Annotated in this window: 39 protein-coding genes (2 of these 39 only partly in view); 26 read left to right on the plus strand and 13 right to left on the minus strand. The window is 71.2% G+C overall.

The annotated features are described in order from the left end of the window. The 9 genes from ACFPCV_RS18250 to ACFPCV_RS18290 form a co-directional block, all read left to right on the plus strand. Positions 1 to 326 carry the 3' portion of a heavy metal translocating P-type ATPase gene (locus ACFPCV_RS18250; protein ID WP_378057403.1) on the plus strand. 2215 nt of this gene lie to the left of the window's left edge, so the window shows 326 of its 2541 coding nt (coding positions 2216-2541); its start codon lies off the left edge, out of view; it ends in the stop codon at positions 324 to 326. Positions 327 to 418: 92 nt separating this feature from the next. Then, complete coding sequence (locus ACFPCV_RS18255; RefSeq protein WP_378057404.1) at positions 419 to 1219, plus strand: alpha/beta fold hydrolase; 801 nt, start codon at positions 419 to 421, stop codon at positions 1217 to 1219. Between the two features lie 759 nt (positions 1220 to 1978). Further along, positions 1979 to 2851 (plus strand): (3R)-3-[(carboxymethyl)amino]fatty acid oxygenase/decarboxylase, encoded by an 873-nt coding sequence (gene scoE, locus ACFPCV_RS18260; RefSeq protein WP_378057405.1) that lies wholly within the window; start codon positions 1979 to 1981, stop codon positions 2849 to 2851. A 157-nt stretch (positions 2852 to 3008) separates the two neighbouring features. Next, a complete protein-coding gene (locus tag ACFPCV_RS18265) occupies positions 3009 to 3260 on the plus strand; it encodes a phosphopantetheine-binding protein (RefSeq protein WP_378057406.1) in 252 nt (83 codons plus the stop codon). Between the two features lie 10 nt (positions 3261 to 3270). Beyond that, entirely contained in the window at positions 3271 to 7095 is a 3825-nt protein-coding gene (locus tag ACFPCV_RS18270) for an amino acid adenylation domain-containing protein (protein WP_378057407.1), read from the plus strand. Then, complete coding sequence (locus tag ACFPCV_RS18275) at positions 7092 to 8567, plus strand: MFS transporter (protein ID WP_378057408.1); 1476 nt, start codon at positions 7092 to 7094, stop codon at positions 8565 to 8567. The genes ACFPCV_RS18270 and ACFPCV_RS18275 overlap by 4 nt, the downstream gene beginning before the upstream one ends. Beyond that, positions 8567 to 9598 (plus strand): ABC transporter substrate-binding protein, encoded by a 1032-nt coding sequence (locus tag ACFPCV_RS18280; protein WP_378057409.1) that lies wholly within the window; start codon positions 8567 to 8569, stop codon positions 9596 to 9598. Before ACFPCV_RS18275 ends, ACFPCV_RS18280 begins: the two co-directional genes overlap by 1 nt. Further along, a complete protein-coding gene (locus ACFPCV_RS18285; protein ID WP_378057410.1) occupies positions 9598 to 10698 on the plus strand; it encodes a FecCD family ABC transporter permease in 1101 nt (366 codons plus the stop codon). Before ACFPCV_RS18280 ends, ACFPCV_RS18285 begins: the two co-directional genes overlap by 1 nt. Before the next feature lie 17 nt (positions 10699 to 10715). Further along, positions 10716 to 11474, plus strand: a complete 759-nt coding sequence (locus ACFPCV_RS18290) for an ABC transporter ATP-binding protein (RefSeq protein WP_378057411.1) — start codon at positions 10716 to 10718, stop codon at positions 11472 to 11474. 87 nt (positions 11475 to 11561) lie between these two features. Here the strand turns inward: ACFPCV_RS18290 and ACFPCV_RS18295 are convergent, their stop codons facing one another. Then, positions 11562 to 12281 (minus strand): hypothetical protein, encoded by a 720-nt coding sequence (locus ACFPCV_RS18295; RefSeq protein WP_378057412.1) that lies wholly within the window; start codon positions 12279 to 12281, stop codon positions 11562 to 11564. A 75-nt stretch (positions 12282 to 12356) separates the two neighbouring features. Between ACFPCV_RS18295 and ACFPCV_RS18300 the strand changes: the two genes are divergently transcribed. Both ACFPCV_RS18300 and ACFPCV_RS18305 read left to right on the plus strand, forming a co-directional pair. Further along, positions 12357 to 12932, plus strand: coding sequence for a sigma-70 family RNA polymerase sigma factor (locus tag ACFPCV_RS18300; RefSeq protein WP_378057413.1), 576 nt, complete (start codon positions 12357 to 12359; stop codon positions 12930 to 12932). Between the two features lie 606 nt (positions 12933 to 13538). Beyond that, on the plus strand, positions 13539 to 14678 hold the full coding sequence (locus tag ACFPCV_RS18305) for a sensor histidine kinase (protein WP_378057414.1): 1140 nt from the start codon (positions 13539 to 13541) through the stop codon (positions 14676 to 14678). Positions 14679 to 14941: 263 nt separating this feature from the next. Here ACFPCV_RS18305 and ACFPCV_RS18310 read toward each other — a convergent pair whose 3' ends face one another. The 3 genes from ACFPCV_RS18310 to ACFPCV_RS18320 all read right to left on the minus strand — a co-directional run bounded on the left by ACFPCV_RS18310 (position 14942) and on the right by ACFPCV_RS18320 (position 19513). After that, positions 14942 to 15547, minus strand: coding sequence for a response regulator transcription factor (locus ACFPCV_RS18310; RefSeq protein WP_378057415.1), 606 nt, complete (start codon positions 15545 to 15547; stop codon positions 14942 to 14944). Between the two features lie 157 nt (positions 15548 to 15704). Continuing rightward, positions 15705 to 17141 carry a SagB family peptide dehydrogenase gene (locus ACFPCV_RS18315; protein ID WP_378057416.1) on the minus strand — a complete coding sequence of 479 codons (1437 nt, stop codon included), beginning with the start codon at positions 17139 to 17141 and terminating at the stop codon, positions 15705 to 15707. Positions 17142 to 17191: 50 nt separating this feature from the next. Further along, the gene (locus ACFPCV_RS18320; protein WP_378057417.1) at positions 17192 to 19513 is read right to left on the minus strand and encodes a TOMM precursor leader peptide-binding protein; all 2322 of its coding nucleotides are present in this window, start codon (positions 19511 to 19513) and stop codon (positions 17192 to 17194) included. A 238-nt stretch (positions 19514 to 19751) separates the two neighbouring features. On the opposite strand from ACFPCV_RS18320, the gene ACFPCV_RS18325 reads away from it, so the two are divergent. From ACFPCV_RS18325 to ACFPCV_RS18340, 4 genes are all read left to right on the plus strand, one after another. Continuing rightward, positions 19752 to 20789 (plus strand): AfsR/SARP family transcriptional regulator, encoded by a 1038-nt coding sequence (locus ACFPCV_RS18325; protein WP_378057418.1) that lies wholly within the window; start codon positions 19752 to 19754, stop codon positions 20787 to 20789. 54 nt (positions 20790 to 20843) lie between these two features. Next, positions 20844 to 21401, plus strand: coding sequence for an FcoT family thioesterase (locus tag ACFPCV_RS18330; protein ID WP_378057419.1), 558 nt, complete (start codon positions 20844 to 20846; stop codon positions 21399 to 21401). A 53-nt stretch (positions 21402 to 21454) separates the two neighbouring features. After that, positions 21455 to 23023, plus strand: a complete 1569-nt coding sequence (locus tag ACFPCV_RS18335) for a fatty acid--CoA ligase (RefSeq protein WP_378057420.1) — start codon at positions 21455 to 21457, stop codon at positions 23021 to 23023. A gap of 74 nt (positions 23024 to 23097) precedes the next feature. Next, complete coding sequence (locus ACFPCV_RS18340; protein ID WP_378057421.1) at positions 23098 to 23616, plus strand: hypothetical protein; 519 nt, start codon at positions 23098 to 23100, stop codon at positions 23614 to 23616. Positions 23617 to 23848: 232 nt separating this feature from the next. Here the strand turns inward: ACFPCV_RS18340 and ACFPCV_RS18345 are convergent, their stop codons facing one another. Next, complete coding sequence (locus ACFPCV_RS18345; RefSeq protein WP_378057422.1) at positions 23849 to 24472, minus strand: dihydrofolate reductase family protein; 624 nt, start codon at positions 24470 to 24472, stop codon at positions 23849 to 23851. Positions 24473 to 24546: 74 nt separating this feature from the next. Between ACFPCV_RS18345 and ACFPCV_RS18350 the strand changes: the two genes are divergently transcribed. Continuing rightward, a complete protein-coding gene (locus ACFPCV_RS18350) occupies positions 24547 to 25413 on the plus strand; it encodes a LysR family transcriptional regulator (protein WP_378057423.1) in 867 nt (288 codons plus the stop codon). On the opposite strand, the gene ACFPCV_RS18355 is transcribed toward ACFPCV_RS18350, so the two are convergent. The 4 genes from ACFPCV_RS18355 to ACFPCV_RS18370 all read right to left on the minus strand — a co-directional run bounded on the left by ACFPCV_RS18355 (position 25406) and on the right by ACFPCV_RS18370 (position 27977). Then, on the minus strand, positions 25406 to 25558 hold the full coding sequence (locus tag ACFPCV_RS18355; RefSeq protein WP_378057424.1) for a DUF397 domain-containing protein: 153 nt from the start codon (positions 25556 to 25558) through the stop codon (positions 25406 to 25408). The genes ACFPCV_RS18350 and ACFPCV_RS18355 overlap by 8 nt on opposite strands. Next, on the minus strand, positions 25558 to 25716 hold the full coding sequence (locus ACFPCV_RS18360; protein WP_378057425.1) for a DUF397 domain-containing protein: 159 nt from the start codon (positions 25714 to 25716) through the stop codon (positions 25558 to 25560). Before ACFPCV_RS18360 ends, ACFPCV_RS18355 begins: the two co-directional genes overlap by 1 nt. Next, complete coding sequence (locus tag ACFPCV_RS18365; RefSeq protein ID WP_378057426.1) at positions 25713 to 26546, minus strand: helix-turn-helix domain-containing protein; 834 nt, start codon at positions 26544 to 26546, stop codon at positions 25713 to 25715. The genes ACFPCV_RS18360 and ACFPCV_RS18365 overlap by 4 nt, the downstream gene beginning before the upstream one ends. A gap of 591 nt (positions 26547 to 27137) precedes the next feature. After that, entirely contained in the window at positions 27138 to 27977 is an 840-nt protein-coding gene (locus tag ACFPCV_RS18370; RefSeq protein ID WP_378057427.1) for an alpha/beta hydrolase family protein, read from the minus strand. Positions 27978 to 28062: 85 nt separating this feature from the next. Between ACFPCV_RS18370 and ACFPCV_RS18375 the strand changes: the two genes are divergently transcribed. Continuing rightward, positions 28063 to 28617: a TetR/AcrR family transcriptional regulator gene (locus ACFPCV_RS18375; protein ID WP_378057428.1), complete on the plus strand. Its 555-nt coding sequence runs from the start codon at positions 28063 to 28065 to the stop codon at positions 28615 to 28617. A gap of 100 nt (positions 28618 to 28717) precedes the next feature. Here the strand turns inward: ACFPCV_RS18375 and ACFPCV_RS18380 are convergent, their stop codons facing one another. The 3 genes from ACFPCV_RS18380 to ACFPCV_RS18390 form a co-directional block, all read right to left on the minus strand. Continuing rightward, positions 28718 to 28882, minus strand: a complete 165-nt coding sequence (locus ACFPCV_RS18380) for a hypothetical protein (RefSeq protein WP_378057429.1) — start codon at positions 28880 to 28882, stop codon at positions 28718 to 28720. Between the two features lie 62 nt (positions 28883 to 28944). Then, a complete protein-coding gene (locus ACFPCV_RS18385) occupies positions 28945 to 41721 on the minus strand; it encodes an SDR family NAD(P)-dependent oxidoreductase (RefSeq protein WP_378057430.1) in 12777 nt (4258 codons plus the stop codon). A gap of 55 nt (positions 41722 to 41776) precedes the next feature. After that, positions 41777 to 42541 carry an AfsR/SARP family transcriptional regulator gene (locus tag ACFPCV_RS18390; RefSeq protein ID WP_378057431.1) on the minus strand — a complete coding sequence of 255 codons (765 nt, stop codon included), beginning with the start codon at positions 42539 to 42541 and terminating at the stop codon, positions 41777 to 41779. 330 nt (positions 42542 to 42871) lie between these two features. On the opposite strand from ACFPCV_RS18390, the gene ACFPCV_RS18395 reads away from it, so the two are divergent. Continuing rightward, complete coding sequence (locus tag ACFPCV_RS18395) at positions 42872 to 43051, plus strand: hypothetical protein (protein ID WP_378057432.1); 180 nt, start codon at positions 42872 to 42874, stop codon at positions 43049 to 43051. 106 nt (positions 43052 to 43157) lie between these two features. Beyond that, the gene (locus ACFPCV_RS18400) at positions 43158 to 43916 is read left to right on the plus strand and encodes a thioesterase II family protein (protein WP_378057433.1); all 759 of its coding nucleotides are present in this window, start codon (positions 43158 to 43160) and stop codon (positions 43914 to 43916) included. Positions 43917 to 43922: 6 nt separating this feature from the next. Here the strand turns inward: ACFPCV_RS18400 and ACFPCV_RS18405 are convergent, their stop codons facing one another. Next, positions 43923 to 44570, minus strand: coding sequence for a MerR family transcriptional regulator (locus tag ACFPCV_RS18405; protein ID WP_378057434.1), 648 nt, complete (start codon positions 44568 to 44570; stop codon positions 43923 to 43925). An 86-nt stretch (positions 44571 to 44656) separates the two neighbouring features. Here ACFPCV_RS18405 and ACFPCV_RS18410 point away from each other — a divergent pair, with 86 nt between their 5' ends. The 7 genes from ACFPCV_RS18410 to ACFPCV_RS18440 form a co-directional block, all read left to right on the plus strand. Beyond that, positions 44657 to 45631 carry a hypothetical protein gene (locus ACFPCV_RS18410; protein WP_378057435.1) on the plus strand — a complete coding sequence of 325 codons (975 nt, stop codon included), beginning with the start codon at positions 44657 to 44659 and terminating at the stop codon, positions 45629 to 45631. Continuing rightward, positions 45631 to 46089 carry an ABA4-like family protein gene (locus ACFPCV_RS18415; RefSeq protein ID WP_378057436.1) on the plus strand — a complete coding sequence of 153 codons (459 nt, stop codon included), beginning with the start codon at positions 45631 to 45633 and terminating at the stop codon, positions 46087 to 46089. The genes ACFPCV_RS18410 and ACFPCV_RS18415 overlap by 1 nt, the downstream gene beginning before the upstream one ends. A 108-nt stretch (positions 46090 to 46197) precedes the next feature. Next, on the plus strand, positions 46198 to 47412 hold the full coding sequence (locus ACFPCV_RS18420) for a cytochrome P450 (RefSeq protein WP_378057437.1): 1215 nt from the start codon (positions 46198 to 46200) through the stop codon (positions 47410 to 47412). 841 nt (positions 47413 to 48253) lie between these two features. Next, complete coding sequence (locus ACFPCV_RS18425) at positions 48254 to 49690, plus strand: MFS transporter (RefSeq protein ID WP_378057438.1); 1437 nt, start codon at positions 48254 to 48256, stop codon at positions 49688 to 49690. Positions 49691 to 49711: 21 nt separating this feature from the next. Continuing rightward, positions 49712 to 50917 (plus strand): cytochrome P450, encoded by a 1206-nt coding sequence (locus ACFPCV_RS18430; protein WP_378057439.1) that lies wholly within the window; start codon positions 49712 to 49714, stop codon positions 50915 to 50917. 9 nt (positions 50918 to 50926) lie between these two features. Continuing rightward, positions 50927 to 52543 (plus strand): class I adenylate-forming enzyme family protein, encoded by a 1617-nt coding sequence (locus ACFPCV_RS18435; protein WP_378057440.1) that lies wholly within the window; start codon positions 50927 to 50929, stop codon positions 52541 to 52543. Positions 52544 to 52576: 33 nt separating this feature from the next. After that, a protein-coding gene (locus ACFPCV_RS18440) for an SDR family NAD(P)-dependent oxidoreductase (protein WP_465251565.1) crosses the window boundary here: on the plus strand, positions 52577 to 57671 show its beginning. The gene runs 9908 nt beyond the window's last position; only the first 5095 of its 15003 coding nucleotides appear in the window; the start codon lies at positions 52577 to 52579; its stop codon lies off the right edge, out of view.

Raw genomic sequence — 57671 nt, forward strand, 5'->3', positions numbered from 1 at the left:
TCGCCATCGAGGCGGCGGACCTGACGCTCGTGCGTGGCGACCTGCGGGTGGTCGCGGACGCGATCCGGCTGTCCCGCCGCACGCTGGGCACGATCAGATCGAACCTGTTCTGGGCGTTCGCCTACAACGTCGCGGCGATCCCGCTCGCGGCAGGCGGCCTGCTCAACCCCATGCTCGCCGGGTTGATCATGGCGGGCAGCTCGGTGTTCGTGGTGTCCAACAGCCTGCGCCTGCGGACCTTCACCCCGCGCTCCGGCGCCGACTTACCGGAGAAACCGGTTCGTCCATCCACTGTGGAGAAGAGGCCCATGGTCACGGCGTCCTGATCGTCAGCCGACGTGGGTGGTGTGGCCGCGACGACGGCCACACCACCCACGCATGTGTCCACATCGATCAGGGATCTCGAGGGGGTACTGCCATGGCCGCACCAGTGCGGAAAACGGACGGCAACCCGACGTTGCTGTTGCTGCACGCGGCCGGTCTGGACCGGACCAGCTGGGACGACGTCGTCGACCGGATCCCGGGTTTCGCGCGCACGGTCGCGATCGACCTGCCGGACCCGGTCACCCATGACCGCAACGCCGTCCCGGCGCTCGCCGACCACGTCGCCAGGCGCCTGACCGGGCTTGGCGTGCACCGGCCACACGTGGTCGGTCACTCACTCGGCGCCGCGGTCGCGCTGGAGCTGGCGTGCCGGGTGCCGGTGGCCGCCGTGACCGGCTTCTGCACCATCGGCTTCCACGCCACGACCCGCACCGCCATGTGTGGCACCAAGGTGCGGACCCTGATGCGGCTGGTGCGGGCCGCGGGCCCCACCGTGCGCAGACGGCTGCTCGACAGCCCGGTGTTCCACCGTGTCGTCATGTCGGTGCTGTCGGCCCGGCCGTCGGCCATCGAAGCCGGCGTCGCGGCCGCCGACGTGAACTCGATCGTCGGCAGCGACCTCGAGGTGCTCGCGGACTTCGCGTGCCGGTACGTGCTCGCCGACCCCGGACGGCTCGCGGGCACCCCCGTGAACCTGGTGTGGGCCGACCAGGACCGCGTCGTGCCACGGTGCGACGCCCGGCACGCCGCACGGCTGCTCCCGCATGCCAGGCAGATGGCCATCATGGACTGTGGCCACCTCGTCATGCGCGACGACCCCGACGGCACCGCTGCCGTCGTCCACGCCTGCCACTCGCATCTGATGCGCGAGCTTCAACGTCAGGCCGCTCGCTGATCCCGGGTTTCGCTGATTTGAGTTGCCTGTTGGTGGGTTGTCCTCGCCGGACGGGCAGGTCTCGGGGGTGGCGAGGGGCTGTTGGGCTGCGGTTTGGGCGGGTCTGCCTGCCATCCCGTCGACCTCCCTACGGGCTATCACACCGCGCCAAGGGGGGCCGATTCGTGCTTGATGTGATTCGGGCTTCTGGCCCGTTGACACGGCGTGATCGGGCTCTGCCAGGTCGACAGGATGGCAGGGAGCCCCTTTGAGTGGGCTTGCGCCACCGTCGGGGTTGCTTTGGCCTGTTCCTGCTTCGCAGGGCCTGCTTCGCGGGCCTTGGCGCTGCGCGCCTTGGTTTTGGTGCTGTGAAAGGCGCGTTGACGGCATCCGGGAGGCCGTCAATGGGCCTTTCACGGCACTGGGTGTGCCGTGAACGCGCCTTTCGCGGCGGCCCGCCCTTGCGGGTACCCGCCGGTACGCTGCGCGCGCCGCCCGGGGCGTGCGCGCTCCGCTGGGCGCGCGGCTCCCAGCGGAAAGAACCGAATTTCCGGAGGTCCGGCATTCCGTGGTAATTGTGCGGTAATTGCCTGGTCGCATGGGGGTTGTGATGTGGTTGCCTTCGCTTAATTCGCTCGATCGGGGGAACTACACGATCTCCCGGGACGACTACTCAGACGAGACCACTATGAAGAATTCACGGACAACGGCGTTCTCTTCTCATGTGGTCCATGTGCTGGACGTCACCGCTCTACACTGAAAAATCCCAGAGGACTTCTCATGAAAATTTCCCCACAGGCCGGTAAGAAGTTCGGCGTCGTCGTCGAGGGCTTCAACGCGGAGACGGCGTCGGCCGAGGAGATCGCGGAACTGAAGAAGACCGTCTACGCCAACAAGATCGCGGTGCTGAAGAACCAGGACCTGGACCCGGCGCAGTTCCTGGCGCTGGGCAAGCGGATGGGCGAGGTGGCCGAGTACTACGAGCCCGTCTACCACCACCCGGAGGTCAAGGAGGTCTTCGTCTCCTCCAACGTGAAGGAGGAGGACGGCCGTCAGGTCGGCGTGCCGAAGACCGGCAAGTTCTGGCACTCCGACTACCAGTTCATGCCGCGCCCGTTCGACCTCACGCTGATCTACCCGCAGGTGGTGCCGTCGAAGAACCGCGGCACGTTCTTCATCAACATGGCCGACGCCTACGAGAAGCTGCCCGCGGACCTGAAGGAGGCGGTCAAGGACACCACGGCGACGCACAGTGTGCTGCGGTACTTCAAGATCCGCCCGACCGACGTCTACCGGCCGATCTCGGAGATCATCGAGGAGGTCAACGCCAAGACGCCGCCGGTGACCGACGCGACCGCGGTCAGGCACCCCTTCACGGACGAGACCATCCTGTACGTCAGTGAGGGCTTCACCCTGTCCGTCCAGGACGCGCAGGGCAACGACCGCGCGGACCTGCTCAAGGAGCTGCTGTCCGCCTCCGGGCAGCTCGACCGCACCTACGAGCACGAGAACATCCACCTGCAGACGTTCGAGAAGGGCGACATGCTGGTGTGGGACAACCGCACTCTCGTGCACCGCGCGCTGCACACCGCGACACCGGAGCCCGCCGTGTCCTACCGGGTCACCGTGTACGACAACGGTACGGCGGCATAGCGGCTCAAGTCAGGCACCGACGGGATTCCAGTTCACTGCCGACGGAAATCCAGTCCACTATGGAAATCTCGGGTACGAGATCGGGTTTCGGCGGGCGCGACATCTGCTGCGCCCGCCGAACCCGTGAATTCTCTCCGCACCGAGGGGTGAGGCAGTCATGGCAGAGCGGTTGACTCCAGAGGTCATTCGTGCCGAAGTCGCAGCGTTGCTACACCAGAGTCCGGACGAAGTGGACGAAAAGGAAAACCTCTTCGAGAGCGGGCTGGACTCGATCCGTCTGCTGACGCTCCTGGAGCGATGGCGGGAGGTGGGAGTGGCGGTCAGTTTCGTGGAACTGGCCGAGCAACCGACACTGGAGCACTGGTTGAAATTATTGGCTTCGCGGCAGCCGGCGGCCCTGGATGTCTGATCGTCACGGTGTGCGGCGACTCGCGCTGACCGCCGCACAGGAGGGCATCTGGACCGGACAGGAGTTCGATCCGGACAGCCCCGCCTTCAACACCGCCGAGTACGTGGCGATCCACGGCCCGGTGGACGTCGAGCTGTTCGAACGGGCCGTGCGCACGGCCGTCGGCGAGGCCGACGCGCTGTCGGTGCGCTTCGGCGCCGACACCGACGCCGTCGCGGACGCCGCGGCCTGGCAGGAGACCGGCGCCGGTGCGGAGTGGACGATGGCCCTCGTCGACGTCGCCGGAGAACCGGACCCCGTCGCCGCGGCACGCGCGTGGATGCGCGCGGACCTCGAGGTCCCCGTGGACCTGCGGCGCGGACCCGTGTTCGCGCAGGCCCTGTTCCGTGCGGGCCCCGAGCTGTTCCTGTGGTACCAGCGGGTCCACCACATCGCGCTCGACGGCTACGGCCTTTCGCTCGTCGCGCGACGGGTCGCGGAGGTCTACACCGCACTCGTCGCCGGCGCCGAGCCGGGCCCGAGCGGGTTCGGCGCGCTCGCCGACGTGGTGGCCGAGGACCAGACCTACCGGGACTCGCCGCGGTTCACCGCCGACCGCGACTTCTGGGTCGGCAAGGCGGAGGGCAAACCGGTGCCGGTGGTGCTCGCACACCGGTCCGGCCCGCTGGCGCACGACGTCGTGCGGGACAGCACCGACCTCGACACGGCGGACCTCACGGCGCTCAAGCAGGCCGGGGCGGCCGTCGGCGCGACGTGGAGCGAGGTGCTCACCGCCACGTTCGCCGCGTACGTGCACCGGATGACCGGTGCCGCCGACCTGGTGTTCGCGCTGCCGGTGATGGCCCGCATCGGATCCGTTTCGCTGCGGGTGCCGTGCATGGTGACCAACGTGGTGCCGCTGTGGCTGACCGTCGAGCCAGGCATGAGCCTCACCGACCTCACCGGTCAGGTCACCGGGGAGCTGCGGGCGGCCCGGCCGCACCTGCGCTACCGGTACGAGCAGCTGCGCCGCGACCTCAAACTCGTCGCCAGCGAACGGAAACTGTTCGGCCCCTCGGTCAACATCATGCCGTTCGACTACGGCCTGAGCTTCGCCGGGCACCGCGGCGTGGTGCACAACGTCAGCGCGGGACTCGTCGAGGACCTGGTGCTGCACGTGTACGACCGCGCGGACGGCAACGGGCTGCGGGTCGTCGTGGACGCCAACCCGAACTGCTACACCGCCGACGAGGTCGCCACACACCTGCGCCGGTTCCTGGTGTTCCTGCGGCGCGTCGCCACCGCCCCGGCCGAACCGGTCGGCGACGTCGACCTGCTGCTGGACGGCGAACGGGACCTGCTGCTCACCGCGTGGAACGACACCGCACGCGACGTGCCACCGGTGACCGTCCCCGACCTGTTCGAGCAGCGGACCGCCGCGACCCCCGGCCGCACCGCGCTCGTCGCCGAGGACGCCACGTTCACCTTCACCGAACTGAACCGGCGCGCCAACCGTCTCGCCAGGCTGCTCGTGGAGGCCGGCGCCGCACCGGAATGCCACGTCGGCCTGCTGCTGCCGCGCACCGCCGACGCGATCGTCGCGGTGTTCGCGGTACTCAAGTCCGGCGCGGCCTACGTGCCGATCGACCCGGACCACCCGCAGCGGCGCATCGCGCTCACCGTCGCCGACAGCGCGCCGGTCGCCCTGCTCACCACCGAGGCGCTGCGTGCCACCGCCGAGGCCGTCGCCCCCGGCCGCGTAATCGTGCTCGACGACCCGGCCACCTCGGCGCGGCTCGGCGCGCTGTCCGACCGGGACCTCACCGACGGCGAGCGGCACGCACCGCTCATCCCCGGCAACCCGGCCTGCCTGATCCACACGTCCGGCTCGACCGGCACGCCCAAGGGCGTCGTGATCGAGCACAGTGGACTGGTCAACCTGTACCACCACCACCGCGACACCCTGATCCGGCCGAACAGCGCGGACAGGACCATCCGCGCCGCGCTGTCCGCCTCGCTGTCGTTCGACACGTCGTGGGAAGGGCTGCTGTGGCTGCTGGCCGGCCACGAACTGCACTTCGTCGGCGAGGACGTGCGCCGCGAACCCGCCGCGATGCTCGACTACATCCACGAGCAGCGCGTCGACTTCCTCGACATCACCCCGACCTACGCCGAGGAACTGGTCGCGGCCGGCCTGCTGGCCGACGGCAGGCACCGCCCGGCCGTGATCGCCCTCGGCGGTGAGGCGACCGGGCCCGCCCTGTGGACGGCACTGCGCGCGGTACCGGACATCGCCACCTACAACCTGTACGGCCCCACCGAGTGCACAGTGGACACACTGCACTGCGCGCTCGCCGACAGCCCAGACCCCGTCGTCGGCAGGCCGATCGCCAACACCAGGGCGTACGTGCTGGACGGCGCGCGCCGCCTCGTGCCACCCGGTGTGGTCGGCGAGCTGTACTTCGGCGGCACCCCGGTCGCCCGCGGCTACCACGAGCGGCCCGCACTGACCGCCGAACGGTTCACCGACGACCTGTACGGCCCACCGGGAGCGCGGATGTACCGCACCGGCGACCTCGGGCGGTGGCGGCCCGAGGGCACCCTGGAGTTCCTCGGCCGCGCCGACGACCAGGTGAAGGTGCGCGGGTTCCGCATCGAACCAGGCGAGGTCGAGAGCGTCCTGAGCGCGCATCCGCAGGTCGCGCAGGCCGCGGTCGTCGTCCGGGGCGGCAGGCTCGTCGCCTACGTCGTCGCGGGTGAGGGCACCCCGGAACCGGCCGCGCTCCGGCAGTACGCGGCCGAGCGGATGCCCGACTACCTGGTGCCGCCCGCGTACGTCGTGGTGGACCGGCTGCCCCGCACCACCAACGGCAAACTCGACCGCGCCGCGCTGCCCGCACCCGACCCCGCGGCGCTGGCCACCGGCCGGCCACCCCGCGACCGGCGGGAGAAGGTGCTGTGCGGGATGTTCGCCGAGCTGCTCGGCCTCGACAAGGTCGGCATCGACGACGACTTCTTCTCCCTCGGCGGGCACTCGCTGCTCGTCGGCAGGCTCATCGGGCGGATCCGCGCCGAGTTCGGGGTGCGGCTGGGCATCCGCGCGGTGTTCGAGGCGCCGACGGTCGCCACGCTCGCGCCCCGGCTGACCACACAGGCCGACGACGGCGCCTACGACACGCTGCTTCCCCTGCGCACCCGGGGAAGCGGGCCGCCGCTGTTCTGCGTGGCACCGGCCACCGGGCTCGCGTGGGCCTACGCCGGGCTGCTGTCCCGGCTGCCCGACCAGCCGCTGTACGGGTTGCAGCTCATCGGCGCCCACGAGCACGCCGACGTCGCGGAGGTCGCGCAGGACCTGGTGCGGCACATCAGGAAGGTGTCGCCCTCCGGGCCATACCACCTGCTCGGCGCGTCGTTCGGCGGGCTCGTCGCGCACGAGGTCGCCGCCCGGCTGGAGGAACAGGGCCACGAGGTCGCGCTGCTCACGCTGCTCGACTCGTACCCGTTCCCGCCCGCCATGCGCGACCGGCCACCGCCGACCGAGGAGGAGTTCGCCGCCTACCTGCCCGACGCGGCCGGGTTCGGCGCCTTCGACCGGCTGTACCGCACCTACACGCACAGCGCCAGGATCGGCGCCGTCTGGACGCCCCGCCGGGTCGCGGCCGACGTGCTCCTGTTCGCGGCGACCGAGGACAAGGCACCGGAATGGCCCGGCCCGGACAGCTGGGAGCCACATGTGGCCGGGCGGCTGGACGTGCTGCCCGTCGCCGCGACACACCACGGGATGACCGAGACGGCCGCACTCGCCGTCGTCGGCGCCGTGCTCGCCGACCGCACCGGGCTGAGGAGGGCCTCATGATCACCCGCCGCGAATGGCTCGGCCTACTGACGGTGCTCGCCGCCACCTTCATGACCCAGGTCGACGGGTTCATCGTCAACGTGGCGAGCCCGTCGATCCAGGACGACCTGGACGCCGGGTTCGACCAGATCCAGTTCGTCGGCGCCGCCTACGTGATCGCGTTCGGCGCACTGCTCATCACCGGGGCGCGGTTCGGCGACCGGGCCGGGCACCGCACCGTGTTCCTGTACGGCGTCGCCGGGTTCACCCTGACCTCGCTGCTGTGCGGGCTCGCCCCCAACGCCGAGCTGCTGATCGTGGCCCGGTTCCTCCAGGGCGCCACCGCCGCGTTCATGGCGCCCCAGGTCCTGTCGATCATCCGGGCGACCGTGTCCGACACCGAGCAGCGCGCGAAGGCCGTCAGCGTGTACGCCGTCGTGATCGGGCTCGGCGTGATCAGCGGGATCGCGGGCGGCGGCATCCTCGTCGACCTGGACATCGCCGGGCTCGGCTGGCGGCCCGTGCTGCTCGTGAACGTGCCGATCGGCCTCGTGATCCTCGCGCTGGGCAGGCTGCTGCCCCCCGGCGTCGCCGACCGCGAGAGCCGCCTCGACCTCGCGGGCGCCGCGCTCACCACGGTCGCGCTGCCCGCGCTGCTGGTACCGCTGATCTTCGGACCGGGTGGCGCGTGGTGGCTGTGGCTCGGGCTGCCGCTCGCGGTCGTGGTGTTCGGTGTGCTCGCCACACAGCAGCGGGCGCTCCTCGCACGCGGCGGCGCCCCGCTGTTCCCGCCGAGGGTGTTCCGCGCCCGCGGCATGCGGCTGAGCCTGTTCACCGTCGCCGCGCTGTTCGCCACGAACTCCGGCCTGTTCCTGGTGTTCACCTACTACCTGCAGACCGGGCTGGGGCTGGAGCCGTTCGTCGCCGGGCTGATGTTCGTGCCGCTCGGCGTCGGGTTCTCGCTCGCGTCGGCGGCCAACCGCTGGCTCACCCGCCGGGTGCGCGCACCCATCCCGATCCTCGGCTGCGCCACCGTCGCCGTCGTGCTGCTCGCGGGCGCGGCGATCACCTTCGCGCCCCAGGACACCCAGCCCGCGCTGCTCGCGGTGATGATCGGGCTCGCGGGCCTTGGCCAGGGCATGGTCGTCACCCCGCTGGTCGCCGGGATCCTCAGCCGGGTCGAGCCGGCCGACGCCGGCGCCGCGTCCGGCATGGCCACGACCGTCACCCAGCTCGGCCTCGCGCTCGGCGTCGCCGTCGGCGGCGGCTGGTACCGGACCGTGCTCGGCGCCACCCCCGGCGACGACGGCGTCCCGTTCGAGGACAGCGCGACGGCGTTCGCGGCCGCCGCCGTGCTGCTCGCGGTGCTCGCGACCGCCACCAGCCTGCTCAACGCCCGACTGCACCGGCTGCCCGCGGTGCCTGCCAACACAACTGAAAACCCATCCAGGGCGGCACCCGTTGCCGCCGCGACCACCCAGAGGAGCCCATGATGAAGGTCAGGACTGTCCTGGTGGCCCTAGGCGCGCTGTGTCTGGCCACGACGGCTGCGTGTGCCACCCCCACCACCGCCGCCGAGTCCGGGGAACAGACCGAGACCGCCGCCGCCTACCCGGTGACCATCGAGAACTGCGGCAAGGAGTACACCTACGACAAGGCGCCCAGCCGGGTCGTGATCATGAACGGCGGTTCGGTCGCCGAGGTGTCCGCGCTGCTGGAGCTGGGGCTCGAGGACAAGATCGTCGCCAACGCGCAGTCCTACGGCGACTCCGAGGTGCCCGGCCGCGTCGAGGCCATCGAGGCGCTGCCCACCGGCGGCATCGAGCTGAACGAGATGATGGACATCCCGCGCGAGGCGATGATCGGCCTGCAGCCCGACTTCGTGATCTCCACCTACGACGGCGGGTTCCGCGCCGAGGCCGGCTTCGCCACCCGCGACGACCTGGCCAAGATCGGCGCCAACACCTACGCCCCGCAGAGCGCGTGCGGCGACGTCGGCACCGTCAGCCACAAGCCGTCCATCGAGGACAGCTACGACATGCTGCGTGACCTCGGCAAGATCTTCGGCGTCTCCGACAAGGCCGAGAAGATCATCGCCGACTCGAAGGAGCGCATCGCGGCCGTCGAGAAGAAGGTCAAGGGCCAGCCTGAGGTGAAGGCCATGATGATCATCCCCGGCATGGCGATGGGCGACCCGTTCAGCTCCGTAGGCGACAACGGCATCTGGAACGACATCATGGCGAAGGCGGGCGTCACCAACGCGTTCGCGGGCGCCTCGGACAACATGTTCGCCAACCCGAGCAAGGAGCAGGTCGCGAAGACCGACATCGACGCGCTCATCGTGGTGAACTTCCAGGCACCGGACTCCGACGCCGACGCGAAGGCGCTGTTCGACCAGTTCCCGCAGTGGGACGCGGCCAAGGACAAGCGCTACGTCGTCCTGTCCGACTCGATCTACCTCGGCCCGAGCAACGCCGTCGCCGTCGAGGAGATCGCCAAGGCGTTCCACCCGGACGCGTTCTGATGACCGCCACCCCCATCACGAGGCGCCCCGCGCCCCGGCCCCTCGCCAAGGCGAGCGGGCCGGGGGCGCGGCCCGCGCCGCTGTCCTCGGTGCCGCTGCCGGTGGCGCTGGTCGCGCTCAGCGCGCTGCTGGTGGTGGTGATCCTCGTGGCCGCCGCGATCGGCTCGGTCACGTTCTCGCTCGGCGACAGCTGGCAGATCGTGCGGGCCCACATCTTCGGCGGCGAGGTCAACCCGGCCCACGACCAGATCATCTGGGAGTTCCGCATCCCGCGTGTCCTGCTCGCCGCACTGGCGGGCGCCGGGCTCGCGGTGACCGGCGTGGTGCTGCAGGCGCTGGTGAACAACCCGCTCGCCGACCCGTTCATCCTCGGGGTCTCGGCGGGCGGCTCCGTCGGCGCGGTCACCGTCATGGCGCTGGGCGCGGGCGCGCTCGGCGGCCTCGGCGTCTCCGGCGCCGCGTTCCTCGGCGCGATGGTCGCCGTCGGCCTGGTGTTCCTGCTCGGCCAGCAGGGCGGCAAGCTCAACCCGATACGGCTGGTGCTGGCCGGGGTCGTGATCAGCTACGTGTTCACCTCGGTCACCAACTACCTGCAGCTGCAGACCGAGCCGAACAACATGCGGGCGATCATGTTCTGGCTGCTCGGCAGCGTCTCCGGCGCGCACTGGGAACAACTGCACGTCGCCGGGGTCGTGGTCATCGCGTCCACGCTGCTGCTCTCGCTGTACGGCCGCCAGCTCAACGCGCTGGTCACCGGCGACGAGTCGGCGACCGCGCTGGGCATCGACGTCAAGCGGCTGCGGCTGCTGCTGATCGTGCTCAGCTCCCTGATCGCGGGCGTGCTGATCGCCGTGGCGGGCGGCATCGGGTTCGTCGGCCTGATGGTGCCCCACCTGGTCCGGCTCACCTTCGGCGTCGACCACCGCAAGCTGCTGCCACTCGCCGCCCTGGTCGGCGCGATCTACCTGGTGATCGTCGACCTGCTGTCGCGGACCGTCGACCCGCCGAACGAACTACCGCTGAACATCCTGACCGCACTCTTCGGCGCGCCGTTCTTCATCTGGCTCATGCGCCGGGATCGGAGTCTGGCCCACTCATGAAACTCCAGGTGCAGCAGGTGAGCGTGCGTATCGCGAGCACGCCGATCCTGCACGACGTGGACCTCGACGTGCTCCCTGGGGAGTTCGTCGGGTTGATCGGACCGAACGGCAGTGGCAAGTCGACGCTGCTGCGGACGATCTACCGGTCGGTGCGTCCCTCCGGTGGGGTGGTCCTGCTCGGCGAGGAGGACGTGTGGGGGATGTCGGCGCGGACCGCGGCCAGGAGCACGGCGGCGGTGCTGCAGAACAGCCCGACCCCGCCGGGGCTGACGGTGCGGGAGGTGGCCGAGCTCGGCCGCACCCCGCACCACGGCATGTTCGACCGGACCGGACAGTCCGACCGGGAGATCGTGGACGCGGCGCTGGCGCGGACCGGGATGGCCGACCACGCGGACCGGATCTACGGGTCGCTGTCCGGTGGTGAGCGGCAGCGGGTGCTGCTCGCCCGCGCGCTCGCGCAGGAGCCGAAGCTGCTGGTGCTCGACGAGCCGACCAACCACCTCGACATCCGCGCCCGGTTCGAGCTGCTCGAGCTGGTGCACACGGTCGGTGTGACGACGCTGGCGGTGTTGCACGACCTCGACCTCGCCGCCCGTAGCTGTGACCGGCTCGTCGTGATCGACCACGGACGGGTGGTCGCGTCCGGTCCGGTGCTCGACGCGCTCTCACCCGAGGTGCTGTCCGAGGTGTTCGGGGTGACCGCCGCGACGGAGCGTCACGAAGACGGAATCGTGCGGGTCACCTACGGGGCACGGCCGCTCGCGAAGGCGAGCTAGTCGTGGACATTTTGCCGTAAATGACGGAAATTATGATCATCATCCGACGAACACCGGCCGGGGCGGTGTCCCGGCCGGATTTCCGGATCACGCCGCCTTTGTCGGGGTGATCCGCCGAAATAGCGGGGGTATGCCGTCGACTTTGCCGTCCCCGGTACCCGTGTCCCGCGCCGGGCGGACCGTTCCCGTGTCGCCTTCGGGTGGCACGGGGCCCCGCCGCGCTCTCGGCAGCCGGCCCAGGAGCACCACGAGCACGAGCCCGGCCGAGGACAGCAGGTAGGACAGCGCCCCGGCCGCGTCCACCGCGAGACCGGACACGTAACCCCACGACAGCACGCCGACGAACGTGCCGAGCAGCGGCACCAGCGCGGCGGGCCGCACGCGCTGCGCGGCGACCGCGCAGAACGCGACCGCCAGCGCGAGCCGCCACGCCGCGGTCTGGAGTTCGCCGTCGTGAGCGAGGGAGAGCACGGCCGACGCGCCATGAGCGACGCCGACGGCGCCGAGTGCCACCCGCAGTCGCGCGGAGGTCGCCGTCGGCCCGGCGGGCACCCGAGCCAGGACCGCGTCGGCCACGTCCGGCCAGGACACCGCGGCCGTGGTCCTGGTGCGCCGGGTGATGAGCGCGGCGTTGTCGTACCAGGTGGCGCAGTCGGCGCAGTGGTCGAGGTGGTGGTCGGCGGGGTGCCGGCCGTCGTCGGGGCCCTCCTCGTCGTCGAGGCGGGCCGACAGGGCTTCTCGGTATTCTTCGCAGTCCACGTAGAAGTAGTCGGTGACATACGTCGGCCAGTTCCAGCAGGTCTTCAATCGGCGGCACGAACTTCGCTTGAATCGCACTGTCACCCGTTCTTCCGTGCAATTCCGGTGGGTACCTTCCAAGCCATGTCGGACTTAGCGGCGGATGACACCATCACGGAATTGGCACTGGCTGCCGGGCGCGGTGACCGCGACGCGGCGAACGCTTTTATCCGGAGTACGCAGCGTGACGTCTGGCGCTTTCTCGTCTATCTGGCAGGGGCGTCGGAGGCGGAGGACCTCACGCAGGAGACGTTCGTGCGGGCGCTGGGCAGCGTGCACCGGTTCACCGCGAGCAGCCACGCGCGCACCTGGCTGCTCGCCATCGCGCGCCGGGTGGCCGCCGACCACTTCCGGGCCGCGGCGACCCGGCCGAAGATCGCCGCCGACGCGGACTGGCAGGTGGCGGCCGACGAGCGCGCCACCCCCGGCCTGCCCGGGATCGACGACACGGTGTCGATCAACCTCGCGGTCCGGACGCTGGAGGGCGACCGGCGGGACGCGTTCGTGCTGACGCAGGTGCTCGGGCTCGGGTACGCCGAGGCAGCGCAGGTGTGCCGCTGTCCGGTGGGGACCATCCGGTCGCGGGTCGCGCGGGCGCGCCGCGACCTGGTCGAGGTGCTCGCACCCGGTCTGCGGCGGGCGCCTGCCGCAGGCCGGTAGGACGTCCGGCGTAGTCCTTTGGTCTGTCTCACGCCAAGTGACGACAGCCCCGCCGGACTCCTTGACAACCGTCAAAACGGTGTGGAAACGTACTGCCGCACGTATGGCGGCTTTATTTGAGTTACTCAAATGTGGTAACGATTCCAGGTTGACGCCGCAAGCAATTTACCCAAGTGCCGCGTTGGTCGTCTATTCTCTCCAGTACAGTGTCATTTCTGAGCGTTTCTGTGGCAGAGCGGTGAGGATCGGGTGTGGGCGGCATGACGATCGGTACCGATGCCGGGACTGTGGGTGGCGAGCCGGCTGACGGCTTCCCCAACCGCGGGTGGCCCGGCGTGCAATGCTGTCGTCGAGCTGTCGGCCACGCTCCCCGGGGAGCCTCACCCGTCAGGTCCGGCCGGTACGGCGGACAGGTCACATGGCGCACGTGTGTGACGGGGATTCCTTCGGGTGCAAGGAGTTAGGCTCGTGTACGTTTCGCGTTCACCGCAATATCACCCCATCGGCGATGAGGGTATACAAACCGTTGTCCTGCCCTCGGCCCCGCCACGATTACAGTAACGGCGTCCGGGGCCCGCGATGGACTCCTCCACCACACCAACGCAGGTGAGTTCCGAAGGCGACAGGACAGTCTCGTTCCCCGCTCCGCGTCTCGCGGTCGGCGTGGTCACGGCGGTCTTCGTCAGCATCAGCCTGATCGGCTTCCTGCACGTGCTGTTCCTGCCCATCGGAGTGGGCGAGATCGTGCTGTCCTTCGGGTGCATCGTCGCGCTGCTGGTGATGCAACTGCTGTGGTACGGCCGGTCGAACGCGCCGCTGCGTTCCCGGGTCGGATACGGGCTGCTCGCCGCACAGGCGTGTCTGGTGTACCTGCCCATTCTGATCTTCGGTCAGGCGTGGGTCGGCATGCCGGGCTTCCTGGCCGGCAGTGTGCTGCTCGTGCTGCGCCCGGTCGCCGGCTGGGCGGCGTTCTGCACGATCGTCGCCAGCATGGGCTTCGCGCAGTTCGTCTTCACCGGCACGCCGGTGGACATCCTGTACACGTCGATCTCCACGGTGACGACCGGCCTGGTCGTCTACGGGTTGTCCAGGCTGACGGCGCTGGTCGTCGAGGTGCAGTCGACCCGCGCCGAGATCGCCCGCATGGCCGTGCTGCGCGAGCGGCTCCGGTTCGCCCGCGACCTGCACGACCTGCTCGGGTACAGCCTTTCCGCGATCACGCTGAAGATCGAGCTGACCCACCGGCTGCTCGAGAAGTCACCACAGGAGGCGAGCGACCAGTTACTGGAGATCCTCGAGATCTCCCGCCTGGCACTGTCGGACGCCCGCACGGTCGCGACCGGCTACCGCGAACTGTCGCTTGAGGACGAATGCCGGTCGGCGGTGTCGGTGCTGGAGGCGGCCGACATCACCGTTCGCCTCGACAGCGACCACACCGATCTGCCGGTGCGGGTGAGCACAGTGCTGGCGACCGTGTTGCGGGAAGGTGTCACCAACCTCCTGCGGCACAGCAAGGCCAAGCACTGCGAGATCACCATCCGCCAGACCCACGACCGGGCGACCCTCGAGATCGTCAACGACGACGTGCAGCCCAACCCGAAGGAGCCCCACGACCGGGGCCGGAGCGGGTTGCACAACCTGTCGGTGCGGGCGGGCGAGATCGGCGGCACCGTGAACGTCGAGCACGAGCCGAACCTGTTCCGGCTCCATGTCGACGTTCCGCTGCGCATGGAGCGCAAGCGCTGAGGTTGGTCAGGCCCGGGCGCCCACAGCGCCCGGGCCCGACCCCGCAGGGTCCGCCAGTGGTCGTGTGTCGCGGGCGCAAGGGTTCCGCTTCGCAGGTTCCGCTGCGCGGGGTCCCGCTTGCGCGGGCATCCGCGATGCCGTCAATGGCCCGTTCACAGCGCTCAGCGCCCTGACTGTGCCTTCACGGCGGTACCAGAAGCGGACAGTGCCCGGCGGCTACCTGCCTTCGGCGTCCGCGAACCCGGTCCTGCCAACGAAACCGGTCAGAGCCAGCCCGCTTCGCGGGCGATGCGGATCGCGTCCACGCGGTTGCGGGCGGCCAGTTTGCCGATGACCGTCGTCAGGTAGTTGCGGACCGTGCCCACCGACAGGAACAACCGGGACGCGATGTCGACCGCCTGCAGGCCCTCCGCGGTGAGGCGGAGCACCTCGGTCTCCCGTGCGGTGAGCGGGCAGTCCGCGCTGTCCCACGCCGCCATCGCGAGCTGGCTGTCCACGACGCGCTGCCCGGCCGCGACGCTGCGGATCGCGTCGGCCAGCTGGGCCGGTGGCGCGTCCTTGAGCAGGAACCCGGTCACCTTCGCCGACAGGGCGCGCCGGAGGTTTCCCGGGCGGCCAAGGCCGGTGAGGATGAGTGTCCGGATCTCCGGCAGGTGTTCGTGGATCTCGCTGACCGCGGTCAGCCCGTCCTTGCCGGGCAGGTCGATGTCGACCACGGCGACGTCCGGCCGGAACTTCTGTGCGGTGGCCAGGATCTCGGTGCCGTTCGAGACCTCGGCGACCACCTCGATGTCGGGTTCGAGGTTGAGCAGCGCGACAAGAGCCCCGCGGACCATGTGCATGTCCTCGGCCAGCATGACCTTGATCATTCGCGGATTTACCTCCGAGCTGCCCGATTCGCCAAGTGTTCTACCACGCGGCGTGCGGCTACGCAGTAATCATTATCCGGTTCGTGACGGTCGTTCTGGGCCGTTCGGCGCAACCCGTGCCGCATACCACGGAACGCGGTTGGCCAGGCGCGTTCCGTCATGACGGCAACCCGATCACGAACTCGCCGACGCTCACCTCGGCCGGCCAGTCGAGTCGCAACGCGGTCGTGGCCGCTTCGCTGTCGCCCGTGGCGACCGCGCACGGGGCCAGGCCGAGCATCGTGGCGACCAGGTACAGCGTCTGCTGCAGCACGCCGACGTGTTTGAGCGTGGTCGCGTACGCGATGCTGTCGTACACCCACGACAGCCTGCCCATCCTGGCGGTCATCGTGATGAGCACCGGCGGGCGCCTGCGCGCGCCCATCTGCACCATCGCGCTGTCCAGCAACTCGTCCGCCTGCTCGCCGTCCTCGTTGACCAGTGTGAGCACGTGGTCCAGCGGGTCGTAGTGGTAGATCCCGCGCGGCAGGTCCGCGCACCGGTCCACCGTCAGGTACAGGTCCAGCTCGTAGAGCGCCCCGGCGCTGGGGTACGGGCGCCCCGACACCGGGTAGCGCACGCCGCCCGCGCCGACGGCCTCGGTCTGCGACCGGATCCGCGCGGCACGGAACAGCAGTTCGCCCAGCTGCTCGACCGACGGGCCGTCATCGGCGAACTCGCGCACCGAGTGCCGTTGCTCGACGGCCTCGGTCAGCGACATCTCGGCGGGGTCCGGCGCGGTCAGGTCCGGCCGGTGCAGCGGGAAGCGCCGCCCGGCGGGCACCGGGCGCACCACGGGCAGCGGCGGCAGGTGGGGGGCGTTGCGGAACGCGGCGCCCGCGTCGTCGTCGTGCCTGCCGAGCCTGCTGCGGGAGTGGAACAACAGGTCGTGCGGGGACCAGGCCCGCAGGTCGGGGTCGTCGTCCTCGGCGAACACCGGTCTGGCTCCGTCGGTGTGCGTGCCGATCACGACCATGCCGGTGGCCACGAGGTAGCCGAGCAGTTCGGTGATCAGCTCCCTGGTCACGTTGATGGCCTGCGCGATGTCCCGCGCGGTGGTCGCCCGGCCCAGCGCGCCGACCGCCCACGTGGTGAGCGGGCGGTGCAGCACGACCCGGTGGCGCGACAGCGGCGACTCGACCACCATCTCACCGTCGTGCTCGCGGACGATCGCGAACCGGGACAGCCGGATCGGCAGCGTGTCGTCGAGCTCGGGCAGTTCGAGCACCTCACCAGGCGCGAGCGGCACCGCCGACAACAGCGGCGTCGCCGTCTCCTTCAGGCCCAGTGAGCGCACGACGCAGCCCGGCAGCCGGGCCAGCACCGCGAACAGGTCGTCGCGGTCCAGGTCGTCGACGTTCGTGAGCTCGACCGGGCCCAGCGTCATCCGGTAGAGGCTGTCCACGATCGCCGGCGCGGCGGAGTCCACCCGGACGTCGCCCCACCGGGTCAGCACGACCAGGCTGCCGCCCGCAGCCGGTTCGATGACCACGTCGTCCCGGAAGGACCACAGGGGAAGGTTCACGTCGGGTGGAGCGCCGGAGTCGGATGGCACTTGTCGCTCCTCGGTGTGCATGCACACGCCGCCCGCGTGATACATCACGTTCACACGAATAGGGGGATGGGGTTCAGATCCTCGTACGGCGTCGGTGTGTCGCGACGACCGAGCCGGACCGGCACGTCGAACAGCCTGCCGGGCGCGAACCGCGCCCAGAAGCCGCGCATGCCGGGCACGATCGCCTTCACAACCGGGAGCCCGACGTCCGGGCGGGTCTGGTCGAGGACCATGACGTCGAGCCCCAGGCCTTCCAGCCGCCGCCGGACATCGGTGATGTCCTGGTGGAGGTCGCTTGTCGGGGCGTGCGCGTAGTCGGCGGGTGTGCGTGGCCGCACCGCGGGATCAGGCCGCAGGTACGGCATGCCGTCCCAGGTGGCGGTGCGCCACCAGTGCACGGCGTCGGGATCGGACCAGTCGTAGTCTCCACCCTCGCCCGCCGCCACCACCGCGGGCATCAGCTGGTTCATCTCGGTGAGCGCGCGGATCAGCGCCACCTGCGGGTCCAGATGCGCCCCGAACCCGAACATGACGTCCTCACTTGGCCCGTCGGTTCGGCGGGACAGCGCGGCCATGGTCGGAATCCCAACGTCCGAGGACACGTCCAGCACCCAGACGTCGCGACGGAGAGCGGCGTAGACCGCACGCAGCTCGTCTATCCAGCGCACCCCGAAACTGTCGAGGTCGACCCCAGGCGCTCTGGTTCGGTTGTACCACCACAGCGCGACGGCGTCGCGCTCGACCACCTCGAGAAGTCCCTGCAGCAGCGCGTCCTCGACGCTGCTGCCCGCAGCGTTGCCGTTCGAGTCGGCGGAGAGGGCACCGCCGCCGCCGTGCTCGGCGGGGACGTCGAAGTACAGCATCCCGGTCGGCAGGAAACGGTGCCGCTGCCGGGTCAGCGACCACACCGGCGTCCAGCTGGTCGGGGTGTGCTCGTCGAACGGGTCGCACACGTACTGGAACGACGAGTGCGTCGAGTTCCACTTCGCCCGGTCGGCGTACTGGCGCTCGTCGAACAGCAGGCAGTCGTTGGGATGTACGGCGTCCGCGCCGAGGTCGGCGTAGCTCGCGACGACCCGTTCCTCGTCGCCGTGGAAGTAGCCGCTGTGCCGCTCGATCGCCTCGCACAGCGCGCTGACCTTGCCGTGCAGCGGGGTGACGCCCTTGCCGCCGTTCTCGGCGCGGGCCGAGCGCATGTGCTCGAAGTGCCGTCGCGCGTTCAACGCCAGGTTGGGCCCGGCGCGGAACGAGTTGAAGAACGACGGGCCGCGCCCGTCCTTCGTGATCTCCTTGAGCACCCCGGTGACCGGGCTGATCAGGTGCTCGTAGGCGGCCAGCACGTCCTCGGGTGGCATCGACCGGTGCCCGCCGCCGCTGCGGCTGGCCTTCGGCCGGTGCCCGACGGTGACGGGGCGGCGCGCCTGCTCCGCCATCAGGCCCTCGTCGCCGCACGACGGGCACTGCGGGCGCCTGCGCAGCTCGTGGCTGCGGCCGCACAGGTCGAGGCTGTCGAGCGTCCACACCGCGCGCTGGCTCTCGGTCCGCATCCCGGCGACCCACTTGGCCGCCTCCAGCGCGATCAGGTTGAACGCGGCCGCACCAAGGGGCGGCAGCGACACCGCGGGCGGGATGAGCGGGACGTGCCCGTCCACCACGGCCCGCAGGTGGGTCTCGGCCTGGCGGTGGCCGCGCAGCCGGTGCGCGAGGCAGTGCCAGCAGGCCTGTTCGCCGTCCCGCTGCCCGAAGACCGGCCCGATCCACACCTGCGTGCCGCCCGGCTTCGCGAGCAGCCACGGGCGGCCCGCGGCGCGGTGCAGCGCGTCGATGGCGGGCAGCGCGGGGTCGAGGTAGTCCTCGCACAGGACGACGGACATGGCGGCGTCGTCGGCAAGCCGGTGAGGGGAGGCCGGGACGGTGCTCAGGCCCGCCGCGAGCAGCGCGGCGGTCGCGGCGTCGGCGTCGATGCCGTCCCCCGCGCCGTCCTCCGCGCTGAGGAGGATCGTCGCGACCGTGGTGTTCCGCAGGGTCCGCACCACGCCGGCGGGCTCCAGCCCGGCCGCCTCCCAGTAGGCGAGGCTGGGCGGGTCGATGCCGTCGGTCGGTTCGCGCAGTGCCACCAGGCCGGCGTCGACCAGGCGCGTGACGATCGTGCCCGCCTCGGCCAGCGTCAGCCCCTCGGGGATGTCCCGGCACAGTTCTGCCAGGTCACGGGTTCCGTCGAGCAGCGGCGCCAGAGCCTCGACGTGCGCACCGGCGACGGAGGTCGCGTCCCGCTCCGAGAGCAGGTACACCGCCTCGCCCCGGACGACGTGAGCCCGCAGGTGCCGCTTGAACCCGATCCGTAACCCGCTCTCCTTGCTCGAGGTGGTCATGAGTCCTCCTGGTGCCCTCGTCCGGCGCTTGAGCCTCGCTTGAGTCCAAGCGTGCGTCGCGCGCGTGGTACTGGACAAGTGCGCCTCTCATGTGCTGGGTCTCGGTTACTCACTGCCCATTTATGACGTCCTCACTATCGCCACGGCGGGCCCGCGGAATACCGTGAGATGTCCTGAAGTCCATGTTCACCGGCGTCGGAAAGTGCGGTGGATCTGGCTGATTGCGAGGTCCCAAAAAATGGTCACCAAATTAGACGCGCTGGGAATGATGACGCACGAGGAGAAGCTGGCCCTCCTCGCCACACTGCTGGAGACGACGTCGCAACCCGGCCCGGACGAAGACACGGCGGCAGAAGCCGCCGTGCTGGTGCGGCCCCGCGACCCGGAGCTCAACCCGCTCGCCGACCTGCGCTTCGAGCTGCTCGGCCCGCTGGTCATCCGGCACGGGGACCTGGACGTGGCGCCCAGTGCGCCCAAGCTGCGGCTCATCCTGTCCACGTTGCTGTTCAACGCGAACAAGCCGGTCGGCGCCTCGGTGCTGGCGCGGGAACTGTGGAGTGACGGCGCACCGCGCACCGCGCACTCGACACTGCAGACGTACATGTTCAAGCTGCGCAGGCTTTTCCGGGCCGTGCTCGGCCTGTCCGTCGAGTACATCACCCGCGAGGTGCTGCAGACCTGCTCCGGTGGCTACGTGCTGCGGGTCGATCCCGGTCAGCTCGACATCACCGAGTTCGACCACCTCGTCACGGCGGGCTCGGCGGCGATGCACGCCGGCGACTACGACAAGGCCGCCGCCGACCTGCGCCGCTCGCTGGCGTTGTGGCGGGGCAACGTCGTCCACCACGGACAGTGGGGAACCCTGCTGCGGGCCCAGGTCGCGCGTCTGGAGGAGCGCCGCTTCTACGCGCACACCACCAGGATCGACGCGGACCTGTGCCTCGGGCGGCACCGCGAGATGATCAGCGAGCTGGCCTCGCTCGTCGTCGAGCACCCGCTGCACGAGTCGGCGCACACGATGCTGATGATCGCGTTGTACCGGGCGGGGCGGGCCTCCGCCGCGCTGGAGGTCTACATGCGGTTCCGGCAGCGGATGCTGCACGAGCTCGGCATCGAGCCGTCGGACCGGATCCGGGCGCTGCACATGGCGCTGCTGTCCACCGACCCGCTGCTCGCGGACCGGTCGCTGACCTCGGACATGCTGCTGGACCGGCTCGTGCGGCCCGGTCACACGGCGAGGCGACGCGACAATTCGTCCACTGTTACCGGTGGATGACCGGTACCGATTACGGTCAATTTCGAATCGCGTGGGCGCGCCGAGGAGGAAACGATGACGGTATTGCCGACCACCCATTCCGGCGAAAAGAACTTCGCCAACGACCCGGACCTGCTTTCGGACGTGCTGCGCCCTTATGCCCGCCCGAAGACGGAGTACCTGAAGTCGGCGACGGTGTCGGTGTCGGACGGGCTGGCGAGTGCGGAGGGCCGCTTCGCCATCCCCTTCCCCTGCTACATCGACGACACCGGCCACCTGAACTCGGTCGAGGTCAACATCTGCTTCAACCAGCTGATGTACTACCTGATCGCCAAGTGCGTGCAGGAGCGCGCGCTGGCCGCGTTCGACGCCTGGTCGATGGAGGACTACTGGGCCAAGCAGCTGCCGGACATCCTCATCGCGAGGTTCTCCAGCAACTTCAAGCGCCCGATCGACTCCTCGGACTTCTCCGGTGAGGTCTCCTTCGCCGAGTTCGCCGAGACCAACCGCAGCCGCCCCGTGCTGAAGGTCGACATGCCGTGGCGCTTCTGGGACGACAAGGGCGGCTACGCCGAGGGCGAGGTGCGGATGGCGCTCGTCGACCCGCCCGGCATGAACCTGCGCGCGGCCTGACGGGACCGAACATCCGCGGGAGCGAAGCGACCCATTGAACACAGGAGGACATCGTGGCACCCCAGTTGCGGACGCTCGTCGACGTGGTGCGGCAGCACGCCGCGCGGCAGCCGGACGCGGTCGCGATGATCTGCGAGGGCCGCAGGACCGACTACGCCGGGCTGCACCGGGTGAGCAACCAGGTGGCGCACGGTCTGCAGGCCGGCGGCGTCCGAGCGGGTGACCGGGTCGCCTACCTCGGCAAGGAGTCCGAGCACTACTACGAGCTGCTGTTCGGTGCCGCCAAGTGCGGTGCCGTGCTGGTGCCGATCAACTGGCGGCTCGCCGCCGACGAGGTCGAGCACATCCTGCGGGACTCGGGCACGGCCGTGCTGTTCGCCGACACCGCCGCGGAGGCGGTGGCGGACCGGCTCGCGCCCGAGCTGCCGGAGCTGAGGACTGTGGTGCGGCTGGACGAGCCGGGCGCGCCGGGTGCCGGGTTCACGTCGTGGCTGGCAGCGCAGCCGGACACGAACGTGCTCGCGCGGGTCACGCCGGACACGCCGCTCGTGCAGATGTACACCAGCGGCACGACCGGCCTGCCCAAGGGCGTGGTGCTCGGGCACCGCAGCTTCTTCGCGGTGCGCAACGCGCTCGCGGAGGCGGGGGAGAAGTGGATCGACTTCTACCCCTCGGACGTGAGCCTCATCGGCATGGCCGGCTTCCACATCGGCGGCATCTGGTGGGCGACGCAGGGTTTCGCGGCAGGCGCCACCAACGTCGTGATGCGGGAGTTCACCACGGCGGGCGCGGTCGAGCTGATCAGGACGCTCGGTGTGACAACGGCGTGCCTGGTGCCCGCGATGATGCGGCTCCTGCTCACCGAGCCGGGCGTGACGAAGGACGACTTCACCACGCTGCGCAAGGTCATCTACGGCGGCGCCCCGATCTCGGCCGGGCTGCTGGCGCGCTGCGTCGAGGGCTTCGGCTGCGAGTTCGCCCAGATCTACGGCCTGACGGAGACGGGAAACACGGCCGTGTGCCTGCCACCGGCCGACCACACCCCGGACAGCGGCCGCATGCAGGCCGCGGGCCGCGCGTACCCGGGCTTCGGGCTCAAGGTCGCCGACTCGGCGGGCAACCCGCTCCCGCCCGGCGAGATCGGTGAGGTGTGGCTACGCACTCCCGCGGCGATGCTGGAGTACTGGAACCTCCCGGAGGCCACGGCGAAGACGCTGGTCGACGGCTGGGTCGTGACCGGTGACGCGGGTGTCCTGGACGAGGACGGTTACCTGTTCATCCGCGACCGCATCAAGGACATGATCATCGTCGCGGGCGAGAACGTGTACCCGGCGGAGATCGAGAACGTCATCGGCAAGCACGAGAAGGTCGCGGAGTCCGCGGTCGTCGGCGTGCCGGACGAACGCTGGGGCGAGATCGTGCACGCGTTCGTGGTCCCGGTCGAGGGCGAGACGCTGACCGAGCGTGAACTGGCCCTGTTCCTGAAGGGCAAGCTGGCCACGTTCAAGCAGCCCCTGCGCTACGAGTTCATCGAGAAGGTGCCCCGCAACCCGAGCGGCAAGATCCTGCGCCGCGAACTGCGGGAACGCTTCTGGCAGGGCGAGGAACGCCGCGTGAGCTGAACCATGCCCTGAAGGACGCTTTCGGGACGTCGAGTGCCCCGGAAGCGTCTTTCATGGCGTTGAGGAGTGGGGCCGTGGGGCGCTTCGGGTCTGTGTTGCTCACCGGGTTCCTCGCGGGCCCTTCCGCCGCCGCGCCGGTCGGGATCGCGTTGCGCCTGCCCCCGTGGGCGACGGTGCTCGCGTTGTCGGCCGGTGCGTGGGCCAGTTTCGTGATCGCGTTGTTCGCGATGGACTGGCTGCGCCGGGTGCGCGCACGCCGCCGGGTGCGGGTTTTCCGGCATCTGCTGCTGGTCCGCCTCGTCCGTCGCCGTCGGCGCCGCCGCCAGGGGGACCCGGAGGAACGCGCGGAGCGCGACGCGGCCAAGCGTGCGGCACGGATGGCGAAGGCCCGGCGGGTGCTGACCCGGTTCGGCCCGGCCGGGTTCGGGATGGTCGGGCCCGCGTTGTTCGGGACGTGGGTGTCCGCGGTGCTGGGTTCCGCGCTGGGACTGGCCCGTCAGCGGCTGCTGGTGTGGCTGGTGGTCGGCGCGACGACGTGGAGCGCGCTGCTGGTGCTGGCCTCGCACACCATGTTCGGCTGGCTGTTCACCTGAGGCGGGCCGGGCGTGCCGCCCTGGCTTTGTGCTGTGAAAGGCGCGTTGACGGCGTGGTTGATGCCCTGAAAGGCGCGTTCAGGGCGCTGGGCGCCCTGAACGGCCCATTGACGGCACTCGACATGCCGTGAACGTGCCTTTCACGGGTGCCCGCCGGGCGGGCGCGGGTGTCATGCCCGGCGACGTGTCCCCAGGCCAGAACCACTCACATGATCTTCACGGAGTCATTCAGCTACGAGTTCAGGACGCGGTAGGTCAGGTGTGTGACCGCGTTCGCCGTGGTTCGCGCCTCCACCTGCTCGAGGTTCAGCGGCGGGACGCCGTCGAACAGGCGGGTGCCCGCGCCGAGCGTGAACGGCACGACGTGCAGCCGGATCTCGTCGATCAGGCCCGCCGCGAGGTACTGGTTGACGGTGGTCGCGCCGCCGTGGATGGAGATGTCGCCGTCCCCGGCGGTTTCGCGCGCGCGTGCCAGTGCCGCCTGGATGCCGTCGGTGACGAAGTGGAACGTGGTGCCGCCGGCCATCGGCTGCGGGTCGCGCGGGTGGTGGGTGAGCACGAAGACCGGGGCGTGGTAGGGCGGGTTGTCGCCCCACCAGCCTTTCCACTGCCGGTCCCACTCGCCGCGCACCGGGCCGAACATGTTGCGGCCCATGATGAACGCCTTGGTGGCGGCCAGCCGGTCGAGCTCGGCACGCATCTCGTCGGGATCTTCCATCCAGCCGTGCAGCCGGTCGCCCCAGCCGTCGCCGCCGTCCGCGCCGAACGGGCGCTGCTCTGTCTGGTCGAGCCCGGCAGCGTACCCGTCGAGCGAGACCGAGAGGTTGCACTTCACCGTGCCCGTAGGTGTCGTCATGGCATCAGCATGGAGCGGCCGACGTATGACGTCCAATGCCGAAACCGTGGACCACGCATCGATAACCTTGATGAATGCTGAGCCTGGTGCACCTCAAGGTCCTGGCCGCGGTCGCCCGGCACGGTTCGGTGACCGAGGCGGCGAAGCAGTTGCACTACTCCCAGCCGTCGGTCAGCCACCACCTGTCCCGGCTGGAAGCCGCCACCGGCGTCAAGCTCGTCCAGCGGATCGGCCGCGGGATCCGGTTGACGCCGGAAGGGGAGCTGCTGGCCAACCGGGCCGCCGAGATCGTGGGCCGGGTCGACGCGGCGACCAACGAGCTGGCGGCGCAGGTCGGGTTGCAGTCGGGGCGGGTCCGGTTGGCCGCCAACGCGTCGACGCTCAGCACGATCGTGCCTGCGGCGGCCGCCGCGCTGGCCGCCGCGCACCCTGGACTCGCCCTGAGCCTGTTCGAGCGGCACCCGGTCGAGGCGTTGCGGATGCTGCGGCACGGCGGGATCGACGTCGCCCTCGTCTTCCGCCACGCCGGTGCCCCACTCGACGACGAGGGCTTCCGCCTCGTCCACATCGGGGACGACTCGATCTACCTGCTCAGCCACCAGCCCGACGACACCCTCGGCAACCACCGGGACTCGGCCTGGATCGGCGGCTGCGCCCGGTGCGAGGCCGAGCTGATCGCCGTGTGCGCGCGCCAGGGCTTCACGCCCCGCATCGTGTCGCACAGCGACGACATCGTTGTCGTGCAAGCCCTCGTCGCGGCGGGCATCGGGGTCGCCACCCAGCCCGGCCTCGCCTTGCGCGCCCACCGCAGGACCGACATCCACGCGACCGAGCTGCCCGGCTTCCGCCGCCAGATCCACGCCGCCACCTACGGCGACCCGCCCGACCCGCCCGCGGTTGCCGCCGTCATGGCCGCACTCGCCGAGGCGGCCCTCACCTGACGTGGATGACGAGGCTCCGCAGCGCGCCCCGGCTCACGGGCATGATCGCGTTGGGGGACTTGCTGTCGCGGAGCGCCTGGAGGTCGCCACGAATCTCCACGCAGTTGCCGTCAGCGGCGGAGCGGCTGGACCTGCGCCAGGTCATCAGCGGCTTCGCAGGGTGGAAACCAGACGAGTCATGGCGACTCGGCCGACCGGCATGACCGTGGTGGGTGACTTGCTGTCGCGGAGTGCCTGGAGGTCGCCGCGAACTTCCACACAGTCGCCGCCCGAACCTGAGCGGCTGGACTTACGCCACGTCATCGAATCTCCTTCACAAGCGATCGCAGCAGCGTTGAGCTTTCCATGCTGGAAAGGGCCAACCGGTTCAACAGTTCGACTCTTGCGGTATAGAGTTTAGCTTGATCATCGAACAGATACACGCCACCTTCGGCGACTTCGACATTCACCACCGGCGACGTGTTCGGGAACGTCATGTAGAGCCAGCTGTGGCTGATCACGCCATACGGCAGGCGCCTCGGGACGATCCGGACTCCGATGCCGCGCTCGCGTGCGCCGACAAGATGCCGCAGTTGCTCGCGGTGAGTGTCTCGACCGCCGAACGGGACATAGAGAGCCGCTTCGTGGATGTAGGCGGTGTAGTCGACGTTGCCGAGGATCCTCTGCCGCCGTTTCCTTGCCACCCAGCGGAGTTGAGCGTCCTCTTCTCGGATTCCGTCCGAGATCATCAGGGCCATTGCGTAGGGCTCGATCTGCAGCAGGCCAGGGATGAGCATGACCGCCCAGTTGGTCAGGCTGTTCGCCTCCGCCGCATAGCTTGCCAGGACGCCCATTTCCTCCGGGACTCCCGGCAGTGGCCGGTCCCACCAGCCCGAGGAGTGGTCGGCACGGGCGTCCTGGATGATCTCCGCCCGTTCGGCCGCCGGGAGCTTGTAGGTGGTCACGATCGTCGCGACCTCTTCGCTGGTGATCTCCCGGATGCCGTTCTCCGTGCGGGAAAGCGTGGAGGGGGACCAGCCCAGCAGCGCCGCTGCCGCTTCCAGCGAGATGTCGGTGCGTTGTCTGCGGATCGCTCGCAGGCGTGCCCGGATGCGTCGGTTGCGTGGTCGTGGTTGCCGTCGGTCGCCGCCCACCGTGTTGTCCCCTTTCCAGTGCGGAAAGGAGACGTTCCTTTCCGTAGGGACATTAGCGGCGTTGTCGCTTGGATTCGGGGCGCCGCAACGGGTTCTTCGCCAGGTTCACCCGGTCGATGTCGTCGAGGCTGGTGATTGGGCTTGTTCGGGTTCCCTGTTTGGTGGTTTGTCCTCGCCGGACGGGCAGGTCTCGGGGTTGGCGGGGGAGCCCTGTGTGGTGGGCTTGCGCCCCCATCGGGGTGCGTAGGCATGCCCCTGCTTCGCAGGGCCCGCTTCGGGGCTGGGCGCTGCGCGCCTGGCTTTTGGTGCTGTGAAAGGCCCATTGACGGCATCCGCGGTGCCGTCAATGGGCCGTTCACGGCGCTCAGCGCCGTCAATGTGCCGTTGACGGCACCGGTTGTGCCGTGAACGTGCCTTTCACGGCGCGACCTGCCCTGCGGGTGTCGGCGCCGTGTTTGCGCTTTGCGGTGCGGATGGCATGTCCCGAAGGCGCTTCCAGCGAGAGGTCGGTGCGCTGCCTGCGGATCGCTCGCAGGCGTACCCCGATGCGTCGTTTGCGTGGTCGTGGTTGCCGTCGATCGCCCGGCGTTCTCACCTGGATTCGAGGCGCCCCAACGGGTCCTCCGGCAGGTTCACCCAGTCGGTGTCGTCGACGCCGAGGGTGTGGCGGAGGTAGGCCGTCGTGACCCGCTGGACCAACGCGACGCGTTCGGGGCTCTCGTCGGTGGTCTCCTTGGCTTCGTAGCCGGGAATCCCGCCGAGGGAGTGTTCCGCGCCGAACACCGTGAGCAGGCTCTTCGCGCCGGGGCTCAGGTGGTACGGGTCGGCCATCCAGTCCGGGCCCCGCACGGTCAACGGTGAGTCGTCCTTGTCGCCCGCCACCACCAGCGCGGGTGTGGTCATGTGCGTGAAGTCCGGGTTCATGAAAGGGAAGTGCTCGGCGGCGAACGGGGACAGGTCGTCGCCGCCCCGGCCCGCCGTCGCCAGCAGCACGCCCGCCGCCACGCGCGGGTCGGACAGGTCCTCGCCGTCGACCCGCAGGCCCAGCAGGTTGCCCGCCGTCTGACCGCCGAACGAGTGGCCCGCCGCGGCGACGCGGGTCCGGTCGACACGGCCCGCCAGACCGGGTACCGCCGCTTCCAGGAACGCCAGCTCGTCCAGGACGCGCTTCACGTCCGACACGCGGTCGCGCCAGGTGTCCGGCGTGTAGGCGTCCACGGTCCGTGAGTCGCCGTGCGTGGGCTGGACGACCACGAAACCGTGCGCGGCCCAGAAGTCGGTCAGCGGGCCGTAGCCCTCGAGTGACGAGCCGAAACCGTGCGAGAACACGACGACCGGCAGGTCGCGGCCACTCGCGGGCGCCGAGATCCGGACCCGCAGGTCCGAGTCCGGCAGCACCACCGGCTTCACCGATACGACAGATTCGCTCATGTCGCGCCCTCCTGGCACAATAAACGGTACATCGTCCCGTTTGACGATACGGGACAGTGTCCCGTTTAGCCAGGGAGGGGGCAGGGTGCGGGCCAAACGCGCGGACGCCAGGCGCAACGAGGAGAACCTCCTCGACGCGGCCGCCGCGGTCTTCGTCGAGTCGGGGGTGGAGGCGCCGATCCGCGACATCGCGGCGAAGGCCGGCGTCGGGACGGCGACGATCTACCGCCACTTCCCGACGCGGGCGGACCTGATCGTGGCCGTCTACCGGCACCAGGTCGAGTCGCTGGCCGCGGCCGGTCCCGACCTGCTGGCGGACAGCCCGGCGCCCTACGCCGCGCTGGCGCGGTGGGTCGACCTCTTCGTGGACTTCGTGGTCACCAAACAGGGACTCGCGACCGTGCTGCAGTCCGGCGACCCCTGCTACGACCCGCTGCACGCGTACTTCCTGGAGCGGCTCGAACCGGTGTGCGCCCGGCTGCTCGACGCCGCGGCCGAGGCGGGGGAGATCCGGTCCGGACAGGACGCCTACGAACTGATGCGCGGCGTCGGCGGCCTGTGCGCTGGTGGCGGCAAGCCCCGCTACGACGCACGCCACATGGTCGGGCTGCTCGTGGCCGGACTGCGGGTGGCGGACTGAGGGTGTGCCACGTCGGCCGCAGGGTGAGCACCATCGCCACCACCACCCCGGCCACCAGCAGCCAGAGCCCGGCGCCGGTTCCCTCCTCGAACCCCTTTGGTCAGTCCTCGGACCGGGGTGGGCGAAGGGATTCGGCGTGGCCGACCACCTCCGCCACGATCGCCCAGACGCCGCTCGTCAGGAACGCCGCACCGGCGACCGTGGCCACACCGGACACCCGCCGGAGGCCCGGTGCCGCGGACCCGTGCCCCCGGTACTCGTTCATGTACCGATTCCAGCACCGGCCCCCGGCACGGGTCCCGCGTGGCACGAAGCCGCAGCCGCCGGTCAGGCCACGTCGCCCAGTTCGTCGTCCAGCAGGTCGAACAGGTCGTCGGCCGTGATCTCGTCCAGGTCGTCCTTGTCCGGTTCCTGTTCCTGTGTGACTTCCGACTTGTCGCGCCACTTGGTGAGCAGGCGTTGCAGTGACGCGGCGATGTCGGTGTCGGTGTCGGTGTCGATCTCCTCCAGCGCCGTCTCCAGCTTGGCGATCGTGTCGACCACCGTGCGGAGGCGTTGCCTGGCCTGGCTGCCGCCCACTTCCGAGAGCAGGTGTGTCACCAGTGCCTGCGGGGTCGGGTAGTCGAACGTGAGCGTGGCGGGCAGCCGCAGGCCCGTCGCCGTGTTGAGGCGGTTGCGCAGCTCGACCGCGGTGAGCGAGTCGAAGCCCAGCTGCTTGAACTGCTGGTCCGCCGCGATCGTGTCCGGGGTGCCGTGTGCCAGCACCGTCGCCACGTTCGTGCGCACCAGGTCCAGCAGCAGCGTGCGCTGCTCCTCCTCCGTGCGGCCGGAAAGCTGCTGCGCCAGCGGGATCACCGCCGTCTTGGCCTGGCGGCGGGCCTTGACGAACGACCGCAGCGGCGGCGCCACGTTCGGTGCCGTGCGCAGTGCCCGCTGGTCCAGCTTGACCGGCACCAGGTGCGGTTCGCCGGACCGGCACGCCGCGTCGAACAGCGCGAGGCCCTCCTCGACGGTGTGCGCGTGCACCCCGCCGCGGTTGATGCGGGCCAGGTCCGCGGACGAGAGGTGGCTGGTCATCGCGCTGTCCTGCGCCCACAGGCCCCACGACAGCGACACCGCGGGCAGCCCGGCCGCGTGCCTCTGCACGGCCAGGCCGTCCAGGTAGGCGTTCGCCGCCGCGTAGTTCGCCTGGCCCGCCGTGCCGAGGATGCTCGTCGCCGACGAGAACAGGACGAACAGTTCGACGGTGTCCCGGTCACCGGTCAGCTCGTGCAGGTTCCTGGCCGCGTCCACCTTCGGGCGCAGCACCGCCTCCACCTGTTCCGGTGTCAGCGAGTCGATGGTGGCGTCGTCGACGACACCAGCCGCGTGGATCACGCCGACCAGGTTCGGGATGCCGTCCAGCAACGCCTTGAGGGCGTCGCGGTCGGCCGCGTCGCACGCCACGATGTCGACACCGAGTTCGGCCGCCAGCTCCGCGGCACCCGGTGCCGCCGGGCCCCGGCGCGAGGTCAGCACCAGGTGCTTCGCGCCGTGCTCGGTGATCAGGTGACGGGCCAGTGCCGCGCTCAGCGCACCGGTGCCGCCGGTGATCAGGACCGTGCCGTCCGGGTCGAACAGGCGTCCCTCCGCTGTGGACGTGGCCTTGGCCAGCCTCGGCACCAGCACCGCGCCGTCCCGGACCGCCACCTGCGGCTCGCCGGACGCGAGTGCCGCCTCGATGTCGTCCACGTCCGTGTCGATCAGGGTGAACCGGTCCGGCTGCTCGGTCTGCGCCGACCGGACCAGGCCCCACACCGCGGCACCCGCGAGGTTCTCGCCGGTCGTCGCGCCGCGGGTCACCACGGCCAGCCGGTCGTCGGCGTGCCGCAGCGCGGACAGCGTCTGGTGCACCGCCGCACGAACGTCGTCGGTCTCGACGTGCAGCACGTCGGTGTCGGCGGAACCGGCCGCCGGGCCAGCGGGCACCCAGTCCAGGCGGTACAGCGACTCCGGCCCGCTGCTCAGCGCGTCCGCGCTGACCGGCCGCGCGACCAGCGTCGCCACGCTCGCCACCGGCACACCCGTGCGGTCGGCCAGCGCCAGCGCGTACGCGTCCTGCCCGGTCTTCGTGATCCGCACCCGCAGCGCCGCCGGGCTCTCGCCGGTGATCCGCACCCCGTTCCAGCTGAACGGCAACACCACCTGCCGGTCGTCCCGCTCCGGCACGAACATCGCGTGCAGCGCGGCGTCGAGCAACGCGGGGTGGATGCCGTACTTGTCCTGGCGCAGCCCCTCCGGCAGCGACACCTCGGCGAACAGGTCGTCCCCGCGCTGCCACACCGCGGTCAGGCCCTGGAACGCAGGCCCGTAGTCGACGCCGAGGTCCGCGATCCGGTCGTACACGTCGTCGACCGGCACCTGGGTCGCGTCCGAGGGCGGCCACTCGCCGGTCCACTCGGGACCGTCGTCGGCGGTGGCGAGCAGGCCGCTCGCGTTCTGCGTCCACGAGTCGTCGGCGCCCTCGCGCCGCGAGTGGATCCGCACGCTCCGCTGCCCGGCCTCGTCCGGCTCACCGACCTCGACCTGGACGTGCACCGCGTCGGCCTCGGTCAGCACCAGCGGCGCGTGCAGTGTCAGCTCCTCGACGACGTCGAGCCCGGTGTGCTCCGCGGCCCGGCGCGCCAGCTCGACCAGCGCGGCACCCGGCACCAGCGTCGTGCCGAACACGACGTGGTCGGCGAGCCACGGGTGGTCGCGCAGCGACAGCCTGCCGGTCAGCACGACCCGCTCCGAGTCGGCGAGGCCGAGCGCGGCACCCAGCAGCGGGTGACCGGTCGCGCCGAGCCCGAGCCCGGTCGCGCTGCCCGCCGACTCCTGCGTGATCAGCCAGTACCGCTCGTGCTGGAACGCGTAGGTCGGCAGGTCGACCCGGCCCGCACCCGCGAACAGCACCGGCAGGTCGACCCGCACGCCACGCGTGTGCAGCGTGCCGAGCGCCTCGACGACCGTGCGGACCTCGTCGCGGCCGCGCCGCGCCGTCGGCACGAAGTCGGCCGCATCGCTGCCGCCCATCGCGGTGAGCACCGCGTCCGGCCCGGCCTCGACGAAGGTGCGGACCCCGGCTGCTTCGAGGGTGGCGATGTTGTCGGCGAAGCGGACGGTGCCACGGACGTGCCGCACCCAGTACTCGGGGTCGGTCGGTTCGGCACCGATGATCGGGATGGTCGGCTCGTGGTAGGTCACGCTCGACGCGACCGCACGGAACTCGTCGAGCATCGGGTCCATCAGCGGCGAGTGGAACGCGTGGGACACCGTGAGCCGCTTGGTCTTGCGGTCCGCGAACTGCGCGGCGATGGCTTCCGCGGCGTCCGCGTCACCGGAGATCACGACCGACCGTGGCCCGTTGATGGCCGCGATCCCGACCGCCTCGGTCAGGTGCGGGGTGACCTCCTCCTCGGTGGCCTGGATGGCGATCATCGAGCCACCACGAGGAAGGGCCTGCATCAACCGTCCCCGTGCGGCCACGACCGTGCACGCGTCCTCCAGCGACCACACCCCAGCCACGTGCGCGGCGGCCAGCTCACCGATCGAGTGCCCGGCCAGGTAGTCCGGCTTCACACCCCACGACTCCAGCAACCGGTACAGCGCCACCTCGAACGCGAACAGGGCGGGCTGGGTGTTCCCGGTTTCGTCGAGACCCTCACCGGTGGTGATCACCGACCGGATGTCGGCCTCGAAGTGGGCGCAGACGTCGTCGAACGCGTCGGCGAACACGGGGAACGCCTCGTACAGCTCCCGTCCCATCCCGGCCCGCTGCGCGCCCTGGCCGGTGAACAGCACCGCCAGCCTGCCGGTCCGCACCACGTTCGCCGTCACGTCGGCCAGGCCGCGCAACAGCTCGTCGCGGTCCGTCCCGTACACGACGGCGCGGTGGTCGAACCCGACCCTGGTCTCCACGAGTGACCGGCCGACGTCGGCGATCCGCAGCGACGGCCGTTCCTCCACGAAGGACTTCAGTCGGGTCGCCTGGTCCAGCAACGCCTGCTCGGTGCGCGCGGACAGCACCCACGGCACGACCGGCGGCCCGTCCGACGGCTCGGCCACCGGCTCCGCCGGTGCCTCCTCGACGATCACGTGCGCGTTCGTGCCGCTCACACCGAACGACGACACCCCGGCGCGGCGCGGCCGTCCGTTGGGCTCCCACGGCACCGGCTCGGTCAGCAGCTCGACGTCGCCCGCCGACCAGTCGATCTTCTGGCTCGGCTCGTCGACGTGCAACGTCCTGGGCAGCAGGCCGTTGCGCATGGCCAGCACCATCTTGATGACGCCGCCGACCCCGGCCGCGGCCTGTGTGTGCCCGATGTTGGACTTCAGCGACCCCAGCCACAGCGGCCGGTCGCGGTCCTGCCCGTAGGTCGCCAGCAGTGCCTGCGCCTCGATCGGGTCACCCAGCGACGTGCCGGTCCCGTGCGCCTCCACCACGTCCACATCGGACGGCGTGAGACCGGAACCCGCCAGCGCGGACCGGATCACCCGTTGCTGCGAAGGGCCGTTCGGTGCGGTCAGCCCGTTGGACGCACCGTCCTGGTTGACCGCGGAGCCACGCAGCAGCGCCAGCACCGGGTGCCCGTTGCGGCGCGCGTCCGAGAGCCGTTCCACGACCAGCACCCCGACGCCCTCCGCCCACGCGGTGCCGTCGGCTTCGTCGGAGAACGCCTTGCAGCGGCCGTCCTTCGCGAGACCGCGTTGCCGCGAGAACTCCACGAACAACCCGGGCGTCGCCATCACCGTGACACCACCGGCGAGCGCGAGCGTGCACTCACCGGACCGCAGCGCCTGCGCCGCCAGGTGCAGTGCCACCAGCGACGACGAGCAGGCGGTGTCGATCGTGACCGCCGGGCCCTCGAAGCCGAGCGAGTACGCGACGCGGCCGGAGGCGACGCTGCCCGCGGTCCCGGTGCCCCAGAACCCTTCGACACCGTCGGGCACCGCGCTCGACCGGGCCGCGTAGTCGTGCGTCATCAGGCCGGTGAACACGCCGGTGGCCGTACCGCGCAGCGTGGCCGGGTCGAGGCCGCCGCGTTCGAGCGCCTCCCAGCAGGTCTCCAGGAACACCCGCTGCTGCGGGTCCATGGCGAGTGCCTCGCGGGGGCTGATGCCGAAGAACTCCGCGTCGAACCCGGCGGCGTCGAGCAGGAACCCGCCCTGGTCGACGTAGCTGGTGCCGGGGGTGTCGGGGTCCGGGTCGAACAGGTTCGCGAGGTCCCAGCCGCGGTCGGCGGGGAAGGGCGTCACGCCGTCCGCGCCCGCCGTCAGCATCGCCCACAGCTCGTCCGGTGTGGACACCCCGCCCGGGTAGCGGCAGGCCATGCCGACGATCGCGATCGGCTCGTCGCTCGCCCGCGCGGGTGCGGCGGCCGCCTGCTGTTCCTGGCCGCTGTCACCCAGCTCGGCGAGCAGGAACCCGACGAGCGCCTCCGGTGTCGGGTAGTCGAACGTGAGCGTGGCGGGCAGCCGCAGACCGGTCGCGGTGTTGAGCCGGTTGCGCAGCTCGACCGCGGTGAGCGAGTCGAAACCCAGCTGCTTGAACGCGTTCGTCGCGGTCACCGCGTCCGGGTCCGGCAGCGCCAGCACCGACGACACCTGCGTGCGCACGACGTCCAGCAGGAACGTCCGCCGCTCCTCGTCGGTGCGCCCGGCGAGCTGCTGCGCCAGCGCGGAACCGGACTGGCCGCTGCTCCTGCGCTTGCGCGGCACCTTCACCATGGCGTGCAGCGGCGGCGGCGCGCCGGTCGCGGTGCGCAGCGCCGCCTGGTCCAGTGTCACCGGGACGAGGTGCGGTGCTCCGCTGCGGCAGGCCGCGTCGAACAGGGCCAGGCCGTCGGCAACGGAGTGCGGAAGGACACCGCCCCGGTTGAGCCGTGCGCGGTCGGCTTCGGTCAGGTTCGCCGTCATCGCGCTGTCCTGCGCCCACAGACCCCACGACAGCGCGGTCGCTGGCTTGCCCTGGGCGTGCCGGTGCGCGGCGAGCCCGTCGAGGAACGCGTTCGCGGCGGCGTAGTTCGCCTGCCCCGCAGTGCCCAGCACGCTCGCCACTGACGAGAACAGGACGAACAGCTCGACCTCACCCGCCAGCTCGTGCAGGTGCCACGCGGCGTCGACCTTCGGCCGCAGCACCGCGTCCACCCGCTCCGGGGTGAGCGACTCCAGGATGCCGTCGTCGAGGACACCGGCCGCGTGGACCACCCCCACCAGGTGCGGGATGGTCGCGAGCAGCGCGGCGATGGCGACGCGGTCGGCCGCGTCGCACGCGGCGATCGTCACCTCGGCGCCGAGCGCGGCCAGCTCGTCGCGCAGCTCGGGCGCGCCGGGCGTGTCGAGGCCGCGGCGGGAGGTCAGCACGAGGTGCCGTGCGCCGTGTTCGGTGATCAGGTGCCGGGCCAGCGCGCCACCCAGCGCACCGGTACCGCCCGTGAGCAGGACGGTGCCGGCCAGGTCGAACAGCCGGGTGTCCGATGTGGACGTCTCGGTCCTCGTGAGGCGGGGGACGGTCAGCGCGCCGTCGCGGACCGCGACCTGCGGCTCGCCCGAGGCGATGGCCGCCTCGACCAGGTCACCGGCGGACTCGACCAGCACGAACCGGTCCGGGTGCTCGGTCTGCGCCGACCGGACGAGGCCCCAGACCGCGGCGCCCGCGAGGTCACCCGGCCGCGTGACCACGGCGAGCCGGTCGGTGCCGGTGAGCGCCTCCTGCAGCGCGGCCAGCGCGGCGAGCACGGCGTCCTTCGGGTCGGCGCCGGACTCGACCAGGTGGACCGGGACGGTGTCCCGTTCGGCCGGGGTGGGCACCGTGACCCAGTCGGTCGTGTACAGCGCGGCCACCGGGGTCGCGGCGCCGCCGATCTGGTCGGTCGACACCGGCCGCAGCGCGACCGACTCGGCGTCCAGCACCGGGTTGCCCTCGCCGTCGGTCGCGCTGACGCGGACGGCGTTCGTGCCGGACGGCACGAGACGCACCCGCAGGACCGTCGCGCCGGAGCGGTGCACCCGCACCCCGCGCCACGAGAACGGCAGCCACGCCTGTGCCTGCCGCTCCGCTCCGTCGCCGCTGTCCAGGTGCAGCACCACGGGGTGCAGAGCCGCGTCGAGCAGCGCGGGGTGCACGCCGAACCGGGCGGCGCCGGTCTGCTCCTCCTCGCGCAGCGTCACCTGCGCGTACAGCTCGTCACCGACGCGCCACACGTCCTGCACGCCCTGGAACGCCGGGCCGTAGGTGAAGCCGCGGGAGAGCAGCCAGTCGTAGAAGTCGCCAACCGCGGCGGGTTCCGCACCCACCGGCGGCCACTCGGTGTCCACCGCGGCAGGCGCGGCAGGCACCTCGTCGCTGAGGACACCCGCCGCGTGGCAGGTCCACTCGCCCTCGGCGGTGTTGCTGTCCGCAGGCCTCGAGTACACCTCGACCGTGCGGCGGCCGTGCTCGTCCGGCCTGCCGGTCCACACCTGCAGGTCCACCGGCTTGTCGTGGGTGAGGGTCAGCGGCGCCTGGAGCGTCAGCTCCTCGATGGCGGCGTGCCCGGTGTGCTCGGCGGCGCGGCCTGCCAGCTCCACGAACGCGGTGCCGGGCAACAGGACCGTGTCGAGCACGGCGTGGTCGGCGAGCCACGGCTGCGCCTGCAGCGACAGCCGCCAGGTCAGCACGAGCCGGTCGGAGTCGGCGACCCCGAGCATCGCGCCGAGCAGCGGGTGACCGGTCGCGGTGAGCCCGGCGGCGCCGAGGTCGCCGAGGTCGGCCGGGCGCAGCCAGTACGAGCGGCGCTGGAACGCGTAGGTGGGCAGCTCGACCACCCCTGCGCCGGGGAAGAACGCCGCACTGTCCACAGTGGTCACGGTGGCGATGCGGCCGAACGCGTCGGCGACGGTCCGCAGCTCGTCCCGCCCGCCCCGCAGCAGCGGGATCGCCCCGTCGGTCATCGCGCTCAGCACCGCGTCCGGCCCGGCCTCGACGAAGGTGCGGACGCCGGCGGCTTCGAGGGTGGCGATGTTGTCGGCGAAGCGGACGGTGCCGCGGACGTGGCGCACCCAGTACTCGGGGTCGGTGGGTTCGGCACCCACGATCTGGATCGTCGGCTCGTGGTAGGTGACGCTCGCCGCGACGGCCCGGAACTCGTCGAGCATCGGGTCCATGAGCGGCGAGTGGAACGCGTGGGAGACCGTGAGCTGCTTGGTCTTGCGGCCCTGCGCGATGAACGCGGCGGCGATGCCCTGCGCGGCCGCCTCGTCACCGGAGATGACGAGCGAGTCGGGACCGTTGATGGCCGCGATCCCCACGGCGTCGGTGAGGTGCGGGGTGACCTCGTCCTCGGTGGCCTGGATGGCGATCATGGCGCCGCCACGGGGGAGCGCCTGCATCAGGCGGCCACGCGCGGCGACGACGGTGCACGCGTCCTCAAGCGACCACACCCCGGCGACGTGCGCGGCGGCCAGCTCACCGATCGAGTGGCCCGCCAGGTAGTCGGGCCTGACGCCCCACGACTCCAGCAACCGGTACAGCGCGACCTCGATCGCGAACAGGGCGGGCTGGGTGTTGCCGGTGTCGTCGAGCCCGTCGCCCGAGGTGATCACGTCCCGCAGGTCCTGGCCGAAGTGGGACAGCACCTCGTCGAACGCCGCCGCGAACACCGGGAACGACTCGTACAGCCGCTGTCCCATCGCGGCCCGCTGCGCGCCCTGGCCGGTGAACAGCACGGCCAGCTTGCCCGAGGTGCCGGTGAACGGCGTCCCGGTCGTGAGACCCACCAGCAGGTCGTCGCGGTCCGCGCCGGTCACCACCATCCGGTGGTCGAACCGTGCCCTCGTGTCGAGCAGCGACCGCCCGACCTCCTCGGGCCGCAACCACGGCCGTGCCTCCACGAAGGACTTGAGGCGCAGCGCCTGGTCCCGCAGCGCCTGTTCGGTCCGCGCCGTCAGCACCCACGGCACCACCGGCGGCCCGGCCTCGGGCACCGGCAGGGGCGTCGCGGGCGCCTCCTCGATGACTACGTGCGCGTTGGTGCCGCTCATCCCGAACGACGACACCCCGGCCCGCCGCACCACGTCACCGGCACGCCACTGCGCCGGCTCGGTCAGCAGCGTCATCGCGCCCGCCGACCAGTTCACCTTCGACGTCGGCTCCCCGACGTGCAGTGTCCTCGGCAGCATCTCGTTGCGCAGCGCCATCACCATCTTGATGACGCCGCCGACCCCGGCCGCGGCCTGCGCGTGGCCGATGTTGGACTTCAGCGACCCCAGCCACAGCGGCCGGTCGCGGTCCTGCCCGTAGGTCGCCAGCAGTGCCTGCGCCTCGATCGGGTCACCCAGCATGGTGCCGGTGCCGTGCGCCTCGACCGCGTCCACTTCGGACGGTGCGACACCGGCGTTGGCGAGCGCCTGCCGGATCACCCGCTGCTGCGCGGGCCCGTTCGGTGCGGTCAGCCCGTTGGACGCGCCGTCCTGGTTGATCGCGGTGCCACGCAGCACGGCCAGCACCGGGTGCCCGTTGCGCCGCGCGTCGGACAGCCGCTCGACGACCAGCATGCCGGCGCCCTCGGACCAGCCGGTGCCGTCGGCGTCGTCGGAGAACGCCTTGCACCGCCCGTCCGGCGACAGCCCGCCCTGGCGGGAGAACTCGGTGAACGTCTCCGGCCCGGACATCACGGTCACGCCACCGGCGATCGCGAGCGAGCACTCGCCGGACCGCAGCGCCTGCACCGCGAGGTGCAGCGACACCAGCGACGACGAGCACGCCGTGTCCACGGTCATCGCGGGGCCCTCGAGCCCGAGCACGTACGCGATCCGGCCGGAGGCCACGCTGCTCGCGATGCCGGTGATGAGGAAGCCCTCGACCCCGTCCTCCTCGGCGTGCCCGCCCCGGCCGTAGTGCTGCACGGGAACACCCGCGAACACGCCGGTGTCGGTGCCGCGCAACCTGGTCGGGTCGATGCCCGCGCGTTCGAGGGCCTCCCACGAGGTCTCCAGCAGCAGCCGCTGCTGCGGGTCCATGGCCAGCGCCTCACGGGGGCTGATGCCGAAGAACTCCGCGTCGAAGTCGGCCGCGTCGTGCAGGAACCCGCCGTACCGCGCGCTGATCGTGCCCGGCCCGTCGCCGTCGAACAGCGAGGCCAGGTCCCAGCCGCGGTTGGTCGGGAACTGCGACACCGCGTCGACACCGTCGACGACGAGCTGCCACAGCTCGTCCGGGGACGTGACGCCACCCGGGTAGCGGCAGCCCATGCCGACGATCGCGATCGGGTCGTCGTACCGGGCCGTGACGGCGGTCGCCGCCGGTGCGGCCGCGGTGCCCGCGCCCAGCTCGGACAGCAGGTGCTCGACCAGCGTGTCCGGGGTCGGGTAGTCGAAGATCAGGGTGGCGGGCAGGTCGAGACCGGTGGCGGCGCACAGCCTGCCGCGCAGCTGCACCGCGGCGATCGAGTCGAAACCCAGCTGCCGGAACGGGGTCTCGGCGTCCAGGGCGGCCGGCGCCTGGCTGTCGAGGACGGCGATCGTCTCCGTGTGCACCAGTTCCAGCACGGCCTGCGCGCGGTCCGCGACGGGCAGCGCCAGCAGGCGTTCCTTCAGCGCGGCGAGCGTCGCCTCCGCGCCGGGCGCGTTCAGCATGGCGGTCGAGCCGGTGGCCAGCTCGTTGCGGCGCGCGGCGACGACACTCGGCGCGCCCGCGGCCAGTGCCAGGTCGAACATCGCGGTGCGGCGTGCCTCCGGCAGCGTCAGGAACCCCGTCGGGGACCACGTGATCGCGGCCGACGGCAGGCCGAGCACCGCGCGGTGGCGGGCCAGCGCGTCGGCGAACGCGGTCGCCGGGGTGTCGTAGCCGGTGGTCAGCAGCACGAACGCGGTGAGGTCGCGCGCGAGGGTCTGCTCGTGCGCGAACTGCGCCACCTCGGGTGCCGGATCGGTGCACACCACGGTCGTGACGTCGGCGCGGCCGGCGAGCACCGCGGCCAGCGCGGCGGGGTCCTCGGCGGTGACGACGCTCGTGCCGTGCGCCTCGGTGAGGTGCCGCACCAGCGTCTCGTCGGCCTTGCCGACCAGCACCGCGGCGCCACCGAGCGCGGGGCCCGCGGTCGCCGCGGTCACCGGGGTGAAACGGGGCCGCAGCAGGGCCTCCGACCGGATCGCGACCTCGTCGTGCCCGGAGGCCACGGCGCCGCGCAGCGCGCGCGGGGTGATCGCGTCGGCGTCGACGAGCGCGATGCGGCACGGGTAGCGCTTCTGGATCTCGCGTGCGTGCGCCCACGCGGCCGCCAGCCCCGGCTCGGGGGAGTAGCCACCGGCGTGCACGGCGCCCCTGGTCAGCAGGACGAGCCGGGTCACGGCGACCCGCTCGTCGGCGAGGAACGCACGGGGTTCGCCAGGCGGCATGCCATCGGCGTCCAGCTCGACGCACGCGACGTCCGGCGCGGCCCGGCCTGCGGCGACCGCCTCGGCCAGCGTGAGCAGGTCGGGGTAGGCGTCGGCGAACGCCTCGGTGTCGTTCGCGAGGTGACCGGGCCCGACCAGGACCCAGTCGCCCGGCTCGCCGTCGACCGTGTTCGCGACCGGTTCCCAGTCCAGCGCGAAGAGCTCGTCGGTGACCGTGGTCGCGAGCAGCCGGGCAGGCGTGTCGAGCAGCCGGTGCCGCGCGACCGCGCCCGCCGCCGTGCGCGGGATGGCCCGCACCGCGAACACCTCGACCGGCACCGCCGCCGCGGGCAGCTGCGCACGGCACGCGGCGATGAGGCTCGCCGGGTCCGGGTCGCCGACGACGAACGCGACCGCGGTCGCGCCGAGGTCGTCGTCCGGTCGCCCGGCCACAGCGGCGTCGGTCACGCCGTCGACCGTGCGCAGCACGGCCTCGGTCCGCTCCGGGCGCACCCGTTCGTCGCCGACCACGATGACGTCGGCGAGCCTGCCGGTGACCGTGAGGTAGCCGGACTCGTCGCGGCGGGCCAGGTCACCGGTGCGGTACCAGCCGGTGCGCAGCACGGCCGCGGTCGCGTCGGGGAGGTTGTGGTAGCCGCCCGCCATCACGTTCGGGCCGCTGACCCACAGCTCGCCCTCCTGGCCGGTGCCCATGTCGGTGCCGGTCAGCGGGTCGACGATGCGCACGCTCAGGCCGGGCACCGGCAGGCAGCGCGCGGCGTGGGTGTCCTCGCCGCGCGGCCACGTCAGCGCGACCGGGCCGCAGGTCTCGGTGGTGGTGTAGACGTCGAGCAGCGGCGCGGAGAACGCCGAGGCGAACTCGGCGCGCAGGTCGGCGTCGCTCGCCGCGCCGACCGCGAGACCGGCCCGCAGGTCCGGCGCCTCGGCGGCCAGGAGCGCACGCAGGACCGAAGGGGTGCCCGCGACGAGCGTGCTGTCCGCGAGTGCCGTCCCCATGTCCTCGGCGCCCGCGAACCGCACCGACGCGCCGACCGCGATCGTGGCGAGCACGGCGAGGTGGTGTGCCAGCCCGTCGTGCACCGGGAGCGGCCACAGCAGCCGGTCCTCCTCGGACAGGCCGACCACGGGCGCGTACGCGGCGGCCGCCGACCACAACGCGTTGCGCTGGGTGGACAGCACGCCCTTGCGCGGCCCGGTGGTGCCCGCCGTGTAGACCAGGAACGCCAGGTCGTCCAGCGCGAGGTCGTCGTTGGGCGGCGAACCGGGCTCGGTGGTGGCCAGCTCCTCGTACGACGCGGTGCCCTCGGCGTCACCGCGGACGATCACGTTGAGTGGCGCGGGGTCCAGCGCGGCGACCCGGTGTGCGTGCGCGGCGTCGGCGATCACCGTGTCGGCGCCGCTGTCCGCGATGAGCCTGGCCAGCTCCGCGTCGTCGGTCGCCGGGTCGAGCGGCACCGCGATCGCGCCCGCCCTGCAGGCCGCCACGATGCTCTCGGCGGCTGTCACGCCGTCGGCGAGCACGGCGACGCGGTCCGACGGCCACACGCCAAGGTCCGCGAGGTGGCCCGCGATCCGTGCGGTGCGCGTCGCGAGATCGGCGTGCGTCACCGCGCGCCCGGCGTCGGCGAACGCGACCCGTTCGCCGTACCGGTTCGCGTTCTCGCGCAGCAGCTCGGGAAGGGGCCGGAGCAGTTCGGTACGCGGCATGTCAGAAGCCTCGCTAGAAGTAGTTGGTACCAAGGCTCATGCTGGCCCCGGTCGCTCACTGGCCGGTAACCGTCAGCTGGATCGCGACGTCGTGGTCGAGGATCCGCTGTTGCAGTTCCTGGAGGTCGCGGCCCGGTTCGAGGCCGAGGCTGTCGACCAGCGCCGCCCTGGTGCGCCGGTAGATCCGCAGCGCGTCCGCCTGCCTGCCGGACCGGTAGAGCGCCAGCATGAACTGCTGGCACAGCCGCTCCCGCAGCGGTTCGGTGGCGGTCAGCACCTCCAGCTCCGGCGTGATCTCCCGGTGCCGCCCGCACACCAGCTCCGCCTCGAGCCGGTCCTCCAGAGTGGACAGCCGCTCGTCCTCGACGGCGGCCAGTTCCGACCACCGGTAGCCGGCCTCCACCAGGTCGGCGAGCGCGGGGCCGCGCCACAGCGACAGCGCGGAGCGGAGCAGTTCGGCGCCCCGCTCCGGTTCGCCGTCGCCGATCGCGGCCCGGCCGGCCCTGGCGAGCGCCCGGAACCGGTGCAGGTCAACGGTTTCGGTGTCCACGTGCAGCTGGTAGCCCGGTGCGTGCGTGCGGAGCGAGGCGCCCGGTCCGGTGAGGACCCGGCGGATCCCGGACACGGCGTTCTGGATCATCTTGCGCGCGGTCGGCGGCGGGGCGCCCTCCCACATCGCCTGCAACAGGCGACTGGTCGGCACCACTTTGTTCGCGTGAAGCACGAGGTAACCGAGGATCGCGCGTTGTTTTATCCCGCCCAGTTCGAGCGGGCCGGCGTCGCTGGTGACCTCGATACTCCCGAGCACAGAAAACCTCATGGGCTTCACTCCGAGTTTGGAAACGCCCCCAGGCAGAGGTCAATGGTTCCATCCCGGAACGCGCACAGGAACGTTCCCGTTTCACGCATTCCGGTGTGAACAAGCGAGGGGGACCACGGTGAGCGTTTCACGGTGGGCGCCACCACCCGAACCGCCTACGGTAGCTGGTCGGCAGCGCAGCGTCGATATGAGCGATTCACGCCCTGACCGGGTGAGAAACCATGGGCGAACGGTGAGCAAGGTACTTGTCGTGGACCACCCCGATGCCGCAGATTTGAGACCAGCGGTTGCTCCCCACTATCGCAAACGAACTCTTCGAGGAGACTCTCCATGTCCACCACCACGACCGAGATCCTCCGCTCCTTCTTCTTCAACGGCGGCGAGGCCCCCTCAGGCGGCAACATCAGCATCGACGTCCTGGACAGCCAGACCAACGCCGGCATCGCCGCCGTGGCCCCCACCACCATCAGCTGGTCCGACGGCCGCGCGACGGGCACCGTCGCGTCCTGAGTCGACACAGGCGGGCTCATCACCGGATCGGGGCCGGTGATGGGCCCGTTTGTCCTGTTGGCACACACCCCTTGACCTGCGAAAACCAACTCACGAGGTGAGCGAGATGACCGACGTCGACCTGTGGGTGCGACGGTTCCACCCGGCGGACGACGCCGCGACCCAGCTGCTGTGCCTGTCGCACGCGGGCGGCTCGGCCAGCTACTTCTTCGGCGTTTCGAAGGCACTCGCGCCCGAGATCGACGTGCTGGCCGTGCAGTACCCCGGCCGCCAGGACCGGCTGCGGGAGCCGTGCCTGCGCTCGATCCACGACCTCGCCGACGGGCTGACGGCGGCGATCGCACCGCTGACCGACCGGCCGATCACGATCTTCGGCCACAGTCTCGGTGCGACACTGGGCTATGAGGTCGCCCGCCGTTTGGAGCAGTCCGGTGTCATACCGACCGCCCTGTTCGCATCCGGCCGTCCGGCCCCACATCGGACCCGTCTCGAACGCACCCACCTGCGGGACGACGCCGGCCTGCTCGCCGCCATGAAGGAGCTGGGTGGGACCGAGACGGCGCTGCTGGCCGACGAGGACGTCCTGGCCATGGTCATGCCCGCCATCCGGGGCGACTACACGGCCGCGGAGACCTACACCCACCGACCCGGCCCGAAGCTGAGCTGCCCCGTTTTCGCGTTCACCGGCGACCGTGATCCGAAAGTGACCGTCGAGGAAGCCGACGCGTGGCGGGAACACACCGAAGCCGAATTCGAGCTCTCGGTTTTTCCGGGCGGGCATTTCTATCTCAACGACGTCGTGCCGGACATTCTCGGTAAAATCCGCGCACACACCAGGTCGGTGTCCGCACCGTCGCGGAAATGACGGCGTTCAGGCATCGGCCCCGGGTGCGTCGTCGCCGAGCCGTCGGGCCGACTCGCTCTGGTGCGCGAGCCTGCGCAGCGCGGTGACCAGTGTGTCGCCGAGTACCGTGCCCACCACCACGCCCTCCAGCATCGCGTCCACGTCCGCGATCCCGGCGACGTAGTCCAGGTCGGCGGACGCGAGCCGCTCGCACGCCTCGGCGTACACGTCCAGCTTGCGCGTCCACACGCCGTGTTCGAGCTGCCGCGCGCTCACGAGGACGGCCACCACCGTCTGCCACGCCCTGCTGTCGGGGTTGACCCGCCAGCCGCGCCGTTCGACCAGGTCGGCGAGGTTGCGTTCCGCCTCCGCCCACGCCTCGTCGCGCGGCAGGTCGGGTTGGGCGCTGATGCTCTCCTGCGCGGTGTAGAGGATCCTGCGAACGGTCTCGTCCGGTGTGTCGGCGGCCGCCAGCACGTCGCGGACGGCGGCGATCGTCAGCCCGCCGATGTCGATCAGCGCGCGGATGAGCCGCAGTCTGCGCAGGTGGGCATCGCTGTAGATCGCCTGGTTCCTGCTGACCAGCTCGCCGGCGGGCAGCAGGCCCTCGCGCAGGTAGTACTTGATCGTGGGCACCGAAACGCCGCTGCGGCTGCTCAGCTCCTTGACGCGCATGGCGGCTCCACTTCTTGACCGGCGCGCCGCAGTCTATCAGTATGGATAGCAGATAGTATTGCTATCTGGTGCGCAGGAGGATCCTGATGGGTACCGTGTCCGGGCTGGTCCGCAGTGCGTTCGGCTGGCACAGGCCGCTGATGTGGTTCGCCACGTTCGCCGCGGCGGTGACGGTGATCGCCGCGATCGGCCTGGTGGTCGACGACCGGATGCTGGTCGGCGCGCCGATCTGGGCCAAGCCGTGCAAGTTCGCGTTCTCGTTCGGGCTGTACGCCGCGACGTGGGCGTGGATGCACTCGCTCCAGCGACGGCACGTGCGGCTGGGCTGGCACCTCGGCACCTTCGCCGCCGTCGCGTGCGCGCTGGAAGTGGCGGTCGTGTTCCTGCAGACGATCCGCGGTCACCGCAGCCACTTCAACGTCGCCACCCCGTTCGACACCGCCATGTGGACGGTCATGGCGTCGAGCATCGCGGTGCTGTGGGTGGTGAATCTCGTCGGCACGATCCTGCTGATGCGGGAGAAGCACGTCGACCGCCCGGCGCTGCTCGCGCTGCGGCTCGGTGCGCTCATCACGATCGCGGGGATGACCGTCGCGTTCCTGATGACGTGGGGCACCGAGGAACAACGCGCCAACCGCCCGATGAAGATCATCGGCTCGCACAGTGTCGGGGTGCACGACGGCGGGCCGAGCATGCCGGTGACCGGCTGGAGCACGACCGGCGGTGACCTGCGGGTGCCGCACTTCATCGGCGTCCACGGTCTGCAGCTCATGCCGCTGTTCGTGGTGGCGCTCGGCTTCCTCGCCGCGGGTGCGCCCCGGCTGCGCGACGAGCTCGTGCGCGTTCGTCTCGTCTGGACGTTCGGTGGCCTGTGCACGGGCCTGCTCGCGCTGACCGCGTGGCAGGCGCTGCGGCGCCAGCCGTTGACCAGCCCGGACTTACTGACCATTGGGGTGTTCGGTGTACTGGTGGCAGGGACCATGGTCGCAGCCACGTGGGCGCTCCGCGCACGCAAGAGCGTGCCGGTGCGGCCGTCCGTTCCCGAGGAGGCCCTGGTCTGATGTCCATCGCGTTCACGCTCGTCTTCGTTGCCGCCGCGCCGTTCTGGGCGATGATGATCCTCGCGCCGGCGTGGGGGTGGACCAGGCGGATCATGTCCTCGCCGTGGTCGGTCACCCCACCGCTGGTGTTCTGGTTCGTCTTCGCGCTGCCCAACCTCGCCGACCTGCTGCCCGCCGTCGCCAAGCCGACCCTCGCCGGATGGCAGGAACTGATGGCCGACCCGGCCGCGCTGACCGCCGTGTGGGCGCAGATCATCGCCTGGGACCTGTTCATCGGCCGCTGGATGTACCAGGACAGCCGGGATCGTGGCATCCACCCGCTGGTGATGGGCCCGCTGTTGGTGCTGACCATCATGTTCTCGCCGGTCGCGGTGCCGCTGTACCTGGTCCTGCGGGGAGTGCTGGGCCGTACCGGCCAGGCCGAGGTGCTTCGCGAGCGGACCTCGGTGCCCGCCTGAGGTCGCGTCCCGGGTTCTCCTGACGTTACCGGCGGAATACCCGAACCGGGCAGAGTCTGCTCATCTGGCCGCGGTTCCGCCGGTTCCGCCGGTTCCCAAGGAGAACACATGACCGGGAAATGCCCGCTGCACGGACTCGAGCAGCCGCTGGACGACGCGTACTTCACCAACCCCTACGCCACCTACGCGCGGCTCAACGAGGCCGGGCCGGTGCACCGGTTCTGTCTGCCGGACGGCATTCCGGTGTGGGCGGTGACCTCGTACGAGGAGGTCCGCGAATGGCTGAGGGACCAGCGCCTGGCGCGCCGGCGCGAGTTCGCGAACGAGGACTACACCAACGACGTGCCACCGGAGGGCGTTCCGGTCGCGCCGCTGGTGATGGAGGACCAGCCTGAGCACGGCCACACGCGCAGGCTGGTCAACTTCGCGTTCATGCCCAAGCGGGTGGCGCAGATGCGCGAGAAGATCGACGCACTCGTGGCCGGCCTGCTCGACGACCTCGCGGCGGCGGGTGCCGACGGGAAGGCCGTCGACCTGGCCGGGCTGTTCTGCGCCCCACTGCCGATCGTCATGGTCAGCGAGATGCTCGGGGTGCCCAAGGAGTCGTGGGACGACGTCCGGCGCTGGACCGACGACATCTTCGGCCGTGTCGACGAGGTGAACTACGAGGCCAAGGTCGGCTTCGCGAACCTGTTGCGCGGCCTGATCGCGGAACGCACGGAGGAGCCGAGGGACGACCTGATCTCGGTCTGGGCACAGGCGACCGACATGAACGGCGAGGTCATCCCGGCCGAGCAGGTGATGCTGCTGATCCTCAGCATCTACACCGGTGGGTTCGACAGCACGCTGGGCGCACTCGCCGCGTCGGCCATCGACCTGATGAACCACCCCGAGCACACCGCCGAGTTCGTCGCCAAACCCGACCTGGTGCCCGCGGCGGTCGAGGAGCTGTTGCGGCGCAACGGTTCCGTACACCGCGGCTTCCGCAGGTTCGCTCGGGAAGAGGTGGAGATCGCCGGGCACCGGATCGGCGCGGGCGACACCGTCATGCTCTACGTCAGCGCGGCGGACCGGGACCCCAAGCAGTTCCCGGACCCCGACGTCATGGACTTCAACCGCCCGCCACACCAGCACATCGCCTTCGGCCGCGGGCCGCACGTGTGCCCCGGCTCGGAGCTGGCGCGCATGGAGATCCGGATCGGTCTGCACGCCCTCTTCTCCCGGTTCCCCGACATCCGGCTCGCCGTGCCGGAGGAGGAACTGGAATGGCGCGAGTCGACGTTCATCCGCGTGCCCCGGTCGCTGCCGGTGTACCTGTCCTGATTCCTGTCTGGTGGGTTTGTGTCTCTGCGGTTGGCCTGGTGGGTTTGTCCTCGCCGGACGGGCAGGTCTCGGGGGTGGCGGGGGCATGTCGGTGGCGGTTGGGTTCGGGTCTGCCTGCCATCCCGTCGACCTCCCAGGGGCTATCACACCGCGTCAAGGGGGCGGTCTGGCGTTGTGCTGGGTCGGGCTCGGGGTGCCCCCTTGACGCGGTGTGATCGGGCGTTGCCAGGTCGACGGGATGGCAGGGAGCCCCTCTTGGGTGGGCTTACGCCACCATCGGGGTTGCGCGGGGTTGCTGGTCCGCTGCGCGGGCGGGTTTCCGCTTTGCGGGACCCGCTTTGCGGGGCGGGCGCTGCGAGCCCTGGTTTTGGTGCTGTGAAAGGCGCGTTGACGGCGTTGGCGGTGCCGTGAAAGGCGCATTGACGGCGCTGGGCGCCGTGAATGCGCCTTTCACAGCACTCGTTGTGCCGTGAACGCGCCTTTCACGGCGCTGGGCTGGGCCTGTGGGTGCGTGCCGTGCCGCACGCTGCGTGTGGGCGCGGGTTCGGTGTGTCCCGGACGACGCTTTCGGGGCGGTGGCGAGTTGTGAGAGTGCGGATAGGGACGTCCAGTGTCCCTATCCGCACTCTCACAACAATGGTCATGCAGCACCAAGGCCCGGGTGCGCAGCGCCCGGGGGGCGCTGCGGGGCAGCAGGCCCGCGCGGTTCGGCGGGAGCTGCCCGCGCGGCGGCCGGGCGGTTACCCGGCGGTGGTTGTGCGGTTGGCGAAGGGCGACCCGCCGCATACCCCCTCTCGGCATACTGGCCCCATTGCGACCACGGCAGACGGGTGGGAACTCCATGTCCACTGAGCGTGCTCTGCCCTCCTACTGGGCAGTGGTGCTGACCGCGTCCGGCGCGAACTTCCTCGCGATGCTGGACTCCACGGTCACCATGCTCGCCATGCCCGCGTTGCAGCGGGAGTGGTCCTCGGCCTCGTTGCCGGACCTCTCCTGGGTCATGAGCGCCTACGCCGTGCTGTTCGCCGCGTTGCTCGCGCCCTGCGGGCGGATCGCGGACACGTTGGGGCGCAAGCGGATCTTCCTCGGCGGGATCGTGTTGTTCACGTTCGCGTCGTTGTTGTGCGCGTTGTCGCCGTCCCTGCCGCTCCTCGTCGCGGCCAGAGCGCTGCAGGGTGCCGGTGCCGCGGTCATGGTGCCCGCCTCGCTTTCCGTGCTGCTCATGGACACGTCCCCGCAGCGGCGGGTCATGTCGATCTCGTTGCTCAGTGCCGCGGGCGGGGTGGCCGCCGCGATCGGGCCGGGGCTCGGTGGGTTGCTCGTCGAGGCGTTCAGCTGGCACGCCGTGTTCCTCATCAACATCCCGGTCGGGGCCGCGTTGGTGATCGCGGGTGTCCGGGTGTTGCGGACCGCGCCGGCCACCGGCGGGCTGCCCGACCTGGCGGGCACGGTCCTGCTCGCGTGCGGGATCGGTGGGCTCACCCTCGGTGTCACCAACGGCACCACCTGGGAGTGGGGGTCGGCGCGGACACTTGCCTGCCTTGTCGGTGGGGTGCTGTGCCTCGTGCTCGCGGTGCTGCGGTCGGTCCGGCATTCCTCGCCCGCCTTCGAGTTCTCGTTGTTCCGGGGCAACCGGATGTTCACCGCGGCCAACGTCGTCGCGCTCCTGTACGGCACCGTGATGTACGCGTGGCTGCTCGGTTCCGTGCTGTTCCTCACCGACATCTGGCGCTACAGCGAGCTGGAGGCGGGGCTCGCCCAGACCGTCGGGGCCGTGGTCGCCGCGGCAGGCGCCGTGGTGATGGGGAAGGTCATGGGCCGCTTCGGTGGGCCGCGTTTCGCAGCCGTCCTCGGAATGGCCGCGCACGCCGCCGTGCCTGCGCTGCTGCTGTTCTTCCTCACCGACCAGAGCGCGTTCCTCACGATCTGGTTGCCTGCCAGCGTGTTCGTCGGGTTCGGCATCGGCGCCACCATGATGGCCACGATGTCCGCTGCCGCGGAGTCCGCGCCCGCCACGAAGTTCGCCAGCGTCAGCGCGCTCAACAACACCGCCCGCCAGATCGGTGGTGCGCTCGGCGCCGCCGCCGTGGCCACCATCCTGCAGTCCGGCACGGACGCCGACGGGGCGCGCACCGTGTCGTCCTACCTGCACGTGTTCACGTTCTGTCTGATCCTGACAGTGATCGCCATCGTCGTCGCCGTCATCGGGCTGACGACGTCCGCTGCCAAGGGCGCCGCTCCCGCCGCGCGGCTGGAGTCCGTTCCGGTGGCGGACTGAACCAACTCGGAGGAAAGAACAATGGCGGACAAGTGCCCCATGCACGGCCACGACATGCCGTTCGACGAGGAGTACTGGCACGCACCGTTCGACAAGTACGCGAAGTTCCACGAGCAGGGGCCCGTGCACCGCGTGTGCCTGCCCGACGGCATCCCGGTGTGGCTGGTGACCGGCTACACCGAGGTCTACGACGCGTTGCGCGACCAGCGCCTTGCCAGGCACCGCAAGTACGCGAACGACGACTACACCAACAACCTCCCGCCGGAGGGGCTGCCGCAGTCGCGCCTGGTCATGGAGGACCCGCCGGAGCACACGAAGTCCCGGCGCCTGGTGAACTTCGGCTTCGTGCCCCGGCGGATGCGGCTGCTGAAGCCGAAGATCCACGAGCTGGTCGCCGGGCTGCTCGACGACATCGAGGCCAAGGGCTCCGGCGGCGGTGTCGTCGACCTGATGGACACGTTCTGCGCGCCGCTGCCGATCACCGTCATCTGCGACCTCGTCGGCATGCCGGAGGAGGAGCGGGTGCACGTCCGCGAGTGGGGTGAGCTGGTCTTCTCCGGGCAGCTCGTGAACCCGCAGGGCATCGGTGCCGCGATGGCCCGCGCACTGGTCGAGCGGCGGACCAACCCCAAGGACGACCTGCTCACCACGTGGGCCCAGGTGACCGACGACGACGGGAACCTGCTGCCGCCCGAGGACCTGTCGCACATGGCGCTGATCATGTTCGCCGCGGGCTACGACAGCACGATGGGCATGCTGTCGTGCAGCACGCTGGAGCTGATGGCGCGGCCCGACTACGCCGCGCGCCTCGCGACCGCCGACGAGGACGAGCTGCACAAGCTGATGGAAGAGATGTTCCGCATGTACAGCCCGACGCAGCGCGGGTTCCGCCGCTTCGCACGGGAGGACCTGGAGATCGGCGGGCAGAAGATCTCGGCGGGCGACACCGTGTTCCTGTCCATCGGCGCCGCCGACCGCGACCCGGACAGGTTCCCCAACGCCAACGAGCTGGACTTCGACCGGAGCGAGAACAAGCACCTGGTGTTCGGCCGCGGCCCGCACGCCTGCCCCGGCGCGGAACTGGCCCGCATCGAGAACGGCATCGCGCTCCAGGAGCTGTTCAGGCGATTCCCCGGCATGAAGCTCGCCGTGCCGGCGGAGGACATCAAGTGGCGCGAGTCCACGCTCATCCGGCTGCCGCTGACGCTGCCGGTCACCATCTCCTAGGGGACTGCCATGTTGAGAACCGACCTGATCCGGCCGCTGACCGAGCTGCTGCGCGAACACGCCACCCGCTCCGGGGACAAGACGGCGTTCGCCGACCCCGGCCGGAGCGTGACGTGGGCCGACCTGGACCGCCGCACGGCGCGGGTCGCCGGGCACCTCGCCGACATGGGTGTGCGGCAGTCCGACCGGGCGCTGCTGTTGGTGGACAACTGCGTCGAGGCGGTGGAGAGCCACCTCGCGGTGCTGCGCGCAGGCGCGATCAGCGCACCGATCCACATCGGACTCGAGGACGGCGAGCTCGCGGCGCTGCTCGCCGACAGCCGCGCCACGACCGTGTTCACCGACTCCGCGCACGCGGTCCAGGTGCACCGGATGCGGCACGACTTCCCGAACCTGACCATCGTGCTCGTCGACCGCGAGGGCGAGGAGCTGGACGACGAGCTGCCGCTGTACCCGCTGTTCTCCGAGCTGGCCGAGATCGAGCCGGAGTCCCCCGCGGAGGGCGACCTCGACCTCGACGACCTGTCGTTCCTGACCTACACGGCGGGTGTCACCGGCGCCCCGCGTGCCGTGCTGTTCAGCCAGCGCAACGTGATGTGGGCGATCGCCGCCTGCTACGCGCCGATCCTGGGGCTCGGCCCGGACGACCGGGTCGCCTGCCCGCTCCCGCTCGCGCACGGCATCACCCAGCAGGTCGCGGTGATCGGCGTGGTCGCCACCGGCGCCACCGGGTGGCTCGCCCCGACCGCGGCCGAGGACCTGTCCGACCTGATGGCGAACAAGACCGCGCTGCTGGCCGACCTCGCCGCGCAGCGGATCACGTTCGTCGCCGGTATCCCCAGCACCTACCAGGACCTGCTGTGGGCCGCCGAGAACCTCGACGTCGACCTGCCCGACCTGCGCATCGCGCTCGTCGCGGGCGCCTCCTCGGTGACCGCGCTGCGGACCCGGTTCGAGGAGCGGTTCGGCCGCGGGCTGCTCGACAGCTACATGACCACGGAGACCACCGGCCCGGTCGCGGTGACCTGGCCGGCGGACAGCAGGGTCGACGCCGCGTGCGGGCTGCCCATCCCGGGCGTCAACGTGCGGGTCATCGACCAGCGGACCGGCAAGGACGCCGGTGTCGGGCAGGAGGGCGAGCTGTGGGTCAGCGGCCCGAACGTGACCGCGGGCGGCTACCACAACCAGGCCGCCGCGATCATCGACGGCTGGTTCCACACCGGTGACCTGGCCACCCGCGACGCGCACGGCTACCTGACGATCACCGGCCGGGTGGCCGAGCTGATCACGCGTGGCGCCGAACCGGTCAACCCGCGCGAGATCGAGCACGTGCTGCTCGGCGTCGACGGGGTCGCCGCGGCCGTGGTCGTCGGTGAGCTGGACGAGGCGCTCGGCGAGGTGCCGGTCGCCTACCTGCAGACCGGGCCGGACGGGGTCGACCCGGCCGCGGTCTTCGCGGCGTGCCGTGCGCTGTCGCCCGCGAAGACGCCGGTCAAGCTGTACCGGGTGGCCGAGCTGCCCCGGGTGCGGGCAGGCAAGCCCGCGCGGCTCGCGCTGCGGGACCTCACGGCGGAGCTGATCGCCGTGCAGTCCGTCGAGAGCGGCACCCGGACCGACCCCCGCTGATCCCGGCTGAGCACCCCGATCGAGGAGACCGCAGTGGCGGACGAAGAGAAGTACCTGGCCTACCTCAAAAGGGCGACGGCCGAGCTGCGTGAGGCCCGCCGCCGCCTGACCGAGGTCGAGGACAAGGCCCGCGAGCCCATCGCGATCGTCGGCATGGGCTGCCGGTTCCCCGGCGGGGTGTCCACACCGGACGAACTGTGGGAGCTGGTGTCGGCCGGCCGGTCGGGGGTCACGGAGTTCCCGGCCGACCGCGGCTGGGACACCGACGGGCTGTACGACCCGGACCCGGAGGCGGCAGGCAAGACCTACACCCGCCACGGCGGTTTCCTGCACGACGCGGGGCGCTTCGACGCGGAGTTCTTCGGGATCAGCCCGCGCGAGGCGGCGACCATGGACCCCCAGCAGCGGCTGCTGCTGGAGACGTCCTGGGAGGCGCTCGAGCGCGGCGGCATCGACCCGGTCGCCCTGCACGGCAGCAAGACCGGGGTGTTCGTCGGCGTCATGTGCCACGACTACCTGCCCTCGCTCGCCGAGCTGCCCGATGGCACGGAAGGCTTCTGGGGCACCGGCACGGCAGCGAGTGTCGCGTCGGGACGGATCGCCTACCTGCTCGGTCTGGAAGGGCCCGCGGTCACGCTGGACACGGCGTGCTCGTCGTCGCTCGTCGCGCTGCACCTGGCGGTGCAGGCGCTGCGGAACGGCGAGTGCGACCTGGCGCTGGCCGGCGGCGCGACCGTGATGGCCAAGCCGGACACGTTCGTCGAGTTCTCCCGTCAGGGCGGGCTGTCCGCGGACGGGACGTGCAAGTCCTTCGCCGAGGCAGCGGACGGCACCGGCTGGGGCGAGGGCGCCGCGGTGCTCGCCGTCGAGCGGCTGTCGGACGCGCTTCGGCTCGGGCACCCGGTGCTGGCGGTGGTGCGCGGGTCGGCGGTGAACCAGGACGGCGCGTCGAACGGGCTGACCGCCCCGAACGGGCCCGCACAGCGCAGGGTGATCACGCAAGCGCTTGCGGCGGCCGGGCTCGCGGCGTCCGAGGTGGACGTCGTGGAGGCGCACGGCACCGGCACCCGGCTCGGTGACCCGATCGAGGCGGGTGCCCTCCTCCAGACCTACGGGCAGGGCAGGCCGGCCGACCGTCCACTGTGGCTCGGTTCGGTCAAGTCGAACCTCGGGCACACGCAGGCCGCGGCCGGTGCGGCCGGGGTGATGAAGCTCGTGCTGGCGATGCGGCACGGACAGCTGCCGCCGACGCTGAACGTCGACGCGCCGAGCTCGCGGATCGACTGGGACTCCGGGGCGGTGCGGCTGCTGACCGAGCCGCGGCCCTGGCCCACCGGGGACGCGCCGCGACGGGCCGGGGTGTCGTCGTTCGGGATCAGCGGCACGAACGCGCACGTGGTCATCGAGGAGGCCCCCGCCCTCGAGGTGATCGAGGAGGCCGTCGCGCCGCCGGTCGTGCCGTGGGTGCTGTCGGCGAAGACCGAGGACGCGCTGCGGGACCAGGTCGCGCGGCTGTCCGGGGTGGCCGCGTCACCGGTGGACGTCGGGTTCTCGCTGGCGACGACACGGGCACGGTTCGACCACCGGGCCGTGCTGGTGGACGGTGCCGAGGTCGCCGCGGGTGCCGTGGTGCCGGGCAAACTGGCCGTGTTGTTCACCGGTCAGGGTGCGCAGCGGGCCGGGATGGGGCAGCGGCTGTACGAGTCGTTCCCGGTGTTCGCGGCGGCGTTCGACGAGGTGCTGTCGCATTTCGACGCGGGTCTTCGGGACGTGATCGCCTCTGGTGAGGGTCTCGACGAGACCGGGAACACGCAGCCCGCGTTGTTCGCGTTCGAGGTGGCGTTGTTCCGGTTGCTGGAGTCGTGGGGTGTGAAGCCCGACTACCTGGCTGGGCATTCGATCGGTGAGTTGGCGGCGGCGCATGTCGCTGGGGTGTGGTCGCTTGCGGACGCGTGCAGGGTGGTGTCCGCGCGTGGTCGGTTGATGCAGGCGCTTCCGTGTGGTGGCGCGATGATCGCGATTCAGGCGACCGAGGAGGAGGTCACTCCGCACCTGACCGACGCTGTCGGGATCGCGGCGATCAACGGGCCGCGGTCGGTGGTGATCTCGGGTGAGGAAGCGGCGGCCGAGGCGGTTGCCGCGGTGTTCGCGGACCGCAAGACCAAGCGGTTGTCGGTGTCGCATGCGTTCCACTCGCCGCTGATGGATCCGATGCTGGACGAGTTCCGTGCGGTCGCGTCGGGTGTGACCTATCACGAGCCGACGATTCCGATCGTGGGTGCTGAGCGGACGGACCCGGAGTACTGGGTGCGGCACGTGCGTGGCACGGTCCGGTTCGCCGACAACGTGTCGACGTTGACCGAGCAGGGTGTGGCCACGTTCGTGGAGGTCGGCCCGGACGCGGTGCTCAGTGCGATGGGCTTGGACGGCACGTTCGTTCCCACGGTGCGCAAGGACCGCGACGAGGCACAGACCGTGGTCGCCGCAGTCGGCACGGCGTGGACACGCGGCGCCGACGTCGACTGGACCGCGCTGCTCCCGGGTGGCAGGCAGGTCGAGCTGCCCACCTACGCCTTCCAGCACAAGAACTACTGGCTCGTCCCCGCCACCGGCAGCGACGTCAGCTCCGCCGGGCTCAACCCCGCCCGCCACCCGCTGCTCGGCGCCGTCATCACGCTCGCCAACGGCGACGGGACCGCCATGACCGGCCGCCTGTCGCGGCACTCGCAGGCGTGGCTCGCCGACCACGCCGTCCGCGGCACCGTGCTCGTGCCGGGGACCGCGTTCGTCGAGCTGGCGCTGCGGGCCGGGCTCGAGGCGGGCTGTGAGCACCTCGACGACCTGACCATGGAAAGCCCGCTGCTGCTGCCGGAACAGGGCGCGGTGCGGCTGCACGTGATCGTGTCGCCCGCCGACGACACCGGCAGGCGCGCGGTCTCCATCCACTCCCAGCCCGACAGTGAGCTCGGCGAGGACACCGAGTGGACCCGGCACGCCACCGGCACCCTGTCGGCCACCCCCGTCGCGGTCGCGCGGCCCGGCACCGCGTGGCCACCGGCCGGGGCGGAACCCGTCGACCTGTCGACGTTCTACGAGACGCTGGCCGGGTCCGGCTACGACTACGGCCCGGTGTTCCAGGGACTGCGGGCCGCGTGGCGGTCCGGCGACCAGGTGTACGCCGAGGTCGAGCTGCCGGAGCAGGCCCGCGCCGACGCCGACCGGTTCGGCGTGCACCCGGCGCTGCTCGACGCGGCACTGCACGCCATCGCGCTCGGCGACTTCGTCGACGGCGATGGCACGCTGCCGTTCAGCTGGACCGACGTGTCGCTCACCGCGACCGGCGCCACCACCGCCCGCGTCCACATCGGACCCGCCGGGCAGGACACCGTCACGCTGACCGTGCTCGACGGCACCGGTGCGCCGATCGCGGCGATCGGGTCGCTGCTGCTGCGTCCCGTGTCCGCCGAACAGCTCACCGGCACCACGAACTCCCTGTACGGGCTGGACTGGGTCCGCGTCACCGGCGTGCGGCCGGCCGAGGACCTGCCCGCCGTGGCCCTCGCCCCGGCCGGTGCCACCGCGCTGGAAGCCGCGACCTGGGCACTCACCACGATCCAGGAGGCCGGCGAGCGGGCGGTGCTCGTCACCCGCGGCGCTGTCGACCCCGGCGGCGCGGTCACGGACGTGGCCGCCGCCGCGGTGTGGGGTCTCGTGCGTGCCGCCCAGACGGAGTACCCGGACCGGTTCGTCCTCGTCGACGTGGACGTGGACGTGGACGAGTCGGCGGTCCCGCTCGCGCTCGGTGCGGGCGAGCCGCAGGCGGTGGTCCGTGGCGGCGAGGTGTTCGTGCCGCGCCTGGCCAGGCTCGCGAGCCAGGGCGGCACGGTCGACCCGGCCGGCACCGTGCTGATCACCGGCGGCACCGGTGGCCTCGGTGGGCTGCTGGCCCGCCATCTCGTGACGGCACACGGTGTCCGGCGCCTCGTGCTGGCCAGCCGTCGCGGCGGTGCTGTCGAGGGCGCCACCGAGCTGGCCGCCGAACTCACCGAACTGGGTGCCACGGTCACGGTCGCCGCGTGCGACGTCGCCGACCGGGACGCGCTCGCCGCGCTGCTGTCCGGGATCCCGGACCTGACGGGTGTCGTGCACGCGGCCGGTGTGCTCGACGACGGCGTGCTCGAAACGCTGACCCCCGAACGGCTCGCCACCGTGCTGCGCGCCAAGGTGGACGCGGCGGTCAACCTGCACGAACTCACCTCCGGCCTGTCGCTGTTCGCGCTGTTCTCCTCCGCGGCGGGGGTCTTCGGCAGCGCGGGGCAGGCCAACTACGCCGCCGCGAACGCCGTGCTCGACGCGCTCGCGCAGCAGCGCCGCGCCGCCGGGCTGCCCGCCGTGTCGATGGCCTGGGGCCTGTGGGACAGCGGGATGCGCGACCAGCTCGACGCCGCCGACCTGGCGCGGCTGTCCCGCGCCGGCTTCGGCGCGCTGTCCGCTGAGGACGGTCTGGCGCTGTTCGACGCGGCCATCGGCGCGGACCGTGCGCTCACCGTGCCGGTCAAGCTCGACCTGGCCGGACTGCGCAGGTCCGGCGCCGACATCCCGCCGCTGCTGCGTGGCCTCGTGCGCGCACCGGCCCGGCGGGCCGCCGCCTCCGCCGGTGGTGACGGGCTCGCGCAGCGCCTCGCGCGGCTGGGTGAGCCAGAGCAGCGCGCGCTGCTGCTGGACGTCGTGCGCGAGCACGTGGCCGCGGTGCTCGGCCACAGCTCGTCCGACGCGATCACCGGTGCGCAGGCGTTCAAGGAACTGGGTTTCGACTCGCTGACCGCCGTCGAGCTGCGCAACCGGCTCAACACGGCGACCGGGCTGAGGCTGCCCGCCACGCTCGTGTTCGACTACCCGAGCCCGCTCGCGGTCGTCGACCACCTGCGTGCCGAGCTGGCTCCCTCCGGCGGCCCGCTCGCGGCCGCGACCGCGCCGGTCGTGGCCAGCACCGACGAACCCATCGCGATCGTCGGACTGGGCTGCCGGTTCCCCGGCGGGGTGTCCACACCGGACGAACTGTGGGACCTCGTCGCCACCGGCCGGTCCGGGGTGTCCGAGTTCCCCGCCGACCGCGGCTGGGACCTCG

The organism is Actinophytocola glycyrrhizae, from assembly GCF_042653545.1.
GTDB lineage: Bacteria > Actinomycetota > Actinomycetes > Mycobacteriales > Pseudonocardiaceae > Actinophytocola > Actinophytocola glycyrrhizae.

Coding starts and splice junctions, on each gene's coding strand:
- ACFPCV_RS18360 (WP_378057425.1), bottom strand. CDS start 25,716: ATGACGTGGCGTAAGTCCAGCCGCTCAGGTTCGGGCGGCGACTGTGTG.
- ACFPCV_RS18310 (WP_378057415.1), bottom strand. CDS start 15,547: ATGATCAAGGTCATGCTGGCCGAGGACATGCACATGGTCCGCGGGGCT.
- ACFPCV_RS18405 (WP_378057434.1), bottom strand. CDS start 44,570: ATGCGCGTCAAGGAGCTGAGCAGCCGCAGCGGCGTTTCGGTGCCCACG.
- ACFPCV_RS18255 (WP_378057404.1), top strand. CDS start 419: ATGGCCGCACCAGTGCGGAAAACGGACGGCAACCCGACGTTGCTGTTG.
- ACFPCV_RS18400 (WP_378057433.1), top strand. CDS start 43,158: ATGACCGACGTCGACCTGTGGGTGCGACGGTTCCACCCGGCGGACGAC.
- ACFPCV_RS18280 (WP_378057409.1), top strand. CDS start 8,567: ATGAAGGTCAGGACTGTCCTGGTGGCCCTAGGCGCGCTGTGTCTGGCC.
- ACFPCV_RS18390 (WP_378057431.1), bottom strand. CDS start 42,541: ATGAGGTTTTCTGTGCTCGGGAGTATCGAGGTCACCAGCGACGCCGGC.
- ACFPCV_RS18370 (WP_378057427.1), bottom strand. CDS start 27,977: ATGAGCGAATCTGTCGTATCGGTGAAGCCGGTGGTGCTGCCGGACTCG.
- ACFPCV_RS18420 (WP_378057437.1), top strand. CDS start 46,198: ATGACCGGGAAATGCCCGCTGCACGGACTCGAGCAGCCGCTGGACGAC.
- ACFPCV_RS18265 (WP_378057406.1), top strand. CDS start 3,009: ATGGCAGAGCGGTTGACTCCAGAGGTCATTCGTGCCGAAGTCGCAGCG.
- scoE (WP_378057405.1), top strand. CDS start 1,979: ATGAAAATTTCCCCACAGGCCGGTAAGAAGTTCGGCGTCGTCGTCGAG.
- ACFPCV_RS18275 (WP_378057408.1), top strand. CDS start 7,092: ATGATCACCCGCCGCGAATGGCTCGGCCTACTGACGGTGCTCGCCGCC.
- ACFPCV_RS18385 (WP_378057430.1), bottom strand. CDS start 41,721: ATGCCGCGTACCGAACTGCTCCGGCCCCTTCCCGAGCTGCTGCGCGAG.
- ACFPCV_RS18395 (WP_378057432.1), top strand. CDS start 42,872: ATGTCCACCACCACGACCGAGATCCTCCGCTCCTTCTTCTTCAACGGC.
- ACFPCV_RS18410 (WP_378057435.1), top strand. CDS start 44,657: ATGGGTACCGTGTCCGGGCTGGTCCGCAGTGCGTTCGGCTGGCACAGG.
- ACFPCV_RS18320 (WP_378057417.1), bottom strand. CDS start 19,513: ATGACCACCTCGAGCAAGGAGAGCGGGTTACGGATCGGGTTCAAGCGG.
- ACFPCV_RS18425 (WP_378057438.1), top strand. CDS start 48,254: ATGTCCACTGAGCGTGCTCTGCCCTCCTACTGGGCAGTGGTGCTGACC.
- ACFPCV_RS18355 (WP_378057424.1), bottom strand. CDS start 25,558: ATGACCTGGCGCAGGTCCAGCCGCTCCGCCGCTGACGGCAACTGCGTG.
- ACFPCV_RS18435 (WP_378057440.1), top strand. CDS start 50,927: ATGTTGAGAACCGACCTGATCCGGCCGCTGACCGAGCTGCTGCGCGAA.
- ACFPCV_RS18430 (WP_378057439.1), top strand. CDS start 49,712: ATGGCGGACAAGTGCCCCATGCACGGCCACGACATGCCGTTCGACGAG.
- ACFPCV_RS18415 (WP_378057436.1), top strand. CDS start 45,631: ATGTCCATCGCGTTCACGCTCGTCTTCGTTGCCGCCGCGCCGTTCTGG.
- ACFPCV_RS18380 (WP_378057429.1), bottom strand. CDS start 28,882: ATGAACGAGTACCGGGGGCACGGGTCCGCGGCACCGGGCCTCCGGCGG.
- ACFPCV_RS18345 (WP_378057422.1), bottom strand. CDS start 24,472: ATGACGACACCTACGGGCACGGTGAAGTGCAACCTCTCGGTCTCGCTC.
- ACFPCV_RS18350 (WP_378057423.1), top strand. CDS start 24,547: ATGCTGAGCCTGGTGCACCTCAAGGTCCTGGCCGCGGTCGCCCGGCAC.
- ACFPCV_RS18285 (WP_378057410.1), top strand. CDS start 9,598: ATGACCGCCACCCCCATCACGAGGCGCCCCGCGCCCCGGCCCCTCGCC.
- ACFPCV_RS18330 (WP_378057419.1), top strand. CDS start 20,844: ATGACGGTATTGCCGACCACCCATTCCGGCGAAAAGAACTTCGCCAAC.
- ACFPCV_RS18300 (WP_378057413.1), top strand. CDS start 12,357: ATGTCGGACTTAGCGGCGGATGACACCATCACGGAATTGGCACTGGCT.
- ACFPCV_RS18325 (WP_378057418.1), top strand. CDS start 19,752: ATGGTCACCAAATTAGACGCGCTGGGAATGATGACGCACGAGGAGAAG.